Source organism: Candidatus Pantoea gossypiicola (genome assembly GCF_008632075.1).
Classification (GTDB): Bacteria; Pseudomonadota; Gammaproteobacteria; order Enterobacterales; family Enterobacteriaceae; genus Pantoea; species Pantoea gossypiicola.
On record NZ_VWVM01000002.1, the window covers coordinates 111839 to 169509 of the forward strand.

Below are 57671 nucleotides of genomic sequence, written 5' to 3' on the forward strand. Positions count from 1 at the left end.
GACGACATCACCGCGCTGGGTCTGATTTACCAGTTCTGATGAGAAAGCAGGTCCGGCGCTTCCTGCCGGGCCTGTTCACTGACTTAGTCCAGGCAAAATCAGTTTTCACATCGCTTCAGCCCAGCGACCGGACTAAATTAACCGCTACGGCCTCTTCCTGCATCAGCTCTTCCACATTGGCCGATGCCAGCAGCGTGGTTGCCTGCCCGGCAGGAATCGGACGACTGAAAAGATAACCCTGACCATAATCACAGCCGCGTTTTCTCAGCCACCGCAGCGTGGCGACATCCTCGATGCCTTCTGCCGTTATCACCACATTCAGTCCCTGACAGAGCGCCAGCAGCGTTTCCACGACTTTCCGCTGCTCCGATCCGGTCACAATTCCGGCAATAAACGTCTGATCAATTTTGATTTTGGTAATACCCAGCCCCAGCAATACGGAGAGATTGGAATAGCCGGTGCCGAAATCGTCCAGTACCACACCAATCCCGGCCTCTTTCAGCAGACGAATCGCCTCGCGGGCATCATCAGAGATGGCCATGACGTTCTGTTCCGTGATCTCCAGCTCCAGCATGACGGGTCCGGCTTGCTGCATAATGCGGGACAGACAGGTCGTTAGTGACGGCCTCAGCAGTTGCTCCGGGGTAATATTCAGCGACAGACAGAGCCCGGCAGGCCATGCCCGTGTTGCACTGACCGCATCCTGCAACAGCGCTACGGTCATGCTGTCCATCAACCCCAGCCGCTCCACCACCGGCAGGAACTCGGCGGGCGAAACCGTCTGACCCGACGCCGTAATCCAGCGTGCCAGTATTTCAAAACCGGTAATGTTTCCGGTATGCAGCGACACCAGCGGTTGCAGAAAGGGAACGATGGCGTGACCGCTGACGGCGGCAACCACCTCCTGCTCCAGCCTTTCCCGCTGGCGAAAACGCAGCTCCATGTCTGGCGAAAATTGCGCCAGATGAGAACACTTATTCCGCTTAGCGTCATACAACGCCAGATCCGCCGCACGTACCACATCGGTCTGGCCCGTGCAGGCTGAACTGGCAATTCCGGCAGAAAGGCTCAGGAAGGTGTGCGGGCCGGTCCGGATAGATGCCGCATGCTGACAGAGACTTTCAGCCGCGGCCAGGGCCTGCTCAGCCTGCGACGCCGCGGTTACAATAGCAAACTCATCCCCGCCAATGCGAAATACCTGGCTCTCTGAGCCCGCCGAGGTGGTCAGCAGTCCGGCCAGCGCAACCAGCGTGGCGTCGCCCTGACGATGACCGTTCAGGTCATTGATACTTTTGAAATCATTGATATCGAGCAGCGTCAGGGTGTAAGACATTTCTCCGGCATTCAGCGCAGCAAGATGCGCGGTGAATGCCCGGCGATTCATCGCCCCGGTCAGCGCATCTGTACCGGCCAGCCTGAGTGCGGTTTTTTCTGCATTCAGCGATTGGCGGAGCAACTTTACGATAAGCAGCGCCGGAATAATCATCGCCAGCCCGGCAAACGCAGTGGCGGTGAGGATAAACCGCACCCGTTCACTTGTTTCGAAACCGGGATCGTAGCCCAGGCCCAGCAGAGTGGAAATCCGCGCCTCAAGCCCGAATTCCCACAATATGGAAAGTAATATGATGGTCGCAATATTCAGCACTGCGAGCCAGGAAAGTTTCAGGCGCATGCATTCATTCCCGGTGATGGAGAGTGTAAGAGTGTTGTTTTAATTATCAGTAAAAAACCGGGGTGTATTTCTCATAGCCTGTCAGCTTAACTGCCGACGATAATCACCCCTCCGCTATTTCTGCTCATAGAAATCACGCGTTCTTATCCGCCTCGCGCCAGCACAACAGAAGACCTGCTCTGAGCGGCGCGTGCCGGTTACGTCATCATTATTGATGAATGTTCTATCGGCAGCGGCGGCCAGATTAACAGGCCCTTCCGGTTAAATTTATGCATTACTCGTGTTCCGACAGGTGATGTGAACGGGAAGTCGGGACACCGCACAGCACGTCAAAATGCACCACGCCAGGGCAGCTAAATCTTCAATTAACAAGGGTTTGACGTGTTCTGCCACCCTAAGTCGTTGCGAAAATTTGCGTTACAAAGCCTGCGAACATGGCACTTTTTTCATTTATTACCGGCCGACTAATCACGTGGGACACGAACCAGCGGAATCGTCTTTTGTCGTGCAAAACTAAATAGCACTCAATTTAGTTAAACACAACCCTACAGAACCTTTTCCGCCTGCCGATACCTTGTTACCCAACGAACTCTTCAGGAAAATGGATGAAAATTTCAACGCGGCTTGGCGCAGGTTTTGGCCTGCTGATTTTACTGTTTATTCTCTGTGCAGGCACCGCGATTCAGGCGCTGAACAGCGCCCGTGATAGCATGGACGAGGTGGTTAATGTCCGCCTGAAAAAATACCAGACGGTGCTGGATATGCGTGGCGGCGTGCGTGATATGGCTATTGCGGTACGTAACCTCGCCCTGCTGACCGATCCTGTCGAAATGCAGCCAGAGTGGGAACGCCTGCAAAAACAACGAGCGCTTTACATCAGCAATCGTGAAGCGCTATCGCGCATGATGCAGACCGACACAGGGTCAGCCGGACGAGAGGCAATGAGCAGAATTGAGTCAACCGAAGACGCTGCTCTTTCTACCCTGATGACCGCCGGGAAACTCGGACTGGAAAACCGTCAGCAGGAGGTCACCAGCTATCTGTTGACCGTCACGCGTCCTGCACAGCAGAGTCTGCTTAAAGCGATCAACGACCTGACTGAACTTGAGATGCGCAGCAGCCGGGATGCGGTGGTAGAGAACGGTAACGCTATCGCCCGTACCACCTGGATACTGATCATTCTGGCGGTCCTCTCCATACTGGCTGCGGTCGCGACCGGCGCGTTTATTGTGCGGATACTGATGCGTCAGCTGGGCGGCGAACCTGTTCAGGCACAAACGCTGGCTGCCGCGATTGCCGCTGGCGATCTCACCTCCCCGGTTACGCTACGCCGTGGCGACAGCACCAGTCTGCTTGCTTCGTTGAGCGAAATGCAGACCAATCTGCGCGGGCTGGTGTCGCAAATTAAAGATGCTTCCGCTTCGGTGGCACTGGCGGCCGATGAGATTTCTCAGGGCAACAGTGAGCTGTCATCCCGCACCGAGCAGCAGGCTGCTGCGCTGCAGGAAACCGCAGCCAGCATGGAGCAGCTCACTGCCACCGTAAAAAGCAATGCGGCGGGCGCGCATCAGACGGCGGGTTCAGCACGCGAGGCTGCCACGCTGGCTCACGCGGGCGAAGTCGATGTTCAGCGCCTGTCAGAAACCATGCATGACATTTCGCTGAGTGCCGTGCGGGTGCGTGACATTACCTCAGTGATAGAAGGTATCGCTTTCCAGACCAATATTCTGGCGCTTAACGCTGCCGTAGAAGCAGCACGTGCCGGTGAAGACGGTCGCGGATTTGCCGTGGTCGCGGGTGAAGTCCGCTCGCTTGCCCAGCGCAGCGCCACTGCGGCGCGCGACATCAAGCAGCTGATTGAGCAGGCGGTCACGCAGGTCGAGGAAGGCGTCACCGTGGCGGCAGGCACGGGTGAGCGCATCCTGGAAATTGTCAGCCGTGTGGGCGAACTGGCCGATGCCATGGACAACCTCTCACTCTCCTCCGGTGAACAGATGCAGGGCATCTCCCAGGTCAGTATTGCAGTCAGTCAGATGGACGGCGTCACGCAGAATAACGCCGCGCTGGTGGAAGAGTCTTCTTCTGCGTCACAGTCCCTGCTGGCGCAGGCGCGCGACCTGCGCGGCATGGTGGGGACCTTCACCGTATGAACCCTTCCGGCGGACAACTCTCCGTCGGCACGGCTGACCTCATCAACCGGATCGGCGGCCTGAAACAGGATGTGGATATCCTGCTTCAGCAGCTCAGTGAAGGCGAGTATCTGAGTGTGGATACGTTCGCCAATAACTGGATACATCTGACCCAGCTTTACAGCCGGATTCAGGCGCACATGAGTGATCGCGCCCTGATGGACAAACTGGTGCGCAGCGACCTGTTGCTGGCCGCTGACCTGCTGGCGGTGGGAAGAATGATTGCGGTCATGGATAACTTTCTGCGCTGCGCGGTCATTACCCGATGACCGGATCAGGGTGCTGATAATGTGCGGCATTCACTTCTGCGTTAAATGCTGAAATTTTGCAGCAAATCTTAGCCGTTTTGCCTCCGGCGCACGTTGTGCGCCAGGGGCTGCGCCCGGTTATGTTGACTTCAATTTAATTTGACTCAATACTGAGCCACCTTTTAACCGGAGGCGCAGCCAACGGCTTTTCCTCTCGCCGCGAAAGCGATTGAAAGTAGGGTTTCTGACACCCGAATAGAGATGCTGCTGCAGTCTGCATCTCCCCGATATGCACTTAGCAAGACTTCAGGGCTGACAAGCCGCCGGTGGTCTGGCTCTCCTGCCCCGGACTCAGAATGAGTAAAAATATGAATGATGAAACCGCGGGGATCGCTGATACGTCTCCCGCCAGTGCAGCGCCAGAAACCATTGACCAGTTTCTCTGCTTTGCGCTTTATTCCGCATCGCTCGCCATGACAAAGCTTTATCAGTCGCGGCTGAAACCGCTTGGGCTGACCTATCCGCAGTATCTGGTACTGCTGGTGCTGTGGGAAAAAGATCGCCTGACCGTTTCTGATATTGGCGCGCGCGTCCGGCTGGATTCCGGCACGCTCAGTCAACTTCTGAAGCGGCTGGAGAGCGCTGGCATTATCTGTCGGCAGCGTGACACCGGGAAGGATGAGCGTCGGGTCGTGGTCTCACTGACGGAACAGGGCCACCAGCTTAAAGTCGCGGCGGCGGGTGTCCCGGCAGATATGATCTCAGTAATGGATACCGCCTGCAGTGAGCTTGGTGAACTGACGACCCAGGTTGCCACGCTGCGGGAAAAACTGCTTAAGGCCCTGCCATAATGCGCGCGTTCGATAAACAGACGGGCAGGCTGATTCGCCGAAGCGTTGACCGTTCGGATGCTTTTAATCAGAATTATTCCACTGGAGTTTCATTTGGGTACCGATAAACCGGCAGATATGGATGATGTTCATGCCGTGGTAGGACAGGCTGTTTCGAGCCTGCTGAAGTCGGGCAAGACGGCAGGCATACAGGAAATCATCGCTTACCTGAAACAACAGGAAGCGCGGTCCGTCAACGGTCAGAGAGAAGTCTATGCCAGAGCCGTTCGTGTCGTGACGAAACTGGTTAACTAACCCTGCCAGGCTGAGCGGCACTGATCAGATTATCCTGACAGCCGCCGTTCCTTATTCTCCTGTTGAGACAACTGCCGGACCTGACCCAATGAATCCCTGTTCTTCAGGGCCACGCATTGACCGGCCCTGTTTATCCGACCGGTCCAGGCGTGGTTATTCGCTATGTGCCGCCCGGGCAACGTCTCTGACAGCGCTTTCTACCCGCTCTGAATCCTTCTGAATGCTGGCAATCACGTCTCCCGCTTCACGCATCAGCAGTACCCCCTGACCGGTGTTCGCCAGCGAGGTTTCAATTCCCCGCAGCACCTCTCTGGCCAGTTGATTGTTGCCCGCCACCACCCGCTCAATCTCCTCGGTCGCACTGCTGACGCTGGCCGCCAGGCTGCGGACCTCTGCCGCCACGACGGCAAAGCTCCGCCCGGACGCGCCTGCACGTGCCGCTTCAATGGCGGCATTCAGTGCAATAAGTCGGGTCTGCATGGCAAAGCGCCGGATGGTTTCAACCATGCCATCAATGCTGTCAGACTGGCTGTTCAGGCGCGTGACATCTGCCGACACGACGCTCATCTCTTCAGCAATCCGGCTGATCATCTGAATGCTGTTGTCGATAACATCCGCGCCCGCCTGTGCACTTCCCCGCGTCTGGACAGCCATGTTCCAGGCATTTAACGCCGCCTCATATTCCTGCTGATTACGCAGCACCTGCTCAGTCACGTCAGTGGCGAATTTAACAATTTTAGTGAGCTGTCCATCACTGTTGAATACCGGATTGTAAGTTGCCCTGAGCCAGAGCGGTTCGCCACGCCGGTTAAGACGGGGAAACTGGCCCGAAAAGAACTCGCCCTGATTCAGTCTCAACCAGAACTGCCGGTACTCCTCACTCTGAGAAAGGGTATCTGAACAGAAAAGCCGGTGATGCTTTCCTATTACCTCAGCAGCCTGATAACCGGTAGCCTTAAGGAAGTTATCATTTGCCTCAAGAACGTGTCCGTCAGGACTAAAGGCGATCACGGCCATGGAGCGGCTGATCGCATTGATAATCGACTCCTGCTCCAGTGATGACTGCATTCTCTCTGAAATATCCGCGGCTATTTTCACGATTTTGAATACCCGTCCGCGACGGTCAGTCACCGGAATATAACTCGCCTCCAGCCAGACTGGCCGCATACCGTTAGCCAGCCGCAGATATTTATCACTGAAGCTTTCGCCGGCCGCCAGACGCTGCCAGAAACGTCGGTATTCTGGCGAGTTCACCAGCGCGGGCGGGCAGAACATACTGTGATGCTGACCGACAATTTCATCCTGCCGGTATCCCATGGCCGCCACAAATAGCGGGCTGGCTTTCTGAATGATGCCCTCAGGCGTGAACTCAATCACGGGCATAGCGCGCCCCAGCGATCGGAAAGACGCGGAGGCGTGCAGGCCACGCTGACGGAGAAAAGTAGGGACAAGATATTTCAGTAAACTCAGGCGCATAAGCAAGACCAGTAAACGGTGGAATTGCTCTTGTTATCGGCATTTTGCCAGCGTCCCTTACGCATCGCTGCGATAGTTGCGACTGATGATTGCAACGTGATGTTACTACTGACACATAAGCCTGACGGCCGCACATCAGTACGCTTCTGTGATGAAGTCGGGCGGACATGTCATGTCGCGCTCTGGCCGGATTTTCCCGCCAGCGCGCCGTGCCGACAGGTGCCCGCTAGAGGGCCGTGCCGGTGGGAGCCATTAAATCGTAAGGATCGTTTTGCGGGGGCGCATCCATAGCCATAGGCGGCTCAATTTTCAGGGTGATCCAGTTAGAGGTCACACGCTGCTGCTTGCTGTCCTCCAGTGTCACCGACAGCCGGTATTCGTTGCTGGCGTCTGGCGACGGATCCCACTGCGGTAAAATCACACTCCAGCCCTGCGGATCCGCGTTATTAGCCGGTGGCGTCAGGCTCAGCGCCTGTGTGTCACCCTGCCAGCTCACTGCCTTGATCGCATTGCTGGCCCGCACCTGTAGCTTCAGTGGCAGACTCTCGCCACTGCTTAACTGCCAGGGTGGCGTCGCCAGAAATACCGACAGCGTTTTGCGCTGACGGAATGAGAGCACCGGCGTATCACTGCGGGTCACGGTATCGTAACGGCTGCCGCGCAGGGAGCGTGCTTCCGCGACGTTTCCGGCATCAAGCTGACGGCTCAGCGCCACGCCGAAGCGATAGTTCAGTTTCAGCCCCAGCTGATCCTGGCTTTCACCGGCACTGCTGGTTTTGTGGGTAGCAGACAGCGTGACCAGCGGCACCGGCGTGTAAGAGAGGCCAAACGACATGGCGGAAGGATTGTGGTAGCGGTTGCCGCTGTTAAACAGATCGACATTTTCACCCAGATATTGCTGATAGCTCACCGAGACGCCCAGCTGACGATAAAAGGGCAGATAGCTCTGGCTGGTGATGTCATAGCCGCGCGCCATACGCTGCTGCTGCGAACTGCCAAGATTTTTCCAGCCGGAAAGCGGCAGATAGTAGTTTGCAGAAAAACGCATCGAATCACTCCAGGCTTCAGTCCCCACCGAAGCACGCTGCAGGCCGCTGCTGAAGACGTGATCGACAAAGCCGTTGTAGCCCAGCAACCAGTTACCGGCGTCCCAGCGTTGTCCCAGTCCCGCATTGCCGACCAGACCGTCGCCGGTATCATGCAGACCAAGCTGGCTGAAGGTAAGCAGACTCTTCTCGTCGGCCAGTGCGCTGAAAAGATCGCCGCCCGTGCCGGCAAAGTTGCCGTTCATGTCGACTTTCAGATCGAGCTGCGCAGTGCCGTAGGGCGAAAGCAGTGACTGCCCTTCGCTCTCGACCCGATTAGCGACTTCATCGCGCAGATGATTGAACGCCCAGACGCCCGCCTGCTGGCCAAACGTTACATTGCTGTCGCTGTTGTTACTCGCTTCACCGATACTTTTCGCCACGGCCGCCAGCTTTTTGCTCCACTCTTCATCCTCGTCGCTGGCACTGCCAAGCGTCGGCAGTGACTCACTGTAGCGCGCAGGATTGTCGAACGGCGTTTCTGACACTGTCGTTTCAGTCTGGAACGCGCGGGCGCTCTGCAAGACAGAGAGCGACAGCGCAAGCAAAGAGAGAACCCCTGTTTTCCGTATCATGTCACCCGGCACATTGATTAATTTGTTGCTGCGATAAAGTCAAATTCATTGACAGTTACCTTAACATATTGTGACGGCGATGCAGGACAGCAGAGGCAAATTGTGCATATACCAGAAAAGTCTGGCACAAAAAAAGGCCTGCTGTGAAGCAGGCCCGGGGTTATCTCTGGCGTCTTCAGGAGAAGATTAAGCCACCATCCACGTTAATAGTCTGTCCGGTGATATAGCGCGCATCGTCTGAAGCCAGAAACGCCACCAGTCCGGCCACATCCTCCGGCTGACCGGCACGCTTCAGCGGAATGTTTTTCACCCACTCCGCCATCAGCTCACCTTTGCCGTAGGTTTTCTCCTCGCTGCTGAGGATCTCGCCCCAGACGCGATCGTTGTAATCCCACATCTCACTATCAATGATGCCGGGACAGAAGGCGTTGACCGTAATGTTCCACGGTGCCAGCTCCAGCGCCAGACTCTGGGTAATGCCTATCACACCCATTTTGCTGGCGGCATAGTGTGGCGTGTAGATAAAGCCCTGCCGTCCCTGCCCCGATGACGTGTTAATCAGACTGCCGCTGCCCTGCTTCACCATATATTTCGCCGCTTCACGACAGCAGAGCCAGACGGCTGTGGTGTTTACGGCCAGAATCCGCTCAAAGTCGCTTTTCGGCATGGTGTCGAAGCGGTCAATGGTGATCACGCCTGCATTCTGTATCGAGACGTCAATCTGACCAAAGCGTTCAAAGGCCTGCTGATAGAGCTGCTGAACCGCCACTTCATCCGTAACGTCGACCTGCAGCGCCAGAATCTCACTGCCGTACTGCTGCGAAAGCTGGTCGGCCGTGGCAAAAACCCGATCGGCATTCGACACCATCACCAGCCTGGCCCCGTCGCGGGCGAAACGCGCCGCGATCCCGGTACCGATGCCGCGACAGGCACCGGTAATCACCACTGTTTTTCCACGTTGTTCGCGGCTCATAATTGCTCCTGTTAACTGTGACGAACATCAGTGAGAGGTGCTGCCTGCTGCTTTTTTTCATGGCGACGCAGCAGCACCACTTTGCTTTGCAGACGTTGCTGGAACTGGTCGATCACAACGGCTGTGACAATCACCAGGCCTTTAATCACCATCTGCCAGAAATCGCTGACGCCCATCATCACCATGCCATCGGCCAGGAAAACGATAACGAACGCGCCAATAATCGAGCCGGACACCCGCCCACGTCCGCCCGCCAGCGCCGTGCCGCCCAGCACCGTGGCACCAATAGCGTCCATCTCAAACATGTTGCCGGTCATTGGATGCGCGGTCTGCAACTGAGACGCCACCACCAGCCCGACCAATCCGGCGCAGAGGCCCGAAAAGGCGTAGACAAAAATTTTCACTTTAATAATCGGCACGCCCGCCAGCCGCGCGGCGGACTCATTGCCGCCAATGGCGTAGATGTAACGGCCCAGCGGGGTTTTGCGCGTCAGGTAGAGGCCGAGCAGTAAGAAGCCGAGCATCAACCAGATCGGCAGATACACGCCCAGCACGGTGCCGGAACCCAGCAGGGCAAAGCCGGTGTTGCCCAGCGCGGGCATGCCCACCAGGTTGGCGTAGGTGCTGCCGTCGTTGAACAGCAGTGCCGCCCCGCGTGCCACATACATCATCCCCAGGGTGCAGATAAAGGGCGCCACGCCCAGTCGGGTGATCACCGTGCCGTTAATCAGGCCCACCAGCACGCCAAAGATCGCCACCACCAGAATCACCTCCGGCACGTTGAGAAACAGCGTATTGCCGCCCCATAACGGGATGCCATTGGTCAGCAGCGCGCCCGCCACCATGCCGCAGATTCCGGCGACCGCCCCCACCGAGAGATCGATACCGCCGGTGAGGATCACCAGCGTCATCCCTATCGCCAGCAGCCCGGTTATGGCCACGTGCTGCGTCATGATCAACAGGTTAGAGGGAGTCAGAAAGTTCGGCACCATCACGCTGAAGAAGCCGACCACAATCAGCAGCGCAATAAAGGTGCGCGCCTTGAGGAGGTACATATAGAGCAGATACTTTTGGTTCATGACATTCTCCGGCCAGCTTAGCGTCTGGCCCAGCAGGCGTAATGGTTGCAGGCAGTCTGAACACGGCGCGCGCGGAATAACCCGGTAAACACGACACTGCTCAGGTTCAGACTGACGAATAAAATAGCCCAATGGGCCAGGCGCTTAATCCTGCGGGGTTGATGCCGCGATCAGATGTTCTCTCGTTGCCGCTGCACGAGGCAGATCGGCCGTTATCCGGCCATCGGCCATCACTAAAATGCGGTCCGCCAGCGCCATCACCTCATCCAGCTCGGACGATGAGAACATCACGGCCAGCCCCTGCTGAGCCAGATTGCCAATCAGGTGATAGACGTCAGTTTTGGCACCCACATCGATGCCGCGCGTTGGCTCATCCAGCAACACAACCTGCGGCCCGGTCATCAGCGCTTTACCCAGCACGACCTTCTGCTGATTACCCCCGCTCAGCGCGGTCACCGGCAGGTCGGGATCGCTGACTTTGATTGCCAGATGGCCGATCATCTCACTGACCCGCTGCTGCTCCCGGGCCGGATTTACCCGCCCCAGCGCCCGACGAAAACCGCGCAGGCTGAAATCAGAGAGTGTCATGTTGGCGGTGATCGACATCAGTTCAATCACTCCTTCGCCTTTGCGATCTTCGGGTACCAGGGCGATGCCGCTTTTCAGCCGCTGCTGAAAACTGCGTTTCGCCAGATCCTTACCGGACAGCCGGACCCGGCCCGACTGACAGGGCATCAGCCCAATCAGCCCCTTAAACAGCTCCGTGCGTCCCGCGCCCAGCAGTCCATAAATGCCGATCACCTCGCCTTTGCGCAGGCTGAAACTGACCTCATTAAGCCTGTAGCCGCCGTTCTGATGCAGCGCGGTCAGCCCCTCAACCTCCAGCACCGTTTCCCCCTGTGACGCAGGCTGATAGTCGAACTGTTTTTTCTTATCGCCCACCATCTGGGCGATAATCCACGGCACGCTGGCATCGCGCACCTCGCGCTCACTGATAAAACGGCCATCGCGAAAAATGGTGATGTGATCGCCTATCTCCATCAGCTCTTCCAGCCGGTGAGAAATGTAGATAATGGTGACACCGCGTCGCTTCAGCTGATCGATGACATTGAACAGCACTTTCACTTCCGACTGGCTCAGGGCACTGGTGGGTTCATCCATGATCAGTACCCGGGTATCCTTCGACAGCGCTCTGGCAATCTCCACCAGTTGCTGATGCCCAATGCCCAGCTCGCCCAGCGGTGCATAGGGATCGACATCGAGCTGCAGCCGATCCAGTAGCGACTTCGCCAGCGCATACTGATACTTTTCATTGATGACGCCGCGCTGGAAAAACTCGTTGGCGATAAAAATGTTGTCCATCACGTTCATGTTGGGAAACAGATTCAGCTCCTGAAAAATGATGCTGATCCCCTGCTTCTCCGCCTGATGGGTTGAGTTCAGCGACACCACCTTGCCATCCAGCAGGATCTCGCCCGACGACGGCGTTTCCACCCCCGCCAGCATCTTCATCATGGTGGACTTACCGGCCCCGTTCTCCCCGATCAGGACATTTACTTTGTTGCGATAAACGCGATAGCTGACCTGATCGAGTGCGGTCACGCCGGGATAAAGACGCGACACGTTGCGCGTTTCGATAATCACGTCGCCGGACGTTTGCGGTTGCGGATTTTGCATCTGCCGCTCCTTATTGCCGGGTGATGGCAGCCGGAGTGATATCCGGCAGCTGTTGCGGAATGTCCCAGCTGCTGAACACGCCGCTGACCCTCACTTTGTCGCCCACTTTAGGTGCGAACTGCTGCATCAGGGCTGAGGCGTGCTGATTAATCGCCTTACCGTAATCACCAAACAGCACCTGATCGTTGAAGTCCTGATAACTCGCGCCCTTATAGACATCGCGCAGCGCCGTGCCACGAATGATTGGCCCGACCTGAATAGTGACACTGTCACCTGATTCATCCTTCACGGTCATCTTTCCGCTGCGGGAAGTGGTATTGACAGCCGTTACCTCGCCGCGAACGGAAACGCTGAAGACACAGGGATTCTCAGCCTGACTGCGATAGCCGTAGGTCTGACAGGCGCTGTCAAAGTCTTTGGCAGATTGCAGCGACGACATCAGCGTCGCCAGCGGTTTCGCCTCCGCCTGGACCTGCGGCACCAGCTTCTGCTGCCAGAGCTGGTCGATGTTGGCCATCTTCGGATTGGGGGGATTTTTCAGGTCAGCCAGCTCCTGCTGCGACACAATTTTGCAGCCGCCTAACAGCATGACCATCAGCGTCAGCCAGACTCTTCGTGACATCTTCTTCTCCCTGGCACCCGCTCGCGCAGGCGCGACAGCGGTTAATTACGACTTGTAGTTAAAGTCCTGGACGCCTTTGGCGTTTTCCGGGGTAATCAGAATGCCGCGGAACATCACCCGCTGTTTCTCCGGCTTCACGCCTTTCTGAATGAAGTTATCGAGATCGGTCACGCCTTCAGCGGCAATCGCCTGCGCCTGCAGCATCACCGTGGCCTTCAGCGTGCCGGCTTTCACCGCATCGCGTTCATCGTTGCTGCCATCAATTCCCACCACGATGACATCGTTGCGACCGGCTGCCTTGAGCGCCGCAATGGCACCCAGCGCGACCGGACCGTTACCGCAGATTACGCCTTTCACATCCGGGTGCGCCTGCAGGATGCTGTCCATAATGCGCTTACCATCGATCAGGGTGCCTTTGGCATCCTGTCGCGCCACGCTCTGCATGTCGGGATACTGATCCAGCACCTGATGGAACGATTTTGAGCGAGTCACACAGTTGTTGTCGGCCAGGTTACAGGCCAGCTCGGCGTATTTGCCCTTTTCCCCCATCTTTTCGACAAAGACGTTGGCCACATCTGAACCTGCCTGGAAGTTGTTGTGGGTAATCTGCGCCAGCGCCACGTCATCTACCGGAATTTCACGGTTGATCAGCACCACCGGAATGCCGGCATCTTTGGCTTTTTTGATCGCCGCCACGCTGGCGGTGGAGTCGGCGTTATCCAGCACGATACCCTGCACTTTCTTACCAATAGCGGCATCGATCAGTTCGCTCTGCTTCTTCACATCTTCGCCGTGCGATAGCACCGTAGTTTTGTAGCCCAGCGACTGCGCTTTGAGATCGGCACCTTTGGCTTCAGAGGCGTAGTAGGGATTATCGAGTGAGTTAACCAGAATCATAATGGTGCCTTTTTCGGCGGCAAACACCGCCTGAGAGACCAGGCAGGCAGCCACGGCACTACACAGCAGGGTACGGTTTTTCATGATGTTCTCTCTTATCGTTATGGCAGGGGATGAAGTTCCGGGTGTTGGATTGGCCTTACCAGATGGTGAAGCCACCATCGATCATCAAATCGGCACCGGTAATCATGTCGCTACCGTTGCTGGCGAAGAACAGCACGGCGGCGGCGATCTCATCGGTATAGGCAAAGCGCCCCAGCGGAATCAGCTTTTTCATCTGCTCGCCTTTCTCGCCGCGCCAGGCTTTCTCACCCATCGGCGTAAGCACCACGGTGGGCGACAGGGTATTCACGTTGATGCGATGCGGAGCAAACTCTTTAGCCATCACTTTGGTCATGCCCAGCAGGCCCGCTTTGGCGGAGGTATAGGCGACATGGTTATCGATGGCGATGGACGCCGCCTGGGAGGCGATATTAATAATCTTGCCGCCCGCACCGGCACGAATCATCAGCCGTGCGGCCGCCTGCGAGCAGAGGAAAGGCCCGGTGAGGTTCACCGCGATCTGCTTCTGCCACTCGGCAAAATCAGTCTCAATTACCGGCTGCAGCATCACGTAGCCTGCGCAGTTGACCAGAATATCGATGCGGCCATAGTGGGAAACCACCGCGTCAAACGCCTTTTCCACCGACGCGGACTCGGTGACATCACAGCAGACAAACTGCACCCGATCGGCTGCGAAGTCCGCCTGCAGACTGGCAACTTTCTCCGCTTCAAACGGCGGATAGAGCAGTGCCAGACGCGCGCCCTTCTCCAGCAGCATGCCATTGGTCGCCATGGCGATGCCGCCCAGTCCGCCGGTCACCACCGCCACCTTACCGGCCAGATTCATTGCGGTATCCACGCCGTAGCGCAGGTTTACGTCATATTCACTACTCATCCCACTCTTCCCCCTGATTTTTGCTGATACGAACGATCCAATCATTTTCGAACAAAAATATAAGCTATCGAAAAGAAATGATATGTGGAGCAGATCAAATTTCGACCATCTGCTGTTCAAAGCGTCATATCTGATTGAAAAGACGTGATCTGGCTTCCAGTACCGAAATAAAGCTGTCCTGCTGCAATCGGGAAAGCCTGAGAGATTCAATAACCTGCTGATTATTTATTTTCGTTCGAAAACGACAGGTCTGTCAGGTCATCTCGCATTCATAAAAATGGCGCGTTAAACTCAGCCACAGAGACCTTGTTCGCCCAAGCCATCAGGTTACTGAAAAAGGGAGCATTTCGATTGAAAAGCAAAAGTGAGCAGTTCGCTGACATGCAGCAACGCCGCGAGAAAATTCTGGAGATGATCCGTGAGGATGGTACGGTCACGGTCAAAGCGCTGACCGAGACCTTTGGACTGACCGAAGCCACATTACGCAGCGATCTGCGCATGCTGCAAAAACAGGGGTTTGTGCAGCGCTACCACGGTGGCGCAACGCTGATGACGGGCAAGCAGAATACCGGCGCGATGCTGCTGGAGCGGCAGATCCATCTGGAAGAGAAAGAGGCAATTGGCCGACTGGCGGCGCAGCATATCGAAAATGGCGACACGGTGATTTTCGATTCCGGTACTACCACTACCGCGATTACCGACGCCATCAGCCACATCCGCCGTTTGTCCGTGGTGACCACGGCGGTCAATATCGCCCTGAAACTGGGCGGCGAGCCGGGTATCAACATCCTGCTGACCGGCGGCACCTTTAAGTTTCCGACGCTCTCCACCTCGGGCGAGAAAGCGGCCAGCTTTTTCGAAAATGTGCTGGCCGAAAAACTCTTTCTGGCCACCGCCTGCATCTCACCGCGTCTGGGCCTGAGCTTCCCCAGCGAAACGGACATCAAGGTAAAACTGGCGATGATCAAATCCGCCAGCACGGTTTACGTGGTGGCAGACTCCAGCAAAATCGACAAGGTGTCTATGTTCGCGCTGCCCTGTGACTGGAGCAACATCCACTACCTGATTACCGACAGCGGCATCAGCCCCGCGCAGGTCAAAGCGTTTGAGGCCCTGGGCGTGAAAGTGCTGGTGGCCCCGCTGCCGCTGAAGCGGGCGATGTAATTGAACTTCCGTACCGAAGTGCCGTGATTGATTTCAGGCACTGAGAAACGAGAATTTCAGGCGCAGGAAAGCGCGGGCATTGCCGCAAACCCGCACCATTGCCAGCCGTGCAGGGTTGGCCTGCCTGAAGAGCAAAGTGTGCGAGCCAGGGATGGCGAGCCCAGTCCGCAGGGATGCGGGATTCCTTTGCGATCAGGCAGGCTTTTCCTGCACGACGCACCGTACTTCCTGCACGACGCACCGGCTCTTCAAACCCTTCCTGCCTTCTCACCCAGACCTGCCTGCACCTGATTCCAGACCCGCTCACGCAAAAAACCGCACTATTGCCAACAGTGCAGGAATGGCCTGCCTGAAGAGCAAAGTGTGCGAGCCAGGGATGGCGAGCCCAGTCCGCAGGGATGCGGGATTCCTTTGCGATCAGGCAGGCTTTTCCTGCACGACGCAACGTACTTCCTGCACGACGCACCGGCTCTTCAAACCCTTCCTGCCTTCTTACCCAGACCTGCCTGCACCTTATTCCAGACCCGCTTTCGCAAAACGTCCGCACCATCGCCAGCCGTGCAGGAATGGCCTGCCTGAAGAGCAAAGTGTGCGAGCCAGGGATGGCGAGCCCAGTCCGCAGGGATGCGGGGTTCCTTTGCGATCAGGCAGGCTTTTCCTGCACGACGCACCGTACTTCCTGCACGACGCACCGGCTCTTCAAACCCTTCCTGCCTTCTTACCCAGACCTGCCTGCACCTGATTCCAGACCCGCTCACGCAAAACCCCGCACTATTGCCAGCCGTGCAGGGTTGGCCTGCCTGAAGAGCAAAGTGTGCGAGCCAGGGATGGCGAGCCCAGTCCGCAGGGATGCGGGGTTCCTTTGCGATCAGGCAGGCTTTTCCTGCACGACGCACCGACTCTTCAAACCCTTCCTGCCTTCTCACCCAGACCTACCTGCACCTGATTCCAGACCCGCTCACGCAAAACCCCGCACCATTGCCAGCCGTGCAGGGTTGGCCTGCCTGAAAAGCAAAGTGTGCGAGCCAGGGATGGCGAGCCCAGTCCGCAGGGATGCGGGATTCCTTTGCGATCAGGCAGGCTTTTCCTGCACGACGCACCGTACTTCCTGCACGACGCACCCGACTTCCTGCACATCGCATCGGCTCACCGTCACATCATCCCGCACCTGCAAATCCGCCCGATAGAACCGCACGACCTCACCTACCACAAGCAGCGACGGCGAAACCGGCTTTTCCTGCGCCACCGTCTCCGCCAGCCCTCCCAGCGTGGTAATCAACACCCGCTGATCCGGACGGGTGCCGTTCTCAATAATCGCCACCGGCGTCCCGGCATCGCGCCCCTGCGCCTGCAACTGCGTACTGATCGACGCACTCCAGCTCAATCCCATATAGAACACCAGCGTCTGATTCACCGCCGCCAGTGCGACTGCATCCAGCTGCGGCTCGCCACTCCGGCCATGGCCGGTAATCAACCGCAACGACTGCGCACAGTTCCGATGCGTCAGCGGAATCCCGCTGGCCGCCGCACAGCCCACCGCCGCTGTAATGCCCGGTACCACCTCACAGCGGATCCCGGCCTGCTGCAGACTCACCATCTCCTCGCCACCGCGCCCAAAAATAAAGGGATCGCCCCCCTTCAGCCGGATCACATTCCGCCCGTTGCGAGCCAGATCCACCAGCAGCTGATTAATCTGCGCCTGCTTCAGCCCGTGCTTCCCCGGCTGCTTACCCACGTCAATGCATAACGCGCTCTCCGGCACTTCAGCCATCACCGCTTCACTCACCAGCCGGTCATACACCACCACGTCAGCCCGCTGCAGCAACCGCAACGCCTTCACCGTCAGCAACTCCACATCACCCGGGCCTGCGCCCACCAGCCACACCACACCCTGCTGCTTTGCCACACCGACCGGGGCCAGTAACTTATCCAGAGAATCAATCGCTCGCGTCATCATTCCTCCACAACCACGTCGGACAGCAACAACTGCTTCAGCTCCGGAATACAGGAGCCACACTGCGTGCCGCACTTCAGCTTCCGGCCCAGCGCCTGAGTGGTACGACACCCCTGCGCCACCGCCTGCAAAATTGTCTGCTCGCCCACCCCCATACAGCTACAGATAATCCGGCCTGCTGCGCTGCGCTGCATCGCCTGACCCGCCAGCACGCTGTGCCGCCCGGCAGCGTCCTGCGGCGCATCCGCAAAGACCGCCGCGACAAATGCACTATCAATCGATGGCAACATGGATCCGGCATAAAACGCCAGCTGTAACTCGCCATCACGCCATGCCAGCAGCCGGTAATCATTGCCGCTGCCAGTGGCGAGCTGCAGATCCAGGCCTGACAAATCGACATGCTCCGCCAGCCACACCTGCGGTAATCCATCGCCTGCGACCGCATAGCGCTGCGCCGCCGGATAGGGTACGCGCGACCAGTAACGCAAGCCTGCGGGCCGCTCAATCCCGCGCTGCCACAGCCAGCCCTGCCAGCTCACCGCCAGCGACAGAATCCGCACCGGCGTCTGCTTCAGCGCAGGCTGCCCTGAAAACGGACAGGCGCGGGCGGCGACCAGCATATCGACGTGACTCTGCTGACTGAACTGCCGGTTCCAGTGCATCGGCACAAACAGCTCGCCGCGCCGCATCCCGGCATCAGTGCGCACCCGCGCACTGATCCAGCCCTGCACCGACTGCACCCGTGCCAGACCGCCCTCCGTCACGCCATATTGCGCGGCGTCAGCGGGATGCAGCGCCACAAACGGCTCATCACAATGCTGCATCAGACGCGGCACCAGCCCGGTGCGCGTCATGGTATGCCACTGATCGCGCACCCGACCGCTGTTCATCAAGAGCGGATAAGCCGCATCACGCCGGGTTAAGGCGGGCGTGGCCGGGACCAGCAGCCGGGCTTTCCCGTCCGGGTGAAAAAAGCGGCGATCGCCAAACAACCGCGCACAGCCCTGCGGATGAGCAGCATTTACCGGCCACTGAACCGGACGCAGCGCATCCCATTCGGCCTGGCTCAACTGCGCCAGCCCGCTGATATCAAACGCCCGCTGACCGCCGTTCTCAAACCCCGACAGCGCCGCATGTTCGCAGAAAATCTCCGACGGATGCTGCCAGTTAAATCCCTCACGGAACCCTAACCGCTGCGCCACCTGCGCCAGCAGCCACCAGTCAGGCCGGGTATCACCTGGTGCGGCGGCAAAGGCGCGCTGCCGCGAAATACGTCGCTCTGAATTGGTGACTGTGCCGTTCTTCTCGCCCCAGCCCTGGGCGGGCAGCAGAATATCGGCAAAAGCGCTGGTATCAGTCTGCGCCATCACATCCGAGACAATGACCAGCGGACAGGCCGCCAGCGCCTGCGCCACACGGTTTCCCTCCGGCATCGATACCGCCGGATTCGTGCCCATAATCCATACCGCCTTCACCTCACCTTCGGCAATCGCGCTGAAGAGATCCAGCGCGGTCAGCCCCGGCTGGCGGGCCATCGCCGGACTGCGCCAGAAACGCTGCACCCGATCGCAATCCTCGTCTGTAAAATTCATGTGCGCCGCCAGCTGGTTCGCCAGACCGCCCACTTCGCGACCGCCCATGGCATTTGGCTGTCCGGTCAGCGAAAAAGGCCCGCAGCCCGCACGGCCTATTTTGCCCGTCAGGAGATGCAGATTCAGAATCGCCTGGTTATTATCGCTGCCGGTGGTTGACTGATTGATCCCCATGCACCACAGCGTCAGCACCCGATCGTGCTGGCTGAACAGCCGGAAAAAGTGCGTCACCTGCTGTTCCGTTAAATCACAGGTCTCTGCGACCCGCGCCACATCCCACTGCGCGGCGGCGGCCAGGGTTTCACTCACGCCATTCAGGTGCGGCAGCATGCTGCTATCAAGGCCATCCTGCTGCGCCAGCCAGTGCAACAGACCGGAAAGCAGCGCCGCATCACTGCCGGGACGCAGCGGCAGATGCAGATCGGCCTGATCGCAACTGGCCGTGCGGCGTGGATCGATAACGACTATGCGCATCGCCGGTCGCTGCTGCTTCGCCTGCATCAGCCGCTGCCAGACTACCGGATGCGCCCAGGCGGCATTGGACCCTACCAGCAGTACCAGATCCGCCTGTTCCAGATCGTCATAACAGCAGGGCACCGCATCCGCTCCCAGCGCCCGCTTATAGCCGACTACGGCTGATGCCATACAGAGCCTCGAATTGGTATCAATATTGGCGGCACCGATATAGCCCTTCATCAGCTTATTGGCAACGTAGTAATCCTCGGTCAGCAACTGCCCGGAGCCATAAAACGCCACCGCCTGCGGACCATATTGATCGATCACCGCACGCAATCCCGCCGCTGCCGCATCCAGCGCCGCATCAAGGCTGACCGGCTGGCCGTTAACCTGAGCGGTAAGAAGACGCCCCTGTGGCGTCAGCGTCTCGCCCAGCGCCGCGCCCTTAACGCACAACCGGCCTGCGTTAGCGGGATGGTGCGGATCGCCAGTCACCGTTGCCTGATGATTACCCTGCGACGTGACGCAGACGCCACAGCCAACGCCGCAATAGGGACAGGTGCTGTTCATGATGCCTGCGCCAGCGGATTTTGCGGACGGTTTGCCAGCCAGATCTGCCCTGCTTCCAGCTTCACCGGCCAGCAGCGCAACTGATGCTGCGGATTATCCAGACTCTGCCCGTCACGCAGCCGCACCCGCTGCTTGTAGAGCGGAGAGATCACCACCGGCTCGCCGCCGACATCACCCAGAATCCCGCGCGACAGCACGCTGGCGTCGCTGCCAGGCTCACGATCCTCCAGCGCATAGAGCGCGTCGCCAAAGCGGAACAGCGCAACACGTTCGCTGCCGAGCCGCGCCCCAATCCCTGCTTCAGGCGGAATCGCCTCCAGTGCGCAGACTGCGCTCCACGCCCCGGCGGGCAGTTGCAGCAGCGGACGCGCAGCCAAGGCTTCAGGCTGCCGCTGACCGCGTACCCGGCTGTAGTGCAGGGTTTCATCGGGCTGCTCGCTGTTGATCGTCGGCGTAAACAGCGCGAGCCGCGACGGATCCGCCAGCGTGGTCTGCCACTCGCACTGATACGCCTCCACCACCCGCTGCATCTCCTGCTCCAGCGTTGCACCCAACCCAAGGCTGTCCTCAATCACCACCTGACGCAGGTATTCGAGCCCCCCTTCCAGATTGTCCAGCCAGACGCTGGTGCGTTGCAGCCGATCGGCAGTTCGGATATAGAACATCAGCAGACGGTCGACATAGCGCAGCAACGTGGCATCGTCGAGATCGCTGGCAAACAGGTCGGCATGGCGCGGCTTCATGCCGCCATTGCCACAGACATAGAGATTCCAGCCCTTTTCGGTGGCGATCACGCCGATATCTTTGCTCTGCGCTTCCGCACACTCGCGGGTACAGCCCGAAACCGCCATCTTGATTTTATGTGGGGCGCGAAGTCCCTTGTAACGGTTCTCCAGTGTGATGGCGAAGGCGGTCGAGTCCTGCACGCCGTAGCGGCACCAGGTGGATCCGACACAGGATTTCACGGTGCGCAGCGACTTGCCGTAGGCGTGGCCGGTTTCAAAACCGGCCTCAAGCAGCGTCTGCCAGATAGCGGGCAGCTGATCGAGCCGCGCGCCAAACAGGTCGATACGCTGCCCGCCGGTGATTTTGGTGTAAAGGTCATAACGCGCGGCCACTTCACCAATGGCGATCAGCCCCTGCGGCGTAATTTCTCCCGCCGGAACGCGCGGCACCACGGAATAGGTGCCATCTTTCTGGATGTTGGCGAAATAGCGGTCGTTGGTATCCTGCAGCGGCAGGTGCGCCGGTTTCAGGAGATAGTCGTTCCAGCAGGAGGCAAGAATCGACCCCACCAGCGGCTTGCACACTTCGCAGCCCTGACCCTTGCCGTGTGAGGCCAGCAGCGCATCAAACGTTCTGAACTCACCGGCCCGCACCAGGTGATAAAGCTCCTGGCGGGAATAGCTGAAGTGGTCGCAGACATCTTTTTTCACCTCGACGCCGAGAGTTTCCAGCTGAAACTCCATCACCTGCTTCACCAGTGCCGCACAGCCGCCGCAACCAGTGGCCGCTTTGGTGCAGCTCTTGATGCTACTCATCTCACCGCATCCGCCTTTCACCGCTGCGCAGATGTCGCCTTTGCTGACGTTATGACAGGAGCAGACCTGGGCACTGTCGGGCAATGCCGCGACGCCCGGCGCTTTTGGCGCACCGGCCAGCGCAGGCAGGATCAGGCTCTCCGGCGCGGCAGGCAAGGGTAAATCGTTGAGCATCATCTGCAGCAGCGTGGCGTAATCGCTGCTGTCCCCGACCAGTACGCCGCCCAGTAGTCGGGTGCCCTCCGCAGAGACCACGATTTTTTTGTAAACGCCTTTTGGCCCGTCGGTCCAGTGATAATGCTGACTGCCCGGCGTGCGGCCATGGGCATCACCGAACGACGCCACCTCCACACCCAGCAGTTTCAGTTTCGTGCTCATGTCCGCGCCGCTGAAGGCGGCGGATTCAGCCGCCAGATGCCCGGCCAGCACCCGTGCCATCTGATATCCCGGCGCGACCAGGCCAAAGATCTGGCCGTTCCACAGCGCGCATTCCCCAATGGCAAACACGTCATCATCGCTGGTCTGGCAGCGATCGTTAATCTCAATGCCGCCGCGCGCTCCCAGCGTCAGGCCCGCCTCACGCGCCAGCTCATCGCGCGGGCGGATTCCCGCGGAGAACAGCACCAGATCGCCGGGTAAATGGCCGCCGTCAGCAAAGTGCAGCACCACGCTGCCATCGGGCTGCTGCGCGATCAGCTCGGTCTGTTTTGCGGTGTGAACGGTGACGCCCAGTGCATCGATCTTCTGGCGCAGCATCAGCGCCCCGCCCTCATCGAGCTGCACTGCCATCAGACGTGGCGCGAACTCCACAACGTGCGTCTCCAGCCCGAGCTGCCGCAGCGCATTCGCCGCCTCCAGACCCAGCAGGCCGCCGCCAATCACGATACCGCGCTGGCTATGGCGGGCGCAGGCGGCAATGGCATCAAGGTCGTCCAGCGTGCGATAGACAAAGCAGCGTTCACCATCATGACCCGGCACCGGCGGGACGAACGCGCGTGAGCCGGTCGCCAGCACCAGCTTATCCCACGCCAGCTCACTGCCCGCGCTGTCACGCAGGCTGCGCTGCTGGCGATCAATGGCTACAACCGTGCAGCCACTGCGCAGTTCGATACCGTGCAGGGCAAAAAAGTCCGCGCCGACCAGCGACAGATCGCTGGCCGTTTTGCCGTTGAAATAGTCCGACAGGTGCACGCGATCGTAAGCCTGCTGACGCTCCTCGCCGTAAACCACGATGTGATAGTGCCGATGCAGTTCGCGGGCAACCAGCTGTTCAAGAAAGTGGTGACTGACCATGCCGTGACCAATCACGGCTAAAACCGGTTTACTCATCTCAGGACTCTCTGCAGCCGGTGGCTGCGGTTCAGGTTGATCGTGATCGAACAGGGTATCGAGCGTGACAGGCTCGGCGCGCTGCAGACGTTCCAGCCACGCCGCGCCCTGCCGGGTATCGCCAGAGAGCAGCACGCCACAGAGGCGACCCTGACGGAGAAAAAGTCGGCGATAGTCGCCGGAGATCGGATCAAAACTGCGGATGGACGGTGCCTCGCTGACATCACCTGCGCTGAACAGCGAAATGCCGCTGACCTTAAGTCGCGTCGCCAGCGGCTCACTGACGAAATCCGCCAGCGGCGATGCGGCCAGCTGCGCCGCCAGAATCTCTGCCTGCGCCAGGCAGGGCGTGACCAGGCCAAAGGTTTCACCCGCGATTTCACAGCACTCGCCCACCGCGTAAACATCAGGAATGGCGCTGCGCAGCTGACCATCAACAATAATCCCGCGCTGACACGGTAAGCCCGCCGCCAGCGCCAGCGTCACCTCAGGCTGAACACCGATGGCAATCACTACCTGCGTGGCGGCGCAGCGACGCCCGCAGGTCAGCGTCACGCCCGCCTCGTCAATCGCCGTGATGCCACTGTTCAGTACGCAGTGGATACCGCGCTGCGCTAATGCCGTCAGTAGCAGCTCGCCCGCTTTGGCATCCAGCTGGCGGTCCAGCAGCCAGGGTTTGTGATGCACCAGCGTGACCTCGCGGCCACGGGCGCAGAGTGCCGCCGCCGCTTCAATGCCGAGAAAGCCGCCGCCCAGGATCACCACCGGTCCCTGACCCGCCAGCAGTTGCCGGACGTCGGCGATGCTGCGAAAACCGAGTACGTGACCGGCATCAATACCGGGGATCGCGGGCAGACGGGGCTGTGAACCGGTGGCAAACACCAGCCGATCCCAGCCGAGCTGGCGCTGATCGGTCTGCACCGTACGCGCGGCCAGATCGACCTGCTGCACGGTTTCACCGGTCAGCAGCGTCACGCCGTGCCGCTGATACCAGTCGCGGTCGTGGATGACGGTGTCACTGAAGGACTTTTCACCCGCCAGCACCGGCGACAGCAGCACGCGGTTGTAGTTGCCGTGCGGCTCACGGCCAATGACCGTGATGGCGTAACGCAGCGGCGCACGCTGCAGCAGGCTCTCCACCATCTGCATGCCCGCCATGCCATTACCTATCACCAGCAACCGTTGCTTCATAATGTGTTCCTTAGGCTGCCGTGGTCTGTTTTTCATAGAGGAAATGCAGCACTTTCTGGCGCAGCTGGTGGTAGCGCGGCTCATCCGCCAGCGCGACCCGCGACCGCGGACGCGGCAGGTCGACCGTAAGTATTTCGCCGACCTGCGCCGCCGGGCCGTTGGTCATCATCAACACCCGATCGGAGAGCAGCACCGCTTCATCCACGTCATGGGTGATCAGCACAATGGTGGTGTTCAGCTCCTGCTGGATGCGCATCACACTGTCCTGCAGGTGAGCGCGGGTTAAGGCATCCAGTGCGCCAAATGGCTCATCCAGCAGCAGCACGCGCGGCTTCATCGCCAGCGCCCGGGCAATGCCAACGCGCTGCTTCATGCCGCCGGAAATTTCGCCAGGCCGCTTGTGCATGGCGTGGCTCATCTGCACCCGATTAAGGTTGTGTTCGATCCAGTCGCGCATCTCCGCTTTGCTGAAGCGCCCTTTAAACACCTGCTGCACCGCCAGTTCGACGTTCTGAAACGCCGTCAGCCACGGCAGCAGCGAATGGTTCTGAAACACCACCGCACGCTCGGGACCCGGTCCGGTAATTTCGCGGTTATCGCACAGCAGCACACCACTGCTGGGACGGGTTAATCCGGCAATCAGATTGAGCAGCGTCGATTTGCCGCAGCCGGAATGGCCGATAAGGCTCAGGGTTTCGCCTTCGTGGATATCAAAGCTGACGTTGTCCAGCGCCAGAAACTCGCCGCTGGCGGTGTTAAAACGCTGACTCACCTGCTGAACGCGAATAATGTGTTGCTGCATGATGTTCTCCTTATTTTTCCCAGCTGAAACGACGCGCGAGCAGCATCAGACCCTGCTCCAGCAGCAGCCCGACCACACCAATAATCAGAATGGCGATCAGAATGTTTGCCACGTTGAGGTTGTTCCACTCGTTCCAGATCCAGAAGCCAATCCCCAGCCCGCCCGTCAGCATTTCGGCGGCCACAATCACCAGCCACGCGATGCCGATAGAGAGACGCACTCCGGTGAGCACCGCAGGCAGCACGGCGGGCAGCAGAATCCGGCGCATCACCGTCCATTCCGAGAGCTGTAACACCCGCGCCACGTTGAGGTAGTCCTGCGGAATGCGCTGCACCCCTTCGGCAGTGTTGATGATCATTGGCCAGATCGAACAGATGAAAATGGTCCAGCTGGCGGCCGGTTCGGCGCGCTGGAACAGCAGCAGTCCAATTGGCAGCCAGGCCAGCGGACTGACCGGACGCAGTAAGGCAATAATCGGATTGAACATCCGCGCCATAAAGGTAAAGCGCCCCAGCAGAAAACCGGCCGGAATGCCCACCAGCGCAGCCAGGCCGAAGCCGATGGCGACGCGCTGCAGGGAGGCCAGCACATTCCAGCCGATGCCCTGATCGTTGGGACCATTGCTGTAGAACGGGTCAGCGAACAGCACCTGCGCGGCCTGCCAGGTCGCATAAGGCGAGGGAAACGAGGGTTCGGACAAGGCGGCGATCTGCCACACCAGCAACATCAGCAGCAGGCCGCCCGCAGCCGGGATGCAGCGCTGCAAAAACGGACGTAGCCGTGCCGGACGCACGGCGGCTTTCGGGGTGATCTGTAACGGAATAACGGTGGCACTGCCGGGGGTTTGTACCGGCTGCGCCAGGGCGCGCGCGTCAGTTTTCATAGCAACCTCTCTTAACGTTTGATAGCGAAACTGGCGGCGTAGGCGGCAGGATTGCTGCCATCCCAGACCTTACCGTCGATCAGGGTGCTGCTGCGCATCTCACTGGCGGGCAGTGCAATCTGCCCGACGGCGCTGGCGGCCTGTTTATAGATGTCGATGCGGTTGATCTGGCGGGCCACGGCAAGGTAATCGGGATCGCTGGTGAGCAGTCCCCAGCGTTTCATCTGGGTCAGGAACCACATGCCATCCGAGAGCCACGGAAAACTGACGTTGCCGTTGTCGAAGAAGCGCATCGGATGCGCGTCCTGCCACGACTGTCCCAGCCCGTTCTGATACTGACCGAGCATCCGCCCCTGCAGCGTCTCCACTTTGGTGTTGATCCAGGCTCGACCGGCTAACACCTGCGCGGTTTCACGGCGGTTATCGTCTGAGGCATCGATCCAGCGCGCCGCCTCCAGCACCGCGGCAGTCAGCGCGCGGGCCGTATTGGGGTTCTCTTTCACCCACTGCGCGCGGGTGCCGAGCACCTTTTCCGGATGCTCCGGCCAGATCTGCTGGCTGGTGGCGACGGTAAAGCCGATGTTGTCGCTGATGGCACGCTGGTTCCACGGCTCGCCGACGCAGTAGCCGCTCATGTTGCCAATCTTCATGTTCATCACCATCTGCGGCGGCGGCACGACCACGGTGCGCACATCGTCAAACGGATGAATGCCGGCATTGGCCAGCCAGTAGTAGAGCCACATGGCGTGCGTGCTGGTAGGAAAGGTGTGGGCGAAGGTCAGGCTGCCTTTCGGGCTGCCATCAACGGCTTTTTTCAGGCTGGCCGCATCGGTAACGCCACTGGCTTTCAGCTGGTTCGACAGGGTGATCGCCTGGCCGTTGTGATTGAGCGTCATCAGGTTCGCCATGTCGTGCTGCGGCCCCGCGACACCCAGTTGCAGCGCGTAGATCATGCCGTAAAGCACATGAGCCGCATCCAGTTCGCCGGAGGTCAGCTTGTCGCGCACCGCCGCCCAGCTCGCCTCTTTGCTGACCTGCAATGTCAGGCCATACTTCTTATCGAAGCCTTTTACCGACGCCATAACGACCGGCGCGCAATCGGTAAGCGGAATAAAGCCGACCCGCACCTGCGCCTTTTCTGGCGCATCGGAGCCTGCTGCCCAGACCGCATTTCGTAATCCCGGCACGATCCAGGCCGCACCCAGCGCCGCACCGGAGATCAGCGCCTGACGTCGTGTCAGTGATAATGGCGTTTTGCTCATCATGTTGCCCCTGAACAGAAATAAAAAAAGGCGTCCTCCGACAAGCCGAAGCCTGCGGATGGACGCCTTTATCCAAAGCACTGACCCCACCGCCATTGGCGGGAGCAATGCGTACTCTCTGTAAGGTTAAAGCAAAGGGTGTGCCAGATCGCTGAAGCCGCGTTAAATCTGGCATACGGTGATGCACTGCTGAATAATTAACCTTTTTTGCACGTTTCTGACGCAGATCACGCACAAAGGTTGTGCAGCTACCTCGTCCGGGTTAGTTGCTCAGGGTCTTCGCAACGGCCAGCACTGCCTGCGCGATCTCCAGTACACGCTTATTCTGATTCATGGCGCTTTTGCGCAGCGCCTGCCAGGCAGCCTCTTCGGTGAAACCCTGCTGCTGCATCAGCCAGTATTTGGCCTGATCAATCACTCGTCGCTCGTCGAGTGACGCGCGCATCGATGCCAGCTCATCCGCCTGCTGCTGCAGTCGCTGCGACTGCTCACCAATCAGCGACAGCACCGAGCGCCCGAGCTGCGGGGCCAGTCCGTCACTGTTGAGCGTTGACGCGCCGGGCAGCCAGTCAGCCCCGCAGATGTAGAGCGCGAAGTTGCTGTCGCCCTGCACGACAGGCGATGCCGCCTGTTGCTGCGCCTGCTCTATCGCCTCACGACAGCGCTGCATCAGCGTGGCCGTCAGGGCATCCTCCAGGGTTTTCATCTGGTCCAGCCGCTCGGAGAGCAGGGAAAACCACTCCAGCGCGCCGGTTTCATCATACTGGCTACCGGTGCAGGCGATGCGCCGCAGCCGTTCGATATCCCGGCTGGCCTGAGACATTGGCTGCCAGCGTTCACAGGCGGCGCTGTCGGCAAACTCCCGAAAAGTCGTAAAGCTCTGCTCCTGAGCCGCAATCAGCGCCACCATCTGGCTGCGCTGCTCAGACGTGAAGTGCTGCGCCGCAAAGCCGGCTGAGCCGATGGCCCGCTCCTGTCCTGCCAGCTCTTTGCCCTGCATAAAGCTGAACAGCGCGATCAGTGCACGCGAGATATCGGGATCGCTGGCAGTGTCGGCTGCCTCAAACACCAGATTAAGCAAGGTGCGGATAACCTGATTAAACGCCGCCATCGCCGCAGCCTGATCCCGCTCATGCTGGCTGATTTGCTGACGCAGCAGCGGTAATCCCGCCAGCGCCTGCAGGGCAGCTGCAATCAGGTTGCAGAATCGACTGAAACCGGGTTGTGCGGTGGCAGGCGGCAGTGCCTGATAAAAATGGTGCAGACCGGCGCTGACCTCCTGCTGACGGGCGTAACGCTCGGCGCTGAACAGCGTGCCACCGGAGCAGATCCAGAGATTGTTTGCGCCGCGTTCCCGCTGCAGCCGATGTACCAGCTCACTGACGGCGGCCATCAGCTCGCCGGTCTCAAGCAGCCGTTGCAGGCTGGCAATATCGCTGTCACGCGATGCCTGCAGCCAGGTCAGAGCATCCATGTTTCACCTTTCCGCCGTTAAAACCTTTCTGAAGCAAAAGGCGTGCCGCTTTCCGGAAAACAGGCGGGCGTATCCGGCGCGTAAATTCTGATTTTGATAAGATTCTTTAGGTGAAGAGATAAATTTTATCGGTAACGAACGATTAGAAAGGCTTAATAGTTTCCAATCGGATCCATTGCATGTCAGAATGCGCGGCACTGTTCTCAACCAGTTTGTCACTGCGATAATACAGTTCGCTTTAACTATCACATTGTCTGGCGCTTTTCTTATATCGCAGCCCGCCCCTAAAGCGCCTGCTATCACGCATCGCCAGTGGGTGCAATGGTTTGAATTCTCAAAAGTCTTAGGTAGACTAAACGCGTAACTATCCTGATGTAATCTGAACTTTTTTTGAACAACAGACTTTCGGCACGATGCGGCGCGAAAAACAGCGCCTCATGCATCGGGCCTGGCAATATGCAGATACTTTGATGAGATCACGAGGAACATGGTGAAAAAGAGTCTTGCGTTAACACTGCTGGCGGTGCTTACCCTGGCAGGCTGTAAGGCCCCGCCGCCGCCCGTCACTGACGATACGCTGGTCACCAGCGAAATTAACGGCGTCAAACTGGTCCATCGACACGCTGTCGTGGCACCGACTGAATTTGAGCCGGTCAATCAGACCTGGCGGGCGCTCTATGGTGCCTCGGTCATGACCTCGCCGGATTACGGCGGCAAAGTCGTTCGCTATCTCGAAACGGGTAAACCGTTTGAAGTATTAGGTAATGTGGAGCACAGCTGGCTGGCGATTGCTGACCAGGCTGATGGCCCGTTAATTGGTTATGTACCGTTAAAAGCGGGCGTAGAGAGCAGTCGTTACGATGCCACAGTGCAGAGCGATCGTCCCCGCCCGCGCAAAGCGAAACAGGTCTGCGTGGCCGTCGGCGGCGCGAGTAAAGCCTGTCGGACTAACGATACCGCGACCTGGATCTTAGACTGAATATGAAATCCGGCGCATATTGCCCGCAGCACCCTCCTGTGCTGCGGGTACAGGGATTTGCCATTGGCTGGAAGATCACGAATTAATGACTGTGGAATCCCCTGCGCGTGAGGCGACCCCCTCAGGCAATGAGAATCTATTACTTCAGGCTGCGGCGCCACTGCTGAATGCGGTGGTGCAAATTCGTCGGGCAGCCACCCATGATGACCCTGCGGGTCTGCGCCAGTCTCTGATCGATGAAATCCGCCAGTTTGAACAACGCTGTAAACAGGCAGGGCTGCCGTTTGAGATGATTATCGGCGCGCGTTACTGCATCTGCAGCGCGCTGGACGAAGCCGCTGCGCAAACCCCCTGGGGCACGCGTGGCGTCTGGTCGGGCAACGGCATGCTGGTGACCTTTCACAATGAAAGCTGGGGCGGCGAGAAATTCTTTCAGCTGCTGTCGCGCATTTCACAAAGCCCACAACAACACCTCTGGCTGCTGGAAGTGGTGCAATATTGCCTGCTGCTGGGCTATGAAGGCCGCTATCGCGGCAGTGAAAATGGCCGCGCCCAGTGCGACGGTATCCGTAAGCGCCTGAAAAGCCTGATTGACGAGACACGCGCCCAGCGACAGACGCCGCAACCTCCGCTGGTCGAGGTGCATCCGCTCGTCAGTACCCTCGCCCGCCCGATGGTGCCGCTCTGGGCCTGCGCCATGCTGGTCGCGCTCATTGGCTGCCTGATCTACAGCGGACTGAACTGGCGGCTCGGCAACGCTGCCGAACCGCTGCTGCGTACCCTCTACCAGACTCCGCTGCCGCAGATTACTGCGGGCCGCCGTCCCTCTTCTCCGCAGGCGCTGCTCGATCTGCGTCAGCGACTGAACGATGTGATCGCTGCCGGACAGCTAGAAGTCAGCGATGGTGCTTTTGGCAGTAAAGTGATTATCCCCGCAGACAAACTTTTTGCCGAGCAAGGCACGGTCATCAATCCGGTAGGCCGCGCGCTGCTGGCCCGCGTCTCAACCGCGATGAAAGATGTGAAAGGCACCATTCTGGTGTCAGTGTTTACCGACGATCATCCGGTGGATAACAACCGTTTTGCCTCCAGCTACGAGTTCTCATTCGCCCGCGCCCGCGCAATCACCCAGCTGTTGCAGCTGCAGCTGGAGGATGGTCATACGGTACGCTCTGAAGGCCGCGGCGACAGTGACCCGCTGCTGCCCAACGACAGCAGCGAAAACCGCACCCGTAACCGCCGCGTTGAGATCACCCTGTTTGCCGCGCCTGAAACGCTCAGTAATCATCAAGGAGCACAATAATGCGCGCTTCCCTTCGTCTGCTGTTAACGCATCGCCTGCTGTGGAGCTTTATTGGCGTCACGGCGCTGAGCTGCCTGGTCTGGATGCTGGGGCCGTTCTGGACATGGAACGAGTCGCGTCCCCTGGAACCGGTGCTGCCTCGCCAGCTCACCGTGAGCGCTCTCTATTTTCTCTGGATCCTGTTCCAGCTGATCCCGTCACTTTATCGTGCCTGGTTTAACAGCCGCTTACTCACCCAGCTTCAGCTGGCGGGCAACGACGATCCGGCGGAGCGTCAGATGACTGAAGAGCGGCTTAATCAGCGCTTCAGCGAAGCAGCGATGCAGCTAAAACGCACCCAGTTTGGCCGGCGTCACAGCGGCAATCTGCTTGCGCGCTTTAATGCCAATTATCTCTACCAGCTGCCCTGGTATCTGGTGATGGGTGCGCCCGGTGCGGGTAAAACCACCGCGCTGTTTAATGCGGGCCTCGATTTCCCGCTGACCGATACGCTGGGTAAACAGGCGATTCGTGGCGTCGGCGGCACCCGCAACTGCGACTGGTGGTTTACCGACAGCGCAGTGCTGATTGATACCGCGGGGCGTTATGCGCTGCAGGAGAGCCAGCGCGTGCGCGATGCCGCGGAGTGGCACAGTTTTATCAATCTGCTGAAACGCTATCGCACCCGCCAGCCGATTAACGGTGTCATCATGACCATCAGCGTGGCCGATCTGCTGAGCGATTCCGCCGAAGCGCGTTTTGCCCAGGCCAGCGCGCTGCGCGAGCGCATGGCGGAACTGCATCAGCAGACGGGGATTCACTTCCCGGTCTATGTGATGGTCACCAAAACTGATTTGCTGAAAGGCTTTATGAGCTACTTCGGCAACATCGATAAAGCGCGGCGTGACGCTATCTGGGGCTTTACGTTTAACCGGGAGACGAGCAAGCCGCACAGAGATGACTGGCATCGTCATTTTGGCCAGCAGTTTCAGCGGCTGGAAGAGCAGCTTCAGCAGCAGCTGGCGGAGCAGATGACTCAGGAGCGCGATCTGAATGAGCGCGCTGAATGCTTTCTCTTCCCGCAGGAGTTCGCCTCACTGCGTCCGCTGCTGAACGAGTATCTGGATATCGTCTTTTCTGATCATCAGGATGCCGTTGCCTGGAGCCCGCGCGGCCTCTTCTTTACCAGCGGCACGCAGGAAGGCCTGCCATTTGATCGGGTGATGGGTGAACTGAGCCGTAAACTCCAGTTACGTCAGGCGGGCGAACATTCAATTGCCGCCTGGGACAGCGTTAACCGCAATAGTCCGATTCCCGGCAACAAAGGCCAGAGCTTCTTTATTCGTGACCTGCTGAGCGATCTGATCTTTAAAGAGAGCGGACTGGCGGGCAGTAATCGCCGCTGGGAGTATCGCAATCAGCTGTTCCACTGGATTGGCTACGGCGTGCTGGCAGGCGCGCTGTTGATCGCCTCCAGCCTGTGGGGCCTTAGCTACTACCAGAATCAGCACTATCTGCAGCAGGTGGCCGCGCGCGTACCCGCTATTCGTGAGCAGAGTCAGCAGGTGATTCATCAGCCTGCTGATAATATTTTTGATCTGCTACCCTTTCTTAACAACCTTGTGAAGCTGCCGCTGTCGGAACGTTTTTCTCTCGATAATCCGCCGCTTACTATGCGGGCAGGCTTATATCGCGGCAGTCAGGTCAGCGATGCCGCCTGGGTGCTTTATCAAAATGCGCTTAAGTCTTTGCTGCTGCCGCGCGTGGCCCAGCAGATCACCAACATTCTGCGCAACGATCCGGGTGATGATAACGCCTACAGCCGCAATGCGCTGCGCGCGTATCAGATGCTCTATCAACCGCGCAATTACGATGGCGAATTTTTACGGGCCTGGCTGCTGCAAAACTTACAGCGCTCGCTGCCCGATACGGTAAGCGCCCGCGATCTGCAGCAGCTCGACTGGCACCTGAGCCAGCTGCTGGATCAGCAGATTCAGTCATCGCCTTATGCGCGTGACAATGCACTGATGATGCGCAAGCTGGCAGACAATCTTAAAATCGCGGGCCAGGCGGGCAGCGTGCTGGCGGCAGCACCGCTGCACCCGGCTGCGCGATCACACTCGCAAAGCGAGTAATGGTGAGGTGAACATGGCTGCTTACACCGCCCCCGGCTGGTATGGCAAGCTGCCGTCGACCGGTGACTTTCTGCACCGTCGTCTGAGTGAGCAACAGATTAGCCCGTGGAATCACTGGTTCCAGCAGGGATTAATGCACTGGCATCAGCAGGCCTGGTCTTACAGCGCGAACTTTCTTCATGCGCCAGTATGGAACTTTGTCCTGCCGGTGACCGCGACCCGGCCACACGTGCAGATGGGCTGTCTGCTGCCCTCCTGTGACCGCGTCGGGCGCGCCTGGCCGCTACTGGCACTGCACAGCTTTCCGCTGGCACAGTGGCATCCGGCTCAGCTGACCATCTCTGGTGACTGGTTTCAGGATCTGGGCGCGACCCTGTTGCGGGCGGTTCAGACGCCACTGGACGGCGAACAGTTAGAGCAGCAGATCCAGGCGCTGTCGCCGCTGCTGGTGCCCACCAGGAAGCCCTCAGAGATTATGGATGTGATCGGTTTTCAGGATCTGCCCTGCACGCTGAGCTGGCGTGAAGTGGCCGAACGTTTCGACCCTCAGCAGCATATGAGCTACTGGTGGAGTAACCGCAGTGATGGTTTTGCCCATGCGACCCACAAGCACAGCGGCAACCTCACGGCGCAACTGTTTTCGTTACTGTTTAACCCGGCGGCAGGTGCACAGCCGGGACGTAATGGCCTCTATCCTCCGATGTTCGAGTGAGGCCGGATGCGTTTGCCGTTAAATCTGGGATAACTCATGCAATTTACCATCGTGCAATGCACTACGGATGTTCCGGTCAGAAGCGTCGCGTTTCAACCGCCTGGCGGCACCATTGGCCGCAGTCAGGACAACGATCTGGTGCTGCCGGATGAGACGCGGGCTATTTCGCGACTACAGGCGCTGGTTCACCTGTCGCATGACGGCGAGTGCCGTCTGACCAACCAGGGCAGCGTCACGCCGGTCGAACATAACGGCATTACGCTGGGTCGCGGCATGCAGGTGCTGCTGAAGCACGGCGACGCATTGCGCATCGGTGATTATGCGCTGGAAGTGCGCGATCCCGCCTGCCAGAACGCGCAGAGCGATCCCCTGGCGCTGTTTGCCGGTGACAGCGCCCAGCCCGCGAATCCTTTGGGCATTCACGAACATCATGAGGTTGAGGATCGGCTGCTGGTCAACGACGTGCCGCCTTCACGTCACGAGCGTCACAGTGATGCGCGGCTGGCGATCGATCCGCAGGCCAGTGAGCCGCGCCGGGTGCTGGCGGCACAGCCGGTGGATCAGGATCGGCTGATCGCCGCCCTGCTGGACGGCATGGGGCTGAGCAACGGGCACGCTACGCAGATTGACGAAGAGCAGATGCGCATTACCGGCAGGATGCTGAGCCTCTTTTCTCAGGGCACCGTGGCGCTGCTCTCATCACGATCCATTCTCAAACGGGGCGTGAAAGCGGACATGACCATGATTCTGAATGAGGCCAACAACCCGTTTAAGATCCTGCCCTCCGGCAAAACCGTGCTGATGCAGATGTATCAGAGTCAGATGCCCGGATTTATGCCGCCGGAACAGGCAGTGCGGGATGCGCTGGTCGATCTGCAGGCCCACCAGCTGGGCATGATTGCCGGCATTCGCGCCATTATCGCGGCGATGCTGCAATCTTTTAATCCGCAGCGACTGGAGGAGCAGGCGCGCGCCGATGGCCTGGTGTCAAAACTGCCGTTTTCCACTGCGAAGAAAGCGGCGCTATGGGACTACTTCATGCGTAATTACCAGCGTACGGCTGGTGAGATCGAAGATGATTTCCATACGCTGTTTGGTGAAGCTTTCCTTCATGCCTATGACATGGAAGTGAATCAGTATAAAGACTCTCAGACGCGGGTGGACGACGCATGAAAATCGTTTTTGCCAGCCGCTGCCAGCAGGGGCTACGTGATGAGAATCAGGATCGTACGGGTGCCGAACTGGATGCGCGAAAAGCCTGTTTTGTAGTCTGCGATGGCGTGGCCGGTCTGCCCGGCGGTGAGATGGCGGCACAGCTGGTGCGCGACACCCTGCTGAGCCAGATACAGGCGCACACCGACTTTACGCCGGAAAGTACCCATCAGGCGATCGAACAATGCCGCTTAGCGCTGCATGAGGCACAGGGTAAAAATCCGAAATATTCCCGCATGAGCACCACGCTGGCAGCCCTGTTTATTGACCGCCAGAAACAGCGTGCATGGTGGGCGCATGCTGGTGATAGCCGGGTTTACCACTTCCGGCGGGGCGTGCTTCACGAGGTGACCCGTGACCACAGTCTGGCCCAGCAGCTGAAAGAAGCGGGCTATGAAAATACCGGCATTAACAGTAATTTACTCTATAATGCGCTCGGCGCTGAGCCGCCTCGCTTAGTCAGCTTTTCGCAGGAGATTGCGCTGGAGGATGGGGACGCTTTTCTGGTCTGCACCGATGGCTTCTGGCTGAATCTGACCAGTGGTGAAATGGAACAGGCGCTGCGCATGGTGAATGCCTGCGAAGAGTGGCTGGCTCTGATGGAGCAGGCGGTGAGCCGCAACGTTAACAAAGACAATCTCAGCGCACTGGCGGTCTGGATTGGTGAGCCGGAAGAGGCAACACTGCTCTATTCACTGGCTGATTCGGCGCGCTTTCTGCCGCCTCGTTTTTGATTCCAAGGATCCTTATGAAACTGTGGTTGCCCGGCATCATCACTCTGCTGATTGCCTTTAACGCCCAGGCTGAAAATTATCGTGTGGTCTACTCCCCCAGCCTGGCGCTGGAGGTTTATATCGATAATGTGGTGAGTAAAGCGCCTGACGACTGGTGTAAAGAGACGCTGCCGCTGCGTATCGTCTCCGGCAAAAGTAAGGATTCGGCCGTACTGACCACCTTTTTACCGCGCGTGGGCACCCTGCTCGCGAATCAGTGCGGCTTACTGGACGAACTGCCCTGGCAGATGACCAATAAAGAGGGTGGCGTACTGGCCAGCGGCAGCGCCAGCAAGTTGCAGAACTGGCGGCCGATTGTGATGGCGGATGCAACAGCCAGCGCCAGTGACAGCAATGCCGCCCCGCTCGACCTGTCACGGCCCGCCAACAGCACGCCGCTGCAACATTTTGATCTCCCCAGCGGCTGCCATTTCCGCACCGCCTGGGATGACAATGCGCAGACCCTGTTTATTCCCGATGTCAGCAAGCAGCAGTGCTCGCCGGACGGCTGGGCAGAAGGCAAAAGTGAACTGACGCTGGCGACAGCGGATCATCCGACGCCGGTTGCGGTTACCTTTTATCAGGGTTACCCCATCGCCAATCTGACGATTCCGGACAGCAAGCTGGAAGTCATTGCTGCCAATAATCAGCGCATGATTGTGACACGCCCGGATACGCCGGATAGCTGGCTGGTGCTGCCTTTTGATGCCCGGCAGCATGTCTGGCGCTTCAATGGTGCGCTGTTAATAAAGATGGATAAGAATGCTGCGCAGCAGGATGCTGACGCTGTGAAATCGCGAGTCGATACATTGCGCAGCCAGTGGGCGCCCTATTTCATGCCACAGCAAAAAGTGAATGTGTTACTCATCGACACCCTGCACGCGGATCTGGTTGATCCTGCCATTGGTGCCTGGCGTAACATCAATTAATTACCGCGCAGCCTGACGACCAGGCCGTGTACAGAGAGTTCACTATGTCGGCTAATGATAATCCGAAAACCGTTCCGAATGCCCTGCCTGACGGATACCGTTTTAATGAATTTGAGATCAAGGAAGTGATCGGAGGCGGCGGCTTCGGCATCGTCTATCGCGCGTGGGATCACCAGCTTGAACGTACTATTGCCATTAAAGAGTATATGCCCGTGTCGCTGGCTGTCCGTGCCGCCGACTTAACGCTGGAGCTGCGCGGTGAACGTTTCCAGAAGCTGTTTAATGCCGGGCTGACCAGCTTTATTCAGGAAGCGCGTCTGCTGGCCCGCTTTAATCATCCCGGTCTGCTGCACGTGCTGCGCTTCTGGGAGCAGAACGGCACGGCCTATATGGGCACGCTTTACTACAGCGGGATGACGCTGAAAGAGTGGCAACTGACCAGCCCGGCCTCCATCTCTGAAGCCTGGATCCGTCGCCTGCTGCCGCCGCTGCTGGGGGCCATCAGCACCATCCATCAGGCCGGCTATCTGCATCGTGACATCTCGCTCGACAATATCCAGATTCAGGAGAACCAGCTGCCGGTGCTGCTGGACTTCGGCTCGGCGCGTAAAGAGATTGGCAACCTCTCTGACGAAACCGAAATCATGCTCAAACCCGGCTTTGCGCCGATTGAGCAGTACAGCGAAGAAGGTGAAGTCGAACAGGGACCGTGGACTGACATTTACGCGCTGGGCGCGGTGCTGCACAGCCTGATTACCGGCAATCCACCGCCCGTGAGTGTGGTGCGCTGTATTGAAGATAATTATCAGCCGCTGGTGGAACGTCAGCCAGAAGGCTACTCGCTGCCGCTGCTGCATGCCATTGACTGCGCGCTGGCGATGAAGCCCGGCGATCGTCCGCAAACGATTGACGCCTTTGCGGCGCTGATTGATCTGCCGGTCAGTGATGTGGAAGCCGTAGTGAACAGCTTCCCGGTGCCGGGCGAGCCGCCCGCGCAGCTCGTCGAGGAGCCGGTTGAAGCGGCCCCGCCAGTGGTGATGACGATGAATCACGCTGCGGCGTCAGCGGAGCCGGTAACGCCGCGCACGGTGCGACGGCTGTCGCCTGGCTTGCTGGGGCTGGCTGCCGTGGCGCTTCTGGCCGTGGTCGTCACCGTCTGGCTTTCTAACCGCCACAGTGCCACACCGGATGTCGTTAACAATCCGGCAGCTGCGACGCAGGCACCCACATCAACCTCGCCAGCAGCTGCCGTGCCTGCCGCGCTGGCGACGGTTTATCTTAAGCTGGAGAGCGGTGAAAGCGTGGTGCTGAATGGACAGCCGGTTGAGGTCAAACCTGGCAGCAGCGGATTTGCCGCGCTGAATCTGGCGGCGGGACAGTATAAAATTGACGTTAAAAATGGCAGTGAGATGCACACGCAATCCCTGACGATTGATAAGCCGGGCACCTGGCTGATTAATCCTGGCAATTAGGCAACCGGATTAACAGGTGAGTCGCGGCTGTCAGCGGTGCAGATAATAAAGGGCGCGTCATAAGAACGCGCCCTTTTGCTATGCCGGTCGGGATTCAGGCCTGCCTGAGGCAGGATTGCTGCAGCGTCCGCACCTGATGCGCCAGCCGGCTCAGACTCTCTTCTTCCATGCCGCGCCGGGTCAGTTCTTCTTCCAGCGCAAACAGATACTGTGCATTCGATCCCAGGGGGCCGCTGGCGGCGGCAATCAAAGGTGCAATTGCCTCCGGGCAGGAGTCTGATTCATAAAGCGGATGGCGCGGGTCCATGATAAAGGTCAGCGCAGTGACGCTGCGGCCATCCTCCAGCTGTAACTCACACCATGTTGGTAAATAACAGCCGGTGATCATCTCTCGCTTCCACAGCAGCGCCAGTTCTTCATGTAACCGCGCTTCCGGCAGACGAAACGCCAGTCCGGTGGTGCGGCCACCCTGCTTCAGTGCCAGCATGCGGCCAGGATGTGTGGCGGTGGCACGTCCGGCAATCAGCCGCAGGCAGAAAGCGCGATGCCAGCCTTCCAGCGAACCGGATGCGACTTCATCTGCCTCAAAAATCGGGTTCCACATCAGCGAGCCGTAACCAAAGATCCAGACCGGGCTATGATCGGGACGGCAGGCCAGCGTGGCTGCCAGAGAAGCCGCGCGCTGCTCGCAACTCCAGAGCAGCGTCTCATCGATATCCCCGAATGACGTTTTACAATCCGCTTTTAACAGAAATTCCCGGGTAAGCAATGCGACCTCCTCAACTTCAATAGCGTCCTGCAGAATGGCTCCTGTACCATGATGCCTAAAAGGCACCGCGTTTCGATCATCAAATTGACAGTAATCTATTTACACGCGGGGTTTCAAGCGTGATTCCGGTCGCAGGTTAAAAAAAACCAGATAAACCTGATAGCGCAGACGAAAAAAAGGACCAGATTATCCTGGCCCTTTGTCATGAACAGGCTAGCAGGGGAATTATTTTTTAGGATGCCACTTATCATCATCACCTTTTTCATACTCTTTCTTCACGGCGGCCCAGGCGACTTTATGCGCCACCTCTTCCCGTGAGTCATCGCCGCGGCGATCTTCAGCCTCTTTATACTGATCCCATGCACTGTTAAAGGCCTGCTGATAGATCTCCTGCGCGTGCGCAGGTAGTACGTGTTTTACATTGTCAGGTAAGTCAGCTCGATTAGCGTAAGGCATAGCGGCTCCTCAGTTTATAAATTCACACTAAGCCTGGCGCAGGACAGCAAAAATTCAAACAGCGATTTATCAGTGCTTCAGATTAAAAAGCAGAATCTCGCCCTGCAAATGACAATGATAAGCCTGTTTTTCGGCAAAACGAGACCAGATAGGTGCATAAGTCATAATTGTTGTAGCCTGATTAACCTTGCAATATTTGAGATAACACCCGGTTAATACCCCTTCGGCAATTTATTGCATTTAAGTAAAAAGCAGTAAATTTTTCCCACCCGGGCCGGTGAAAAGATAAACTGCGCCCTGCCCTAAAACTGATTATATTTTTAACAGCAGCATCCGCTGCGTCCGGATAATCATTAACCAGAGAGGACGGTGAATGCCTTCACATGAAAAAACACGTCACAAGGAATTCTCGCTGATATTTCCCATTATCACGCTGGGTATACTCTATTTTTTTGGTGCAAATACCTCATTTCCGGTCGTAGTCGGGATTAACTTACTGGCGCTGGTTGCCATTCTGAGCAGCGCATTCAGCGTGGTGCGTCACGCTGACGTGCTTGCCCACCGGCTGGGTGAGCCTTATGGCTCGCTGATCCTGAGTCTGTCGGTGGTGATTCTGGAAGTGAGCCTGATCTCCGCGCTGATGGCGACCGGCGATGCTGCACCCGGGCTGATGCGCGATACGCTTTATTCGATAGTGATGATTGTGACCGGCGGGCTGGTGGGTTTTGCGCTGCTGCTGGGCGGTAATAAATTTGCGACGCAGTACGTTAATCTGGCGGGCGTAAAACAATATCTCATCGCTATCTTCCCGCTGGCGATTCTGGTGCTGGTGTTTCCCAACGCGCTGCCGGGCGGAAATTTCTCGGTGACGCAGGCCCTGCTGATTGCGGCGATTTCCGCGGCGATGTATGGCGTTTTCCTGCTGATTCAGACCAAAACGCATCAGAGCCTGTTTGTCTATGAGCATGAAGATGATAGCGATGATGGTGATCCGCACCATGGTAAACCTTCAGCTCACAGCAGCGTCTGGCACACCGTCTGGCTGATTGTGCATCTGATTGCCGTTATTGCCGTGACCAAAATGAACGCCAATACGCTGGAAAGCCTGCTGACGGAGATGAATGCACCGGCACAGTTCACCGGTTTCCTGGTGGCCCTGCTGATCCTCTCCCCTGAAGGCCTGGGCGCGATTAAGGCGGTGCTGATGAACCAGGTGCAGCGCGCCATGAACCTATTCTTTGGTTCGGTGCTGGCGACCATCTCCCTGACGGTGCCTGCGGTGACCATTATCGCCACGCTGACCGGACAGGAGCTGATATTCGGGCTGGAGCCGCCGCAGATGGTGATTATGATGGCATCGCTGATCCTCTGTCAGATCTCCTTCTCAACCGGCCGCACCAATGTGCTGAACGGTGCTGCGCATCTGGCGCTGTTTATTGGCTACTTGATGACTATCATGCTGTAACGTCACTGAATTTCAGGCGAAAAAAAAGAGCGATTAATCGCTCTTTTTTTGCAGCAAACTTACTTGCTGGTATCGAGTTCCGGGAAGCTCTTCACCAGGTCATCAATCGCTTTCATCTGCACCAGGAACGGCTCCAGCTTATCCAGCGGTAATGCAGATGGGCCATCACACAGGGCATGTTCCGGATCCGGATGCGCTTCGATGAACAGACCGGCAATGCCGACCGCCATACCAGCACGCGCCAGCTCAGCCACCTGCGCACGACGACCACCTGAAGCCGCGCCAAACGGATCGCGCGTCTGCAGCGCATGGGTCACATCGAAAATCACCGGGCTGTTTTTGGTGACTTTCTTCATCACGTTAAAGCCCAGCATATCGACAACCAGATTGTCATAGCCAAAGTTGCTGCCGCGATCGCACAGGATAACCTGCTCGTTGCCACCTTCTGCAAACTTATCTACGATGTTGCCCATCTGACCCGGGCTGACGAACTGCGGCTTCTTGACGTTGATGACCGCGCCGGTCTTCGCCATCGCTTCCACCAGGTCAGTCTGACGTGCCAGGAAGGCCGGCAGCTGGATCACATCCACCACTTCGGAGACCGGCTGCGCCTGTGCCGCTTCATGGACATCAGTGATAATCTTCACGCCAAACGCCTGCTTCAGCTCCTGGAAAATCTTCATTCCCTCTTCGAGGCCAGGGCCACGGTAAGAGTGAATCGAGGAGCGGTTCGCTTTATCAAACGACGCCTTAAACACGTAAGGAATACCGAGTTTATTTGTCACGGTGACGTAGTGTTCGCAGATGCGCATCGCCAGGTCGCGCGACTCCAGCACGTTCATCCCGCCAAACAGTACAAATGGCAGATCGTTTGCAACGTTGATATCGCCAATACTCACGACTTTCTGTGTCATGCCCTTTCCTTTTCAGTTGGTCCGCTTAGTGCAGCGTGACCTGTTTTTGTTCGATTGCGTGAATCTGAACTTTGATCATTTCGCTGACCGGATCTTCGGGACACTGCTCAACGAAATAGTTTAAATCACTCAGGGCGATATGTTCGCACTCCAGCTGCGCGTAGATCAAACCGCGATCGCGGATTTCATAGGGATCATCCGGATCGATACGCAACAGCACCTGACTGACGTTCAGCGCCAGCTCCATCTTCTGCTCTTCCATCAACGCCGCTTTCAGCGTGTCGAGCATTTTGCGCATCACGGTCACGGTTTTGGCTTCGTCGAGATCATCGTCATACAGACGCGCCGTAGGGCTGATATTGCCTTTCAGCCACACTTCCAGCGTATGCCGGTCAAGGGTTTCACCATTGAACGGGTTGATCATCCACTTATCGCCATCAATCCAGTCGGCGCGCAGAATCAGCTGGGTCGGGAAGATCACCGGCATCAGCGGCAGTTCCAGCTCGGCGGCGATGTGCAGCAGAATCACGCCCAGTGACACGGCGGTGCCCTGGCGGGTCTTCAGTACATTGTCGATCCAGAGCGCATCAGAAAGTTTGTAGACGCCGCTGGCACCGCAAAATCCCCACTGGCGATAGAACAGCTCCAGCAGCTTTTCGAGCTGCATGTCAGCATCTTCGATGTCGCTGACATACTCACGCGCTTCGGCGACTAACGCCGCAAGCTGCGCTTCCACCGACACCGCCGGGAAATCGGCGCGGATGGCAAGCGTGGCACCAATCACCGCTTCACACAGCGGTGTCTGGCTGAAATCTAATTGTTCGGTCGAGGTCATGCTATCCCCATAACGGCATTTTGGTCAGCGCCAGCGTAATGATGGTCACCAGGGCGATTAACGCCACCAGAAAAGCGATCCAGCGGGTGCGATCAGTGCGTGGACGGCGACTCAATGCCACAAATCCTAAGGCGATGTAGATGATAACCGCTAAAAGCTTCTCCGTCAGCCAGCTTCCTTGCGGCGTGAAGGGATAGAAGTGGGTAATCACCACCAGCAGGACGCCGGTCACCAGTAACAGAGTATCGTTAACGTGCGGCAGAATGCGGACCCAGCGTTTTGTCATCATCGCCGAACCACGGCGCAGCCAGTAAAACCGCAGCAGGAACAGCGTCACGGTCAGCACAACCGTTAAGATATGCAGATTTTTAATCAGGGGATAAAAAGCAAACATCATAAATCCTTTTCAAAGCGCTTTTATGAAGGGAACTGACCCAGCGTCACACGCGGATTACCACCGTAATCCCTGACGGTTTCAACGGCGTGATAGCCATTATTCCGCATCAGTGCAGCCACTGCCTCACCCTGCTGCCAGCCATGTTCCAGCAGCAGCCAGCCATCCGGCAGCAGCCACGCGGGCGCCTGCTCGATCAGCGTGCGCAGATCGGCCAGTCCCGCTTCATCTGCCACCAGCGCGCTGCGCGGTTCGAAACGCACGTCGCCCTGCTCCAGATGCGCATCGCTGGCATCAATATAGGGTGGATTGCTGACGATGAGCGTAAAGCGCTGCGGTGTGAGCGCCTGGAACCAGTGACTGAGCAGAAAGGTGGTATTAGAGAGGTTGAGCTGTTCTGCATTATTGCCCGCCAGCTTAACGGCGGCTTCAATGCGATCCACGCCGGTCACCTGACAGTCGGGCCGCTCGCTGGCCAGCGCGAGCGCAATTGCCCCGGTGCCGGTGCCCATATCCAGAATGGTCGAGGGTGTCGCGGGCAAATGTGCCAGCACCTGTTCAACCAGCAGTTCGGTATCCGGGCGCGGGATCAGCGTGGCGTCACTGACACGTAACGGCAGCGACCAGAACTCGCGTTCGCCTACCAGATGCGCCACCGGTTCACCCCGTGCACGCCGCGCCAGCAGGCTATCCAGCTGTGCGAGTTGCACATCGCTGAGCACCGTTTCATCGAAGGCAATTAACCAGCTGCGCGATTTCCCGGTCACGAAGCCTAACAGGATCTCTGCGTCACGCTTCGGACTGTCACCCCCGCACAGCGTGGCGACAGCCTGTTTCAGCCAGTGACGAATATCCATTAATCCTGACCAGCCAGTGCCGCCAGCTGATCCGCCTGGTACTCCTGCACAATCGGCTCGATCAGGCTGTCGAGTTTGCCTTCCATCACTTCATCCAGACGGTAGATCGTCAGGTTAATACGGTGGTCGGTCACGCGGCCCTGCGGGAAGTTATAAGTGCGGTTACGGTCAGAGCGATCGCCGCTGCCCAGCAGGTTGCGGCGGGTACTGGCTTCAGCAGCGTGACGACGCGCCATTTCAGCAGCGTGAATACGCGAACCCAGTACCGCCAGCGCTTTGGCTTTGTTTTTATGCTGAGAACGTTCGTCCTGACACTCCACCACGATGCCGGTTGGCAGGTGGGTAATACGGATCGCGGAGTCGGTGGTGTTAACGTGCTGACCACCTGCACCGGATGAGCGGAAGGTATCGATCTTCAGGTCACCGGCGTTGATTTCCGGCAGTTCCGCTTCCGGAATTTCCGGCATCACGGCCACGGTGCAGGCTGAAGTATGAATACGCCCCTGAGATTCGGTCTCCGGCACGCGCTGTACGCGGTGTCCGCCTGATTCGAACTTCATGCGGCCATAGGCACCGTCGCCGGTGACGCGGGCAATCACTTCTTTGTAACCGCCATGCTCACCTTCGTTAGCGCTGATGATTTCCACACGCCAGCGACGCGCTTCGGCATAGCGGCTGTACATGCGGAAGAGATCGCCGGCGAAGATCGCGGCTTCATCACCGCCCGTTCCGGCGCGCACTTCAATAAAACAGGCGCGCTCATCGTCGGGATCTTTCGGCAGTAAGAGAACCTGCAGCTGCTGCTCCAGCACGTCACTCTTCTCACGCGCTTCCTGCAACTCTTCCTGCGCCATATCACGCATTTCAGGATCGTCGAGCATCTGCTGCGCCGTTTCGATATCGTCCTGAACCTGCTGCCAGTCGCGGAAGCAACGGGTCACATCAGTCAGTTGAGCATATTCGCGTGACAGCGCACGGAAACGCTCCTGATCGGCGATGACACCAGCATCGCCCAGCATCGCTTCCACTTCTTCGTGGCGCTCCTGCAGGGCTTCCAGTTTGGCAACTATAGAGGTTTTCATTTAAATGTGGGATTCCCGTAAACAGGTGGCGACAGCGGTGTGCCTAATCGAGACCCAGGCTGTCGCGTAAAATCTGCAGGCGTTCATTATCGCCATCGCGGGCGGCCTGCTGAAGTGATTTGGTTGGCGCATGTATTAAACGGTTGGTCAGCTTGTGCGCCAGTTCCTGCATGACTTTCTGCGGATCGGCACCCTGCTGCAGCGCCTGCAGCGCACGGCCTTCCAGCTCAGCACGGATATCCTCCGCCTGAGAACGATATTCACGGATGGTATTCACCGCGCCCTGTGAGCGCAGCCACGCCATGAATTCGCTGCTTTCCTGAACCACGATGCTTTCCGCCTGAACCGCGGCCGCTTTGCGCTGCGCCAGGTTCTGCTCGATGATCGCCTGCAGGTCATCCACGCTGTAGAGATAGGCATTAGGCAGATCGCCGACTTCCGGCTCCACGTCGCGCGGCACCGCAATATCGACCAGCAGCATGGGTTTATTACGTCGCGCTTTTAGCGCGCGTTCCATCATCCCCTTGCCGATAATCGGTAGCGGACTGGAGGTTGAGGAGATAATAATGTCGGCTTCGGCCAGACGGGCATCAATCTCCGCCAGCGTGATTACCTCTGCACCGACTTCCGATGCCAGCGCTTCGGCACGCTCGCGGGTACGGTTCGCGATGATCAGATTTTTGACCTGATGTTCACGCAGATGACGTGCCACCAGCTCGATGGTTTCACCCGCGCCAACCAGCAACACATTAACGGATGAGAGGGATTCGAAGATCTGACGGGCCAGCGTACAGGCGGCAAACGCCACTGACACCGCATTGGCACCGATATCCGTTTCCGTGCGCACGCGTTTGGCAACAGAGAAGGTTTTCTGGAACATGCGTTCCAGCTCACTGCTCAGCGCATGGCCACGTGAGGAGTCGGCAAATGCTTTTTTCACCTGACCGAGGATCTGAGGCTCGCCCAGCACCAGTGAATCGAGTCCGCTGGCGACGCGCATCAGGTGGCTGACCGCGTCGTTATCCTGATGCCAGTAGAGGCTGTTACGCACATCCTCTTCATCCAGCTGATGATAATTGCATAACCAGCTCACCAGACGCGCCTGTAAATCGGCCTGCTGCTCTACACTCAGGTAGAGTTCCGTCCGGTTACAGGTGGACAACACCACGCCGCTCTGCACCATTGGCTGCGATAACAGGCTGTTCAGCGCCTGCTCGAGCGTCTCCGGCCCGAACGTAACGCGTTCGCGCAGAGCAATGGGGGCAGTCTTGTGGTTGATTCCGAGAGCGAGCAGCGTCATGGCGGTTTTGGTTGGGATGTCCCAATAATGTCAGGGTTTTGTGAGGCGCATTCTACAAGATGCGGCAGATCAAGAAAAGCCATACAAAGGCTATGACTGTAATAAGATTAACCTGTTCGTGCTCAATTTGCTGCATAACAGCATTGACGGTTAAAACCGGGACGGTTAGCGTTATCCGTTACGAATAATAAATGTGTCCGAGGAGATGACCACTTGATGCTTAATTCACCACGCAATCTGTTGCGCCTTTTGCCCCTTGTCAGCGTGCTGCTGGCGGCCTGTAGCGTCAACAAACCGCAAGGTCCCGGCCCCAGCGTTACCGCGCCACAGTGGCAACAGCATCAGCAGGCGGTCTCAAAGGTCACGCACTACCAGACCCGCGGTGCCTTTGCCTACCTCTCTGACAAGCAGAAAGTCTACGCCCGCTTCAACTGGCAGCAGACCGCGCCCGATCGCTATCGCCTGCTGCTGACAAATCCGCTTGGCAGCACCGAACTGCAGCTCGATGCACAGGGCTCGGTGGTGCAGATCGTCGATAACAAAGGCAAGCGCTACGTCAGCAACGATGCGCAGAAAATGATCTCGCAGCTGACCGGCATGAACATTCCGCTGGCCAATCTGCGTCAGTGGATGATGGGTCTGCCAGGCGATGCCACGGATTATCAGCTCAATGATAGCTATCAGCTGAGCAGCCTCAACTACAGCCGCGACGGTCAGAACTGGCAGGTTTCGATTGCGGGCTACGACAGCAAGGTTACGCCGCCGCTGCCGTCCAGCCTGGAGCTGAAAGAGGGTGACCAGCGGATTAAACTGCGTATGGACGGCTGGACCGTTCAATGATCACCCACTGGCCTGCCCCGGCAAAACTGAATCTTTTTCTCTACATCACTGGCCGTCGTCCGGACGGCTATCACAACCTGCAGACGCTGTTTCAGTTTCTCGACTACGGGGATGAACTGCAGATTAGCGTCGATCACAGCGACGCTATTCAGCTATTAACGCCGGTGCCGGGCGTGGCAGATGCGGACAACCTGATTGTCCGCGCCGCAAACATGCTGAAACAGGCGGCACAGGATAACCATCGCCTGCCCGCACGCGCGGGTGCGCAGATTGCTATCGAGAAAAGGCTGCCCATGGGCGGCGGCATCGGTGGCGGCTCTTCTGATGCGGCGACCGTGCTGGTGGCGCTGAATCATCTGTGGCAAACCGGCTTCACACCAGATGAGCTGGCGGCAATCGGCGTGAAGCTGGGCGCGGATGTACCGGTCTTTGTGCACGGCTTTGCGGCCTTTGCAGAGGGCGTGGGTGAACAACTTCAGCCCGCAGCGCCGGAAGAAAAGTGGTATCTTGTCGCCCATCCCGGTGTGAACATCAGCACACCCGTGGTATTCAATGACCCCGGGCTGACGCGGGATACGCCATCGCGCAGTTTATCGACGCTTTTAGCCTTACCCTTCACCAATGATTGTGAAGCAGTAGTAAGAAAACGTTTTCGTGAGGTTGATGCGCTTGTTTCCTGGCTGCTAGAATACGCGCCGTCACGCCTGACTGGCACAGGCGCTTGTGTGTTTGCTGAATTTGACACCGAGTCCGCCGCCCGCCAGGTGCTGGAGCTTGCCCCGAATGGGGTACGCGGATTTGTAGCCCGGGGCGTTAACGTTTCGCCGCTACAGCGTACCCTGCGAGGCGATTAGCGAATGCGTGACAGTGTCACCCCGTTCCAGACACTGCACGTTTCGCATTAACACACCCGTGTGAACGTCTATGACCGTACGCGCCGGTTACAGTCATACCGTTCATTCTCTGGACGCAAAGCCTGAGGTTCTTCTCGTGCCTGATATGAAGCTATTTGCTGGTAACGCCACCCCGGAACTAGCACAACGTATTGCCAATCGCCTTTACACCAGCCTGGGAGACGCCGCAGTAGGCCGTTTCAGTGATGGTGAAGTGAGCGTACAGATTAATGAAAATGTACGCGGTGGTGATATTTTCATCATCCAGTCCACCTGTGCTCCCACCAACGATAATCTGATGGAACTGGTTGTGATGGTCGACGCGCTGCGTCGTGCTTCTGCTGGTCGTATTACCGCAGTCATCCCCTACTTTGGTTATGCCCGTCAGGACCGCCGTGTGCGTTCCGCGCGTGTGCCTATTACCGCAAAAGTAGTGGCAGACTTCCTTTCCAGCGTCGGTGTTGACCGTGTTCTTACGGTTGACCTGCACGCCGAGCAGATCCAGGGCTTCTTCGACGTCCCGGTTGATAACGTATTTGGCAGCCCGATCCTGCTGGAAGATATGATGCAGATCGGTCTGGAAAACCCGATTGTTGTTTCTCCCGATATTGGTGGCGTAGTACGTGCCCGTGCTATCGCTAAACTGCTGAACGACACCGACATGGCTATCATCGATAAACGCCGCCCTCGCGCGAACGTTTCTCAGGTGATGCACATCATTGGTGACGTTGCTGGCCGCGACTGCGTGCTGGTCGACGATATGATCGACACCGGCGGCACGCTGTGCAAAGCGGCTGAAGCGCTGAAAGAACGTGGTGCCAAACGCGTGTTTGCTTACGCGACGCATCCGATCTTCTCCGGCAATGCGGTTGAAAACCTGCGTAAATCTGTACTCGACCAGGTCATCGTCTGCGATACCATCCCGCTTTCAGACGAGATTAAGTCACTGCCGAATGTGCGCACACTGACCTTATCTGGCATGCTGGCCGAAGCGATTCGCCGCATCAGTAACGAAGAATCTATCTCGGCGATGTTCGAGCATTAATCTTCGCGGAACCGGGCCCTGTGCCCGGTTTTTTTATCTCTGCCGTCTGGATTAACGCGCTTTTTTTTCTGATTTTTCCCCGATAAATTTCCTTTTAATCCCCTATTTTCAACGCCACCCACTTTTTTACTAAAACGCAGTGCTCCCCCGCTTCTGCCTTTTAGCATTAAATGGTAATTTGCAGCGCATTTCTCATCTGAATTCAGCCACCATGAGCCTCGATATCTACACATTGTTTGTCTGCGAGCTCTACGTGCTGGGGTTTCTGAGCATTATTATGGTTTTTGCCTGGGTCGGGTCGCACTATGACCGCGTTCTTGGCTTCACCTGCCTGTCACTGGTTTTCACCCTGATTGCCGTATTCTTAAGCAGCCTGCGCAGCAGCGGCCTGCATTTCCTGCCGGTTGCGGTCGGCAATGTGTTAGTGATGCTCGCTTATGGCGGATTATTAAATGCGTTCCGGCGCTTCTGCGGTAAACCTATCGGTACGCACTGGCTACTGGGTGCGCTGCTCTGGGCACTCCTCTGCTGCTTTCCGGCGTTTTATTACAGCTTACCCAAACGGGTACTGGTATTGTGCATCGCCTGCGTCGCCTATACCGCCGCACTGATCCAGCTGGTCTGGCAGGCGCGTGACACGCTGAAAGCCACTTTCTGGCCTGCCCAGTTGCTGCTGTGGATCCACCTGTTGTTTCATCTGGCGCGCCTGTTTCTGGATAGCGCCATGCCCAGCACGCAACCCGGAGCGATTGGCGGGTCAGACTTTTCAGTTTACGTGATTCTGGAATCCATTCTGTTTGTCATCGGCCTGACGTTTACCATTCTGGCCATGGTGAATGAGCGGATGCAGATAGCGTTAAAACACACTTCCCTGCACGATCCGCTGACCAGCGTCTGGAATCGTCGCGCCTTATTTACTGAAGCCACAAAAATTGTGGCGCGCTGCCGCCGTCAGAACCGGCCGTTCAGCGCAATACTGTTCGACCTCGATCATTTTAAAAGCATCAATGATCGATATGGCCATCATCAGGGCGACCAGATTTTGATTCACTTTTGCGAAATAGTCAGAGAATTGATACCGGCTGAGGGGCGTTTTGCACGACTGGGCGGAGAAGAGTTTGCGGCCATCATTCCGGCTGGAGCACGGGATGCAGAGGCGTGGTGTGAGGCGATCCGGCTGGCGGTCTGTACATCGCAACCCAATGACATAGCTTATTCAGTCAGCATTGGCTTTGCCACGGTCACGCAAGGCCAGCAGGATTTTGAGAGTTTACTGGCGCTGGCAGATGCAGCGCTCTATCACGCGAAAGCCAGTGGCCGGAACTGCACTGCGCAGCATCCGGTCCCGGCAGCCATCAGTTAGTGGTGGGAATTGTGTGACCGGCGGCAGCGCTTGTCATAGTGACGCAGCCAGTAATAGCGATCTTCAATTTTTTCACGGCCACTGATACGCGCGCCCACCAGCCACATCAGTGCGCCAATAAAGATGCTCAGAATCGCGCCCTGCGCCAGAAACTGCGGCAAATCGAGTGTCGGCAGCTGGTTCATAATTGAAAACCCAACACCCAGCACCATTGTGACTAATCCCAGTACCATCAAGCTGTTACCCGCTACGCGGCAGTGTTGATGTTTCATGCTGCACCTCCATCCATATGAGTAAATAACCGCACACAATGTTAAGTGCCATAAGTTTAGGCAATGGCTGGGGTCCACGTTGCGGACTGGATCACACATCAGCTATAAAGAATGGCCTGGTCCTGAATGCAGCCTGTTGATTCAGATAGAAAATGATTAATCACCGTTCTGAACCATTTCGATGCGTGTGCTTTGTCATCTCGCCTGTGGCGAAGTAAACTAACGCCCTTTCGCGATAACAGCAGGATAATCATTGTGAGCAGCATTAAACTGATTGTGGGACTGGCCAATCCGGGCGCTGAATACGCCGCCACACGCCACAATGCGGGTGCCTGGTATCTGGATCTACTGGCTGAGCGCCACAATCAGTCACTGAAAGAGGAAGGCAAATTCTATGGCTATACCGCCCGCCTGGCGATAGCCGGCGAGGATGTGCGCCTGCTGGTGCCGACCACCTTTATGAACCTGAGTGGTAAAGCGGTGGCGGCAATGGCGACCTTTTATCGCATCGCGCCAGAAGAGATTCTGGTGGCGCATGATGAACTCGATTTGCCGCCCGGTGTGGCGAAGTTCAAGCAGGGCGGCGGCCATGGCGGCCATAACGGGCTGAAAGACATCATCAGCAAGCTGGGCAACAACAATAATTTCCATCGGCTGCGCATCGGTATCGGGCATCCCGGCGATCGCAACAAAGTGACCGGATTTGTGCTGGGCAAGCCGCCCGCCAGTGAGCAGAAGCTGATTGATGATGCCATTGATGAGGCGGCGCGCTGCACCGAACTGTGGCTGAAAGAGGATCGCATTAAGGCAATGAACCGGCTGCACGCCTTCAAGCCTGCTTAAACGCCCGAATCATTGCGATTCCGTGTATAATGCGCGAAATTTTTCCATTCGTCTCCGACAGTCCGCCCTCTGGCGCGCTGTCCATCCAGTTATAAAGGGTATCAAACCATGGGATTCAAATGCGGTATCGTGGGCCTGCCGAACGTCGGTAAATCCACTCTGTTTAACGCGCTGACTAAAGCGGGCATCGAAGCGGCTAACTTCCCGTTCTGTACCATTGAGCCAAACACCGGCGTGGTACCCATGCCTGACCTGCGTCTGGACCAGCTTTCTGAGATTGTTAAGCCACAGCGCGTGGTGCCGACTACCATGGAATTCGTCGATATCGCGGGCCTGGTAAAAGGTGCGTCCAAAGGTGAAGGCCTGGGCAACCAGTTCCTGACCAACATCCGCGAAACCGAAGCGATCGGCCACGTGGTGCGCTGCTTTGAAAACGACAACATCATCCACGTTGCGGGAAAAGTGAACCCGGCGGAAGATATTGATGTCATCAACACCGAACTGGCGCTGTCCGATCTGGAAACCTGTGAACGTGCGATTCAGCGCGTGCAGAAGAAAGCCAAAGGCGGCGACAAAGATGCCAAAGCCGAGCTGGCTGCGCTGGAGAAGTGCCTGCCGCATCTTTCTGAAGCGGGCATGCTGCGTTCACTGGATCTGGATGCCGACGACAAAGCGGCCATCCGCTATCTGAGCTTCCTGACCCTGAAACCAACGATGTACATTGCCAACGTCAATGAAGATGGTTTCGAGAACAACCCGTACCTGGATCAGGTGCGCGCTATCGCTGAAGCAGAAGGTTCAGTCGTCGTACCGGTTTGCGCCGCCGTTGAGTCGGACATTGCCGAGCTGGAAGATGAAGATCGTGAAGAGTTCATGGCGGAACTGGGACTGGAAGAGCCGGGCCTGAACCGCGTTATCCGCGCCGGTTACTCGCTGCTGAACCTGCAGACCTACTTCACCGCTGGCGTGAAAGAAGTGCGTGCCTGGACCATCCCGGTTGGTGCCACTGCTCCACAGGCAGCCGGTAAAATCCATACTGACTTCGAGAAAGGCTTTATCCGCGCCCAGACCATCGCGTTTGAAGACTTTATCGCCTATAAAGGCGAGCAAGGCGCGAAAGAAGCTGGAAAGATGCGTTCAGAAGGTAAAGAGTACATCGTGAAAGATGGCGATGTGATGAACTTTTTGTTCAACGTCTGATTGGGTTGTTGTTTCATGAGGTTTCATTGAATCTCATGAAGACGCAAAAATCTCTTAAATCCACGCAGCTGCGTGGATTTTTTATTTAAGGAAGTCTCATACAATTTCAATACAGCGCAGCTAAAGGGGGAGGGATTCGACAAAACTGCTTATCAAAAGCACTAAAATGCCCAGCAAAAATCATGCATTCCCGTGACGACATATATTTATTTCAATATTTTAATTAATTTTAATGTCTAGTGAATTATGGTATAAATGATACAGATAGAACTTCACCGAAGTGAAGTTCTATCAGAGAAATACTTAAATATTTTGGCAAGTTATAGTAACTCTAAATATTTACCTCAGGCGTACTGGGGCTTTAGAATTCTTGAATCGTAAATATAAAGCGCTTGCAGAAGGAGATTTTATCGAGTCTTCTTTAGTTTGAAAAATTTTATAGTATTTATTGAATATTATCTTATCGGTTTGATAATCCCAAGTCCATGTGAAATTTGTTATGTTGGGAGGAATAAGTCTTTGGAGCACATGTGCAAAAACCTCATTATTTATTGATTTAACCAAAGAGAATAAAACTTCTGCTATTTTAGCCAAATCATTTTTATTTAAAATAACGGGCTTCTCTATAAGAGTTTTATGGCCATCTAAACCAAGTGCAATTGCATTTTTAACGCCCAACTTACCAAAGCGGTGAACACAGCAATGTCTCATTTGACAGATAGACTCATATCTATCCAGTAAGCCACCTAAGCTTGCAGTGACTTTGTTCATGTCAAGGAATTTATTCAAGCTGGAAGTGATTTTATCTTTTCCTGAGAACACTGTTTCTTCAAGAAGCGCCTCTGGAAGTAAATCTTTTTTGTGATGTACTGCTGCTGTATAACTAACTTGTAAAGATTCGCATTTTTTTTGCACGAATAAATCAACATTTATTAACGACCGAATCATAGACCTCATGTAACTTTCAACTGCAGAAACATAGCCAAGTAAAAGAAGATTTCCGAGCTGATTAGAGATCTCTTCTTCACTTGTGACCCAAAGTAAATTTAAACTAACCGCATTTGTCAGAAACTCATCTATTGGAGAATAATTATTGCCTGATTCAGTTGAAAAAAAAACCGATGTGTCGAAGTCACTAGTAGGCAACCTAACAGTCACTATTGCAGAGAAATCTTCAGTAGCATTTGTAATTGTCATTTTACCCTCCTTATGATAAAAAATCATCAACGAAACTTTCTAGAACATCGACAATTCGAGTTGCCCTTTTATCGCCAATTCCATTTATTAACAACAATTCTGCCGCTGGATCTTGTTTTGCTAGGTAGTCTCTAATAGTTTTTAATGATGGCAATGATTCACTAATTTTCTTTTTCTGCCATTTAGTTAAGCCTGGCACAATATCTAATTTTGTGTCTAAGCACAAATTAAAAGTAGAAGCATCAACAAGTTGGTTTGCACAATTATGGCAAAATTTTTGATTATCATGAATTCTTTGTGCATGGCAAACAGTACATGCAGGTAATGAAAAACTTAATAAATTAATTCGCTCTTTAGACATTAGTCTTGTTAAGCTACGTCTAAGAGGATGCTTAGTGTTTTTCCAGGAAAAACCATCTAAAATTTGTTTGATTGCCCCACTCTTCTCATGAGTAGAGAAAACACGTAAAGATATCAACATTGCCGAGTGAGGTATAAAACGTTGATAAATACGCTGAGGTGTGCCGTGTTTAACCTCTCCTGAGTCGTAAATTAAACCAGCTTCGACTAGCAAATTGAACATTCTTTCAACTATTGGAGTTATACCCTCCTTTTCAATTCCAACAAAAATTTGTTTTTCCTTCTTAGTTAACAATTTTATATTGGCATCTTTTAAAAGGCTTGCAAACTTATCAAGAATTTCTTCACCAAAAGAAATCAGGTCTCTGAATTTTGGAACTTTCATTGATAAAGAGCGATATTCATTAATCCTTGCCGACAAATGTTCGTTTATAATATTATTTATTGCCTGCTGACTAGTTTTATACCCACTACGAGTATACTCATCCAACATGGTCAAATAAGCTCTTGGAATACCAAAAGCAGCAAGTTTAAACATTTTTTTTGCATCGTCAGGCATCTCTTCAAGATTAGGAACTCTTTTTACAGCAATAGAATCCATGACAGAATTATATTCACTGTCATCAATTGATATCCATACTGGAATAGATATTGAATCCTGACCTTCATGAAACTTTGGACTTTTTTCTGTTGTCCCAGGATAGACCGAGGCTTTAGGAACTATTGTTGTAGACTTTAAAGAGCGAACAATATCCAAAAATTCGAGCAAATATTCAGGCGTCAGTGTTAAAGCTGCATCATCCATTAGAATAATGGAAAAATTCCTTTCAGCCTGGAAGCGAATATCGTCTATTATTTCCTGTACTTTTTCTATTGTTATTTTCTCAACTATATCGGCTTCGTCGTCTTCTAATGGTTGAGATCTTTCAACTCTAGAAACAAACTTGCTCAAACCATCAATCTCAAACCCATAATTATTCATTACAGACTCAGGATCAACTTTAGAATTATCCCACTCACTACGTTTATCAACAATAGATAACAGTATACGAGCTAATACCCATGAGTGGAACTGATTGATAGCTCCTCCCCGACTCGTTAATAAAGGTTCAAGTCGAAAGTATCTATTGAATGAAACATATATCGCAAAAGGTTTGTTTTTTAGTTCTTTACACTTCACCCAAGCATAACGCATCATATGTGTCTTACCACAACCCCTAGGGCCGACAATAGTCCTTAATCCTTTATTAGTAAGCTCTGCGTATACTTTTTTAAAAATCTCTCCCTCTTCAGATGTCTCATCGAGTAATTCATCTAAAGGGATGTAATCAGCACGTTGCTGTAAAGTATAACTTAACTGTTCTTCTTCAAAATTATCCATATTCCTCTCTCGAATTCAAAAGATAAGGTTAAGAATTGCTTTTTGCGTTAAAAATCTCGCACCCACGCCATGAGAGAGTGCGTTAAGATAGTTTTTTCCTTCTTCACTAATAAGGAAGGCGAACAAACCATCCCTGTACTCAACTGCTACTCTAATCAAAATAATACAATCACTAATAACCACATTCCCATTCTCGACCATACAAATTTTCTCAGTCAAATTCCGCCCAACCCTTGATATCAAAATATCGCCAGGACAGGCTACAACTTCATTATTTTTAAGTTGTTCGTTTTTAATAAAAAACTCATGCGGGACTTTATATTGCTTAGAATGCATATCACTAGTATGAAAAACAGGATGAGATTTTAATCGTCTCTCAGAGGATGAAATATTACCTCTAACTAAGAGACTTACTATATCACCAACTCTGACCCCATTATTATTTTTAACTTTAGCAGAATGATAACTATAATCTAGACGCTCAACTGCACTCGACGTTTTTATTTTTATCGGTTGGCAAAAATCATTATTTTCGTCGACACACTGTAATGTTACTTTTTCACCTGGCTGTCCGTCTTTTCTAAGTACCAAAATATGAGTTTTTGCATCAGTACGACGAAAAACTCTTCTTGGAAGTTGAATTACCGATTCAACTGCATGGCACTCCAACAATTTCCTTCTTAATTCTAAATGCTTATCACCAGATATAATTCCGTCGGGTAGAATTAAACCTAACAAACCACCACTTTTGAGCAGCCTTAAATTCTGAGCAATAAAAAGCATCTCTGCTGAAATATCTTTTTTACTGTAAATAACATCCTCTAGGCCAGCCTCTTCAAGGATATATTTGAAATCATTATGCCATTTTGGTCTAATGTATGGAGGATTACAAATAGCTGCATCCGCACTCGCTAAAGATATGTTTATTTTATTGGGCAGATCATGGCTTAAGGCATTAGCTATTGTATGAGTGATCCGTCCACCAAACATAGATTCTAGAGATTTTGCTCGTGCATTTAAGTCTATGTCCACAGTCATAAATATAGCATCTGACCACTGCTTTGATGCAGCTACTGTCAAAGCACCATCCCCAGAACCAAGGTCAAGAACTAAGGACGGTGAAACATTTTGCATGGAATCAATCAGAAGTTGACCGATAATTTCACTGGTGAAATATCGACCAAGGTAATCAGACTTTCTATTATGAGTTAAATGCATGATTTTCCTGCACTGTTTTATTGGCATATATACACCAATAATGTAACACGAAGTCTAGCATTTTCACTTACTTAAGCTGAAAAAAGTGGCCTTAATCTCATGGAATAACCGCTGACAAGGTTCGACACCGCTCTGCGGTGCTACCTTTTCCTGTTTTATCAGTGTGCGCCCCGAAAACGAAGGGATGCTCTCCGCCTGCTATCTCACGCCTGGAGCCATAAGTGAAATGGAAACCAGGTTATCTTGTTCAAGTAAATAGATAAGTTGAACTGGCCCACGCTTTAACTGGATCAATTCCAAATTGCGGACAGAAAGTTTCAACCCGGCTACGGTCTCATTCATGACGATGACTTTTCTTTAGAGTAGTACCAATAAGCTTGATAAGACAGGTCATTATGTAACCTGCAGTTGCACAAAAGCTAAAGTCAAGAGACCCAGATATCATTTAAAAAATGTCATAATCAGAGTCTTACATACAACAAAAATCGAATTAATCTAAAAATGAGCATGTAAATAAGCATTTCTATTTAAAAATAAAAACCCATTAAAAACATAAAGTTAAAAAAACAAATGATGGTTCGCCGTCTTAATAAAATCTGTTTTATCATGAGGCTTCAGCACCCCCTTTGAATCTGACAGACTCCCTAAAATTCACGTCATTGCGTGAATTTTTCTTTTCATAAAGTAGCAATGGTGTCTG

General features: G+C 56.0%; 49 protein-coding genes (1 of these 49 cut by a window edge). 21 read left to right on the forward strand and 28 right to left on the reverse strand.

Annotated features, from left to right (window positions below; translation table 11 throughout):
* A protein-coding gene (locus tag F3I20_RS02880) for a porin (protein WP_150038007.1) crosses the window boundary here: on the forward strand, positions 1-39 show its final stretch. It extends 1035 nt beyond the left edge of the window; the window shows 39 of its 1074 coding nt (coding positions 1036-1074); its start codon lies beyond the left edge, outside the window; the stop codon is at positions 37-39.
* 76 nt (positions 40-115) lie between these two features.
* Here F3I20_RS02880 and F3I20_RS02885 read toward each other — a convergent pair whose 3' ends face one another.
* Positions 116-1672, reverse strand: a complete 1557-nt coding sequence (locus tag F3I20_RS02885) for a putative bifunctional diguanylate cyclase/phosphodiesterase (RefSeq protein WP_150012759.1) — start codon at positions 1670-1672, stop codon at positions 116-118.
* 605 nt (positions 1673-2277) lie between these two features.
* Between F3I20_RS02885 and F3I20_RS02890 the strand changes: the two genes are divergently transcribed.
* The 4 genes from F3I20_RS02890 (at position 2278) to F3I20_RS02905 (ending at position 5254) form a co-directional block, all read left to right on the forward strand.
* On the forward strand, positions 2278-3822 hold the full coding sequence (locus tag F3I20_RS02890; RefSeq protein ID WP_150012757.1) for a methyl-accepting chemotaxis protein: 1545 nt from the start codon (positions 2278-2280) through the stop codon (positions 3820-3822).
* The gene (locus F3I20_RS02895) at positions 3819-4130 is read left to right on the forward strand and encodes a hypothetical protein (RefSeq protein ID WP_150012755.1); all 312 of its coding nucleotides are present in this window, start codon (positions 3819-3821) and stop codon (positions 4128-4130) included. The genes F3I20_RS02890 and F3I20_RS02895 overlap by 4 nt, the downstream gene beginning before the upstream one ends.
* Before the next feature lie 335 nt (positions 4131-4465).
* Complete coding sequence (locus tag F3I20_RS02900; RefSeq protein ID WP_150012754.1) at positions 4466-4960, forward strand: MarR family winged helix-turn-helix transcriptional regulator; 495 nt, start codon at positions 4466-4468, stop codon at positions 4958-4960.
* Between the two features lie 93 nt (positions 4961-5053).
* Positions 5054-5254: a hypothetical protein gene (locus F3I20_RS02905; protein ID WP_223811652.1), complete on the forward strand. Its 201-nt coding sequence runs from the start codon at positions 5054-5056 to the stop codon at positions 5252-5254.
* A gap of 153 nt (positions 5255-5407) precedes the next feature.
* Here the strand turns inward: F3I20_RS02905 and F3I20_RS02910 are convergent, their stop codons facing one another.
* The 8 genes from F3I20_RS02910 to F3I20_RS02945 form a co-directional block, all read right to left on the reverse strand.
* The gene (locus F3I20_RS02910) at positions 5408-6730 is read right to left on the reverse strand and encodes a methyl-accepting chemotaxis protein (protein ID WP_190286141.1); all 1323 of its coding nucleotides are present in this window, start codon (positions 6728-6730) and stop codon (positions 5408-5410) included.
* 226 nt (positions 6731-6956) lie between these two features.
* Complete coding sequence (locus tag F3I20_RS02915) at positions 6957-8390, reverse strand: YchO/YchP family invasin (protein WP_190286142.1); 1434 nt, start codon at positions 8388-8390, stop codon at positions 6957-6959.
* Between the two features lie 175 nt (positions 8391-8565).
* Positions 8566-9363, reverse strand: a complete 798-nt coding sequence (locus tag F3I20_RS02920) for an SDR family oxidoreductase (protein WP_150038005.1) — start codon at positions 9361-9363, stop codon at positions 8566-8568.
* An 11-nt stretch (positions 9364-9374) separates the two neighbouring features.
* Complete coding sequence (locus F3I20_RS02925) at positions 9375-10442, reverse strand: ABC transporter permease (RefSeq protein WP_150012692.1); 1068 nt, start codon at positions 10440-10442, stop codon at positions 9375-9377.
* Between the two features lie 144 nt (positions 10443-10586).
* Positions 10587-12119 carry a sugar ABC transporter ATP-binding protein gene (locus F3I20_RS02930; protein ID WP_150038004.1) on the reverse strand — a complete coding sequence of 511 codons (1533 nt, stop codon included), beginning with the start codon at positions 12117-12119 and terminating at the stop codon, positions 10587-10589.
* Between the two features lie 10 nt (positions 12120-12129).
* Positions 12130-12741 carry a DUF2291 family protein gene (locus tag F3I20_RS02935; protein ID WP_150012688.1) on the reverse strand — a complete coding sequence of 204 codons (612 nt, stop codon included), beginning with the start codon at positions 12739-12741 and terminating at the stop codon, positions 12130-12132.
* Between the two features lie 45 nt (positions 12742-12786).
* Entirely contained in the window at positions 12787-13722 is a 936-nt protein-coding gene (locus F3I20_RS02940) for a D-ribose ABC transporter substrate-binding protein (RefSeq protein ID WP_150012686.1), read from the reverse strand.
* A 55-nt stretch (positions 13723-13777) separates the two neighbouring features.
* Positions 13778-14575, reverse strand: a complete 798-nt coding sequence (locus F3I20_RS02945; RefSeq protein WP_150038003.1) for a GolD/DthD family dehydrogenase — start codon at positions 14573-14575, stop codon at positions 13778-13780.
* A gap of 351 nt (positions 14576-14926) precedes the next feature.
* On the opposite strand from F3I20_RS02945, the gene F3I20_RS02950 reads away from it, so the two are divergent.
* Positions 14927-15739 (forward strand): DeoR/GlpR family DNA-binding transcription regulator, encoded by an 813-nt coding sequence (locus F3I20_RS02950; RefSeq protein WP_150038002.1) that lies wholly within the window; start codon positions 14927-14929, stop codon positions 15737-15739.
* A gap of 1072 nt (positions 15740-16811) precedes the next feature.
* On the opposite strand, the gene cobA is transcribed toward F3I20_RS02950, so the two are convergent.
* From cobA to F3I20_RS02985, 7 genes are all read right to left on the reverse strand, one after another.
* Positions 16812-17693 carry a uroporphyrinogen-III C-methyltransferase gene (gene cobA, locus F3I20_RS02955; RefSeq protein ID WP_150038409.1) on the reverse strand — a complete coding sequence of 294 codons (882 nt, stop codon included), beginning with the start codon at positions 17691-17693 and terminating at the stop codon, positions 16812-16814.
* A complete protein-coding gene (locus F3I20_RS02960) occupies positions 17693-20311 on the reverse strand; it encodes a nitrate reductase (protein WP_150038407.1) in 2619 nt (872 codons plus the stop codon). The genes cobA and F3I20_RS02960 overlap by 1 nt, the downstream gene beginning before the upstream one ends.
* Positions 20308-24372: a nitrite reductase large subunit NirB gene (gene nirB, locus F3I20_RS02965; protein ID WP_150038405.1), complete on the reverse strand. Its 4065-nt coding sequence runs from the start codon at positions 24370-24372 to the stop codon at positions 20308-20310. Before nirB ends, F3I20_RS02960 begins: the two co-directional genes overlap by 4 nt.
* Positions 24373-24382: 10 nt before the next feature.
* The gene (locus F3I20_RS02970; protein WP_003853115.1) at positions 24383-25174 is read right to left on the reverse strand and encodes an ABC transporter ATP-binding protein; all 792 of its coding nucleotides are present in this window, start codon (positions 25172-25174) and stop codon (positions 24383-24385) included.
* A 10-nt stretch (positions 25175-25184) separates the two neighbouring features.
* The gene (gene ntrB, locus F3I20_RS02975; protein WP_150015476.1) at positions 25185-26057 is read right to left on the reverse strand and encodes a nitrate ABC transporter permease; all 873 of its coding nucleotides are present in this window, start codon (positions 26055-26057) and stop codon (positions 25185-25187) included.
* An 11-nt stretch (positions 26058-26068) separates the two neighbouring features.
* Positions 26069-27319 carry a CmpA/NrtA family ABC transporter substrate-binding protein gene (locus F3I20_RS02980; RefSeq protein ID WP_150015482.1) on the reverse strand — a complete coding sequence of 417 codons (1251 nt, stop codon included), beginning with the start codon at positions 27317-27319 and terminating at the stop codon, positions 26069-26071.
* A 262-nt stretch (positions 27320-27581) separates the two neighbouring features.
* On the reverse strand, positions 27582-28793 hold the full coding sequence (locus F3I20_RS02985; protein ID WP_150038403.1) for a nitrate regulatory protein: 1212 nt from the start codon (positions 28791-28793) through the stop codon (positions 27582-27584).
* Positions 28794-29280: 487 nt separating this feature from the next.
* Here F3I20_RS02985 and F3I20_RS02990 point away from each other — a divergent pair, with 487 nt between their 5' ends.
* From F3I20_RS02990 to F3I20_RS03025, 8 genes are all read left to right on the forward strand, one after another.
* The gene (locus F3I20_RS02990) at positions 29281-29772 is read left to right on the forward strand and encodes an SH3 domain-containing protein (RefSeq protein ID WP_190285887.1); all 492 of its coding nucleotides are present in this window, start codon (positions 29281-29283) and stop codon (positions 29770-29772) included.
* 85 nt (positions 29773-29857) lie between these two features.
* Positions 29858-31075, forward strand: a complete 1218-nt coding sequence (gene icmH / locus F3I20_RS02995; protein WP_150015474.1) for a type IVB secretion system protein IcmH/DotU — start codon at positions 29858-29860, stop codon at positions 31073-31075.
* Positions 31075-33189, forward strand: coding sequence for a type VI secretion system membrane subunit TssM (gene tssM / locus F3I20_RS03000; RefSeq protein ID WP_150038401.1), 2115 nt, complete (start codon positions 31075-31077; stop codon positions 33187-33189). Before icmH ends, tssM begins: the two co-directional genes overlap by 1 nt.
* Before the next feature lie 13 nt (positions 33190-33202).
* Entirely contained in the window at positions 33203-33901 is a 699-nt protein-coding gene (tagF, locus tag F3I20_RS03005; RefSeq protein ID WP_150015472.1) for a type VI secretion system-associated protein TagF, read from the forward strand.
* A 36-nt stretch (positions 33902-33937) separates the two neighbouring features.
* Positions 33938-35074, forward strand: a complete 1137-nt coding sequence (gene tagH / locus F3I20_RS03010) for a type VI secretion system-associated FHA domain protein TagH (protein WP_150015471.1) — start codon at positions 33938-33940, stop codon at positions 35072-35074.
* On the forward strand, positions 35071-35847 hold the full coding sequence (locus F3I20_RS03015) for a PP2C family protein-serine/threonine phosphatase (RefSeq protein WP_150015470.1): 777 nt from the start codon (positions 35071-35073) through the stop codon (positions 35845-35847). The genes tagH and F3I20_RS03015 overlap by 4 nt, the downstream gene beginning before the upstream one ends.
* Positions 35848-35861: 14 nt before the next feature.
* Entirely contained in the window at positions 35862-36815 is a 954-nt protein-coding gene (locus F3I20_RS03020; protein WP_150038399.1) for a hypothetical protein, read from the forward strand.
* A 44-nt stretch (positions 36816-36859) separates the two neighbouring features.
* On the forward strand, positions 36860-38287 hold the full coding sequence (locus F3I20_RS03025) for a serine/threonine protein kinase (RefSeq protein ID WP_150038397.1): 1428 nt from the start codon (positions 36860-36862) through the stop codon (positions 38285-38287).
* Between the two features lie 94 nt (positions 38288-38381).
* Here the strand turns inward: F3I20_RS03025 and F3I20_RS03030 are convergent, their stop codons facing one another.
* Positions 38382-39056 (reverse strand): gamma-glutamylcyclotransferase, encoded by a 675-nt coding sequence (locus F3I20_RS03030; protein ID WP_190285886.1) that lies wholly within the window; start codon positions 39054-39056, stop codon positions 38382-38384.
* A 225-nt stretch (positions 39057-39281) separates the two neighbouring features.
* On the reverse strand, positions 39282-39512 hold the full coding sequence (chaB, locus tag F3I20_RS03035; protein ID WP_150015466.1) for a putative cation transport regulator ChaB: 231 nt from the start codon (positions 39510-39512) through the stop codon (positions 39282-39284).
* A gap of 373 nt (positions 39513-39885) precedes the next feature.
* Here chaB and chaA point away from each other — a divergent pair, with 373 nt between their 5' ends.
* Positions 39886-40977 carry a sodium-potassium/proton antiporter ChaA gene (gene chaA, locus F3I20_RS03040; protein WP_013357625.1) on the forward strand — a complete coding sequence of 364 codons (1092 nt, stop codon included), beginning with the start codon at positions 39886-39888 and terminating at the stop codon, positions 40975-40977.
* Positions 40978-41036: 59 nt separating this feature from the next.
* Here the strand turns inward: chaA and kdsA are convergent, their stop codons facing one another.
* The 6 genes from kdsA to hemA are packed head-to-tail and all read right to left on the reverse strand — an operon-like array spanning position 41037 to position 46359.
* Complete coding sequence (gene kdsA, locus F3I20_RS03045) at positions 41037-41891, reverse strand: 3-deoxy-8-phosphooctulonate synthase (protein ID WP_150038395.1); 855 nt, start codon at positions 41889-41891, stop codon at positions 41037-41039.
* 25 nt (positions 41892-41916) lie between these two features.
* Entirely contained in the window at positions 41917-42726 is an 810-nt protein-coding gene (gene sirB1, locus F3I20_RS03050; RefSeq protein ID WP_150015464.1) for an invasion regulator SirB1, read from the reverse strand.
* A gap of 1 nt (position 42727) precedes the next feature.
* Positions 42728-43120 carry a SirB2 family protein gene (locus F3I20_RS03055; protein WP_013357622.1) on the reverse strand — a complete coding sequence of 131 codons (393 nt, stop codon included), beginning with the start codon at positions 43118-43120 and terminating at the stop codon, positions 42728-42730.
* 23 nt (positions 43121-43143) lie between these two features.
* On the reverse strand, positions 43144-43977 hold the full coding sequence (gene prmC, locus F3I20_RS03060) for a peptide chain release factor N(5)-glutamine methyltransferase (RefSeq protein ID WP_150015463.1): 834 nt from the start codon (positions 43975-43977) through the stop codon (positions 43144-43146).
* Positions 43977-45059: a peptide chain release factor 1 gene (gene prfA, locus F3I20_RS03065; RefSeq protein ID WP_150038393.1), complete on the reverse strand. Its 1083-nt coding sequence runs from the start codon at positions 45057-45059 to the stop codon at positions 43977-43979. The genes prmC and prfA overlap by 1 nt, the downstream gene beginning before the upstream one ends.
* 43 nt (positions 45060-45102) lie before the next feature.
* Positions 45103-46359: a glutamyl-tRNA reductase gene (gene hemA / locus F3I20_RS03070; protein ID WP_150015461.1), complete on the reverse strand. Its 1257-nt coding sequence runs from the start codon at positions 46357-46359 to the stop codon at positions 45103-45105.
* Positions 46360-46575: 216 nt separating this feature from the next.
* Here hemA and lolB point away from each other — a divergent pair, with 216 nt between their 5' ends.
* From lolB to F3I20_RS03090, 4 genes are all read left to right on the forward strand, one after another.
* Positions 46576-47199, forward strand: coding sequence for a lipoprotein insertase outer membrane protein LolB (gene lolB / locus F3I20_RS03075; RefSeq protein WP_150038391.1), 624 nt, complete (start codon positions 46576-46578; stop codon positions 47197-47199).
* Complete coding sequence (gene ispE / locus F3I20_RS03080) at positions 47196-48053, forward strand: 4-(cytidine 5'-diphospho)-2-C-methyl-D-erythritol kinase (RefSeq protein ID WP_150019299.1); 858 nt, start codon at positions 47196-47198, stop codon at positions 48051-48053. Before lolB ends, ispE begins: the two co-directional genes overlap by 4 nt.
* Positions 48054-48189: 136 nt before the next feature.
* Entirely contained in the window at positions 48190-49137 is a 948-nt protein-coding gene (prs, locus tag F3I20_RS03085; RefSeq protein WP_003850825.1) for a ribose-phosphate diphosphokinase, read from the forward strand.
* 211 nt (positions 49138-49348) lie between these two features.
* Positions 49349-50500 carry a GGDEF domain-containing protein gene (locus F3I20_RS03090; RefSeq protein ID WP_150019298.1) on the forward strand — a complete coding sequence of 384 codons (1152 nt, stop codon included), beginning with the start codon at positions 49349-49351 and terminating at the stop codon, positions 50498-50500.
* Here the strand turns inward: F3I20_RS03090 and ychH are convergent.
* The gene (gene ychH / locus F3I20_RS03095; protein WP_107319595.1) at positions 50497-50772 is read right to left on the reverse strand and encodes a stress-induced protein YchH; all 276 of its coding nucleotides are present in this window, start codon (positions 50770-50772) and stop codon (positions 50497-50499) included. The genes F3I20_RS03090 and ychH overlap by 4 nt on opposite strands.
* 255 nt (positions 50773-51027) lie before the next feature.
* Here ychH and pth point away from each other — a divergent pair, with 255 nt between their 5' ends.
* Complete coding sequence (gene pth / locus F3I20_RS03100; RefSeq protein ID WP_010245882.1) at positions 51028-51615, forward strand: aminoacyl-tRNA hydrolase; 588 nt, start codon at positions 51028-51030, stop codon at positions 51613-51615.
* Positions 51616-51723: 108 nt separating this feature from the next.
* Positions 51724-52815, forward strand: a complete 1092-nt coding sequence (ychF, locus tag F3I20_RS03105; RefSeq protein ID WP_013357612.1) for a redox-regulated ATPase YchF — start codon at positions 51724-51726, stop codon at positions 52813-52815.
* A gap of 339 nt (positions 52816-53154) precedes the next feature.
* Here ychF and F3I20_RS03110 read toward each other — a convergent pair whose 3' ends face one another.
* Genes F3I20_RS03110 through F3I20_RS03120 form a run of 3 tightly spaced genes read right to left on the reverse strand, consistent with a single transcriptional unit; the run spans position 53155 to position 56971 of the window.
* Positions 53155-54012 (reverse strand): hypothetical protein, encoded by an 858-nt coding sequence (locus tag F3I20_RS03110; RefSeq protein WP_150038389.1) that lies wholly within the window; start codon positions 54010-54012, stop codon positions 53155-53157.
* Between the two features lie 10 nt (positions 54013-54022).
* Positions 54023-55753, reverse strand: a complete 1731-nt coding sequence (locus F3I20_RS03115) for an ORC-CDC6 family AAA ATPase (RefSeq protein WP_150038388.1) — start codon at positions 55751-55753, stop codon at positions 54023-54025.
* Positions 55754-55768: 15 nt separating this feature from the next.
* On the reverse strand, positions 55769-56971 hold the full coding sequence (locus F3I20_RS03120; protein ID WP_190286143.1) for an N-6 DNA methylase: 1203 nt from the start codon (positions 56969-56971) through the stop codon (positions 55769-55771).
* Positions 56972-57671 lie beyond the last annotated feature (700 nt).

Bases quoted from the DNA above. Each gene is read 5' to 3' on its own strand.
- F3I20_RS02885 (WP_150012759.1), bottom strand. From the start codon at position 1,672: ATGCGCCTGAAACTTTCCTGGCTCGCAGTGCTGAATATTGCGACCATC.
- F3I20_RS02890 (WP_150012757.1), top strand. From the start codon at position 2,278: ATGAAAATTTCAACGCGGCTTGGCGCAGGTTTTGGCCTGCTGATTTTA.
- F3I20_RS02895 (WP_150012755.1), top strand. From the start codon at position 3,819: ATGAACCCTTCCGGCGGACAACTCTCCGTCGGCACGGCTGACCTCATC.
- F3I20_RS02900 (WP_150012754.1), top strand. From the start codon at position 4,466: ATGAGTAAAAATATGAATGATGAAACCGCGGGGATCGCTGATACGTCT.
- F3I20_RS02910 (WP_190286141.1), bottom strand. From the start codon at position 6,730: ATGCGCCTGAGTTTACTGAAATATCTTGTCCCTACTTTTCTCCGTCAG.
- F3I20_RS02915 (WP_190286142.1), bottom strand. From the start codon at position 8,390: ATGATACGGAAAACAGGGGTTCTCTCTTTGCTTGCGCTGTCGCTCTCT.
- F3I20_RS02920 (WP_150038005.1), bottom strand. From the start codon at position 9,363: ATGAGCCGCGAACAACGTGGAAAAACAGTGGTGATTACCGGTGCCTGT.
- F3I20_RS02925 (WP_150012692.1), bottom strand. From the start codon at position 10,442: ATGAACCAAAAGTATCTGCTCTATATGTACCTCCTCAAGGCGCGCACC.
- F3I20_RS02930 (WP_150038004.1), bottom strand. From the start codon at position 12,119: ATGCAAAATCCGCAACCGCAAACGTCCGGCGACGTGATTATCGAAACG.
- F3I20_RS02935 (WP_150012688.1), bottom strand. From the start codon at position 12,741: ATGTCACGAAGAGTCTGGCTGACGCTGATGGTCATGCTGTTAGGCGGC.
- F3I20_RS02940 (WP_150012686.1), bottom strand. From the start codon at position 13,722: ATGAAAAACCGTACCCTGCTGTGTAGTGCCGTGGCTGCCTGCCTGGTC.
- F3I20_RS02945 (WP_150038003.1), bottom strand. From the start codon at position 14,575: ATGAGTAGTGAATATGACGTAAACCTGCGCTACGGCGTGGATACCGCA.
- cobA (WP_150038409.1), bottom strand. From the start codon at position 17,693: ATGACGCGAGCGATTGATTCTCTGGATAAGTTACTGGCCCCGGTCGGT.
- F3I20_RS02960 (WP_150038407.1), bottom strand. From the start codon at position 20,311: ATGAACAGCACCTGTCCCTATTGCGGCGTTGGCTGTGGCGTCTGCGTC.
- nirB (WP_150038405.1), bottom strand. From the start codon at position 24,372: ATGAAGCAACGGTTGCTGGTGATAGGTAATGGCATGGCGGGCATGCAG.
- F3I20_RS02970 (WP_003853115.1), bottom strand. From the start codon at position 25,174: ATGCAGCAACACATTATTCGCGTTCAGCAGGTGAGTCAGCGTTTTAAC.
- ntrB (WP_150015476.1), bottom strand. From the start codon at position 26,057: ATGAAAACTGACGCGCGCGCCCTGGCGCAGCCGGTACAAACCCCCGGC.
- F3I20_RS02980 (WP_150015482.1), bottom strand. From the start codon at position 27,319: ATGAGCAAAACGCCATTATCACTGACACGACGTCAGGCGCTGATCTCC.
- F3I20_RS02985 (WP_150038403.1), bottom strand. From the start codon at position 28,793: ATGGATGCTCTGACCTGGCTGCAGGCATCGCGTGACAGCGATATTGCC.
- F3I20_RS02990 (WP_190285887.1), top strand. From the start codon at position 29,281: ATGGTGAAAAAGAGTCTTGCGTTAACACTGCTGGCGGTGCTTACCCTG.
- icmH (WP_150015474.1), top strand. From the start codon at position 29,858: ATGACTGTGGAATCCCCTGCGCGTGAGGCGACCCCCTCAGGCAATGAG.
- tssM (WP_150038401.1), top strand. From the start codon at position 31,075: ATGCGCGCTTCCCTTCGTCTGCTGTTAACGCATCGCCTGCTGTGGAGC.
- tagF (WP_150015472.1), top strand. From the start codon at position 33,203: ATGGCTGCTTACACCGCCCCCGGCTGGTATGGCAAGCTGCCGTCGACC.
- tagH (WP_150015471.1), top strand. From the start codon at position 33,938: ATGCAATTTACCATCGTGCAATGCACTACGGATGTTCCGGTCAGAAGC.
- F3I20_RS03015 (WP_150015470.1), top strand. From the start codon at position 35,071: ATGAAAATCGTTTTTGCCAGCCGCTGCCAGCAGGGGCTACGTGATGAG.
- F3I20_RS03020 (WP_150038399.1), top strand. From the start codon at position 35,862: ATGAAACTGTGGTTGCCCGGCATCATCACTCTGCTGATTGCCTTTAAC.
- F3I20_RS03025 (WP_150038397.1), top strand. From the start codon at position 36,860: ATGTCGGCTAATGATAATCCGAAAACCGTTCCGAATGCCCTGCCTGAC.
- chaB (WP_150015466.1), bottom strand. From the start codon at position 39,512: ATGCCTTACGCTAATCGAGCTGACTTACCTGACAATGTAAAACACGTA.
- chaA (WP_013357625.1), top strand. From the start codon at position 39,886: ATGCCTTCACATGAAAAAACACGTCACAAGGAATTCTCGCTGATATTT.
- kdsA (WP_150038395.1), bottom strand. From the start codon at position 41,891: ATGACACAGAAAGTCGTGAGTATTGGCGATATCAACGTTGCAAACGAT.
- sirB1 (WP_150015464.1), bottom strand. From the start codon at position 42,726: ATGACCTCGACCGAACAATTAGATTTCAGCCAGACACCGCTGTGTGAA.
- F3I20_RS03055 (WP_013357622.1), bottom strand. From the start codon at position 43,120: ATGTTTGCTTTTTATCCCCTGATTAAAAATCTGCATATCTTAACGGTT.
- prmC (WP_150015463.1), bottom strand. From the start codon at position 43,977: ATGGATATTCGTCACTGGCTGAAACAGGCTGTCGCCACGCTGTGCGGG.
- prfA (WP_150038393.1), bottom strand. From the start codon at position 45,059: ATGAAAACCTCTATAGTTGCCAAACTGGAAGCCCTGCAGGAGCGCCAC.
- hemA (WP_150015461.1), bottom strand. From the start codon at position 46,359: ATGACGCTGCTCGCTCTCGGAATCAACCACAAGACTGCCCCCATTGCT.
- lolB (WP_150038391.1), top strand. From the start codon at position 46,576: ATGCTTAATTCACCACGCAATCTGTTGCGCCTTTTGCCCCTTGTCAGC.
- ispE (WP_150019299.1), top strand. From the start codon at position 47,196: ATGATCACCCACTGGCCTGCCCCGGCAAAACTGAATCTTTTTCTCTAC.
- F3I20_RS03090 (WP_150019298.1), top strand. From the start codon at position 49,349: ATGAGCCTCGATATCTACACATTGTTTGTCTGCGAGCTCTACGTGCTG.
- ychH (WP_107319595.1), bottom strand. From the start codon at position 50,772: ATGAAACATCAACACTGCCGCGTAGCGGGTAACAGCTTGATGGTACTG.
- ychF (WP_013357612.1), top strand. From the start codon at position 51,724: ATGGGATTCAAATGCGGTATCGTGGGCCTGCCGAACGTCGGTAAATCC.
- F3I20_RS03110 (WP_150038389.1), bottom strand. From the start codon at position 54,012: ATGACAATTACAAATGCTACTGAAGATTTCTCTGCAATAGTGACTGTT.
- F3I20_RS03115 (WP_150038388.1), bottom strand. From the start codon at position 55,753: ATGGATAATTTTGAAGAAGAACAGTTAAGTTATACTTTACAGCAACGT.
- F3I20_RS03120 (WP_190286143.1), bottom strand. From the start codon at position 56,971: ATGCATTTAACTCATAATAGAAAGTCTGATTACCTTGGTCGATATTTC.